The 51,237-nt window shown below is 72.4% G+C and carries 44 protein-coding genes and 3 tRNA genes; 27 read left to right on the top strand and 20 right to left on the bottom strand.

Going from position 1 to position 51,237, the window contains the following annotated elements:
• Nucleotides 1-168: 168 nt before the first annotated feature.
• Both ACFQSB_RS37700 and ACFQSB_RS37695 read right to left on the bottom strand, forming a co-directional pair.
• Nucleotides 169-1,941, bottom strand: coding sequence for a bifunctional metallophosphatase/5'-nucleotidase (locus ACFQSB_RS37700; RefSeq protein ID WP_380831944.1), 1,773 nt, complete (start codon nucleotides 1,939-1,941; stop codon nucleotides 169-171).
• Nucleotides 1,942-2,063: 122 nt separating this feature from the next.
• Complete coding sequence (locus tag ACFQSB_RS37695) at nucleotides 2,064-3,830, bottom strand: discoidin domain-containing protein (RefSeq protein ID WP_380831942.1); 1,767 nt, start codon at nucleotides 3,828-3,830, stop codon at nucleotides 2,064-2,066.
• 364 nt (nucleotides 3,831-4,194) lie between these two features.
• Between ACFQSB_RS37695 and ACFQSB_RS37690 the strand changes: the two genes are divergently transcribed.
• The 11 genes from ACFQSB_RS37690 (at nucleotide 4,195) to ACFQSB_RS37640 (ending at nucleotide 14,798) form a co-directional block, all read left to right on the top strand.
• A complete protein-coding gene (locus tag ACFQSB_RS37690) occupies nucleotides 4,195-5,505 on the top strand; it encodes an ABC transporter substrate-binding protein (RefSeq protein ID WP_380831940.1) in 1,311 nt (436 codons plus the stop codon).
• A gap of 166 nt (nucleotides 5,506-5,671) precedes the next feature.
• Entirely contained in the window at nucleotides 5,672-6,646 is a 975-nt protein-coding gene (locus tag ACFQSB_RS37685; RefSeq protein ID WP_380831938.1) for a carbohydrate ABC transporter permease, read from the top strand.
• On the top strand, nucleotides 6,646-7,473 hold the full coding sequence (locus tag ACFQSB_RS37680; protein ID WP_380831936.1) for a carbohydrate ABC transporter permease: 828 nt from the start codon (nucleotides 6,646-6,648) through the stop codon (nucleotides 7,471-7,473). Before ACFQSB_RS37685 ends, ACFQSB_RS37680 begins: the two co-directional genes overlap by 1 nt.
• A gap of 2 nt (nucleotides 7,474-7,475) precedes the next feature.
• Complete coding sequence (locus ACFQSB_RS37675) at nucleotides 7,476-8,912, top strand: GH1 family beta-glucosidase (protein WP_380831934.1); 1,437 nt, start codon at nucleotides 7,476-7,478, stop codon at nucleotides 8,910-8,912.
• The gene (locus ACFQSB_RS37670) at nucleotides 8,909-9,898 is read left to right on the top strand and encodes a LacI family DNA-binding transcriptional regulator (protein WP_380831932.1); all 990 of its coding nucleotides are present in this window, start codon (nucleotides 8,909-8,911) and stop codon (nucleotides 9,896-9,898) included. Before ACFQSB_RS37675 ends, ACFQSB_RS37670 begins: the two co-directional genes overlap by 4 nt.
• 25 nt (nucleotides 9,899-9,923) lie before the next feature.
• The gene (locus ACFQSB_RS37665; RefSeq protein ID WP_354848852.1) at nucleotides 9,924-10,919 is read left to right on the top strand and encodes a LacI family DNA-binding transcriptional regulator; all 996 of its coding nucleotides are present in this window, start codon (nucleotides 9,924-9,926) and stop codon (nucleotides 10,917-10,919) included.
• A gap of 188 nt (nucleotides 10,920-11,107) precedes the next feature.
• A complete protein-coding gene (locus tag ACFQSB_RS37660) occupies nucleotides 11,108-11,851 on the top strand; it encodes an SRPBCC family protein (protein ID WP_380831930.1) in 744 nt (247 codons plus the stop codon).
• A 385-nt stretch (nucleotides 11,852-12,236) separates the two neighbouring features.
• Nucleotides 12,237-12,521 (top strand): hypothetical protein, encoded by a 285-nt coding sequence (locus ACFQSB_RS37655; protein WP_354921415.1) that lies wholly within the window; start codon nucleotides 12,237-12,239, stop codon nucleotides 12,519-12,521.
• Between the two features lie 114 nt (nucleotides 12,522-12,635).
• Entirely contained in the window at nucleotides 12,636-12,989 is a 354-nt protein-coding gene (locus tag ACFQSB_RS37650; protein ID WP_380831947.1) for a YciI family protein, read from the top strand.
• A 155-nt stretch (nucleotides 12,990-13,144) separates the two neighbouring features.
• On the top strand, nucleotides 13,145-13,651 hold the full coding sequence (locus ACFQSB_RS37645) for an SRPBCC family protein (protein ID WP_354848846.1): 507 nt from the start codon (nucleotides 13,145-13,147) through the stop codon (nucleotides 13,649-13,651).
• Nucleotides 13,652-13,748: 97 nt separating this feature from the next.
• Nucleotides 13,749-14,798 carry a neutral zinc metallopeptidase gene (locus ACFQSB_RS37640; RefSeq protein WP_380831928.1) on the top strand — a complete coding sequence of 350 codons (1,050 nt, stop codon included), beginning with the start codon at nucleotides 13,749-13,751 and terminating at the stop codon, nucleotides 14,796-14,798.
• 114 nt (nucleotides 14,799-14,912) lie between these two features.
• On the opposite strand, the gene ACFQSB_RS37635 is transcribed toward ACFQSB_RS37640, so the two are convergent.
• The 7 genes from ACFQSB_RS37635 to ACFQSB_RS37605 form a co-directional block, all read right to left on the bottom strand.
• A complete protein-coding gene (locus ACFQSB_RS37635; protein WP_380831926.1) occupies nucleotides 14,913-16,565 on the bottom strand; it encodes a bis-aminopropyl spermidine synthase family protein in 1,653 nt (550 codons plus the stop codon).
• A gap of 253 nt (nucleotides 16,566-16,818) precedes the next feature.
• Nucleotides 16,819-18,663 carry a S9 family peptidase gene (locus ACFQSB_RS37630; protein WP_380831924.1) on the bottom strand — a complete coding sequence of 615 codons (1,845 nt, stop codon included), beginning with the start codon at nucleotides 18,661-18,663 and terminating at the stop codon, nucleotides 16,819-16,821.
• A 67-nt stretch (nucleotides 18,664-18,730) separates the two neighbouring features.
• Nucleotides 18,731-20,203, bottom strand: coding sequence for an NAD(P)/FAD-dependent oxidoreductase (locus tag ACFQSB_RS37625; protein ID WP_380831923.1), 1,473 nt, complete (start codon nucleotides 20,201-20,203; stop codon nucleotides 18,731-18,733).
• A 217-nt stretch (nucleotides 20,204-20,420) separates the two neighbouring features.
• The gene (locus ACFQSB_RS37620) at nucleotides 20,421-20,699 is read right to left on the bottom strand and encodes a PqqD family protein (protein WP_354848832.1); all 279 of its coding nucleotides are present in this window, start codon (nucleotides 20,697-20,699) and stop codon (nucleotides 20,421-20,423) included.
• Nucleotides 20,700-20,711: 12 nt separating this feature from the next.
• A complete protein-coding gene (stsB, locus tag ACFQSB_RS37615; RefSeq protein ID WP_354921035.1) occupies nucleotides 20,712-22,172 on the bottom strand; it encodes a StsB family radical SAM/SPASM domain sactipeptide maturase in 1,461 nt (486 codons plus the stop codon).
• A gap of 109 nt (nucleotides 22,173-22,281) precedes the next feature.
• Complete coding sequence (locus ACFQSB_RS37610) at nucleotides 22,282-22,551, bottom strand: StsA-related sactipeptide RiPP (protein ID WP_380831922.1); 270 nt, start codon at nucleotides 22,549-22,551, stop codon at nucleotides 22,282-22,284.
• A gap of 146 nt (nucleotides 22,552-22,697) precedes the next feature.
• Nucleotides 22,698-22,949 carry a LuxR C-terminal-related transcriptional regulator gene (locus tag ACFQSB_RS37605; RefSeq protein WP_380831920.1) on the bottom strand — a complete coding sequence of 84 codons (252 nt, stop codon included), beginning with the start codon at nucleotides 22,947-22,949 and terminating at the stop codon, nucleotides 22,698-22,700.
• Nucleotides 22,950-23,299: 350 nt separating this feature from the next.
• Between ACFQSB_RS37605 and ACFQSB_RS37600 the strand changes: the two genes are divergently transcribed.
• From ACFQSB_RS37600 to ACFQSB_RS37575, 6 genes are all read left to right on the top strand, one after another.
• The gene (locus tag ACFQSB_RS37600) at nucleotides 23,300-23,572 is read left to right on the top strand and encodes a StsA-related sactipeptide RiPP (RefSeq protein WP_354848821.1); all 273 of its coding nucleotides are present in this window, start codon (nucleotides 23,300-23,302) and stop codon (nucleotides 23,570-23,572) included.
• A 210-nt stretch (nucleotides 23,573-23,782) separates the two neighbouring features.
• On the top strand, nucleotides 23,783-24,730 hold the full coding sequence (locus tag ACFQSB_RS37595) for an ABC transporter ATP-binding protein (protein WP_354921029.1): 948 nt from the start codon (nucleotides 23,783-23,785) through the stop codon (nucleotides 24,728-24,730).
• A 1-nt stretch (nucleotide 24,731) separates the two neighbouring features.
• Nucleotides 24,732-25,544 (top strand): ABC transporter permease, encoded by an 813-nt coding sequence (locus ACFQSB_RS37590; protein ID WP_354848815.1) that lies wholly within the window; start codon nucleotides 24,732-24,734, stop codon nucleotides 25,542-25,544.
• A 71-nt stretch (nucleotides 25,545-25,615) separates the two neighbouring features.
• Nucleotides 25,616-26,797: a YcaO-like family protein gene (locus tag ACFQSB_RS37585; RefSeq protein WP_380831917.1), complete on the top strand. Its 1,182-nt coding sequence runs from the start codon at nucleotides 25,616-25,618 to the stop codon at nucleotides 26,795-26,797.
• The gene (locus tag ACFQSB_RS37580) at nucleotides 26,797-28,179 is read left to right on the top strand and encodes a TfuA-like protein (protein ID WP_380831916.1); all 1,383 of its coding nucleotides are present in this window, start codon (nucleotides 26,797-26,799) and stop codon (nucleotides 28,177-28,179) included. Before ACFQSB_RS37585 ends, ACFQSB_RS37580 begins: the two co-directional genes overlap by 1 nt.
• Before the next feature lie 126 nt (nucleotides 28,180-28,305).
• Entirely contained in the window at nucleotides 28,306-29,613 is a 1,308-nt protein-coding gene (locus ACFQSB_RS37575) for a cytochrome P450 family protein (RefSeq protein WP_380831914.1), read from the top strand.
• Nucleotides 29,614-29,768: 155 nt separating this feature from the next.
• On the opposite strand, the gene ACFQSB_RS37570 is transcribed toward ACFQSB_RS37575, so the two are convergent.
• The 4 genes from ACFQSB_RS37570 to ACFQSB_RS37555 all read right to left on the bottom strand — a co-directional run bounded on the left by ACFQSB_RS37570 (nucleotide 29,769) and on the right by ACFQSB_RS37555 (nucleotide 30,765).
• Nucleotides 29,769-29,843: transfer RNA gene (locus ACFQSB_RS37570), tRNA-Val, on the bottom strand.
• A gap of 22 nt (nucleotides 29,844-29,865) precedes the next feature.
• Nucleotides 29,866-29,936: transfer RNA gene (locus ACFQSB_RS37565), tRNA-Cys, on the bottom strand.
• 30 nt (nucleotides 29,937-29,966) lie between these two features.
• Nucleotides 29,967-30,039: transfer RNA gene (locus ACFQSB_RS37560), tRNA-Gly, on the bottom strand.
• Nucleotides 30,040-30,108: 69 nt separating this feature from the next.
• Nucleotides 30,109-30,765 (bottom strand): ACT domain-containing protein, encoded by a 657-nt coding sequence (locus tag ACFQSB_RS37555; protein ID WP_354847559.1) that lies wholly within the window; start codon nucleotides 30,763-30,765, stop codon nucleotides 30,109-30,111.
• Nucleotides 30,766-30,892: 127 nt separating this feature from the next.
• Between ACFQSB_RS37555 and dusB the strand changes: the two genes are divergently transcribed.
• Entirely contained in the window at nucleotides 30,893-32,005 is a 1,113-nt protein-coding gene (gene dusB, locus ACFQSB_RS37550; protein WP_380831912.1) for a tRNA dihydrouridine synthase DusB, read from the top strand.
• A 105-nt stretch (nucleotides 32,006-32,110) separates the two neighbouring features.
• Here dusB and ACFQSB_RS37545 read toward each other — a convergent pair whose 3' ends face one another.
• The gene (locus ACFQSB_RS37545; protein WP_380831946.1) at nucleotides 32,111-34,603 is read right to left on the bottom strand and encodes a DEAD/DEAH box helicase; all 2,493 of its coding nucleotides are present in this window, start codon (nucleotides 34,601-34,603) and stop codon (nucleotides 32,111-32,113) included.
• A gap of 295 nt (nucleotides 34,604-34,898) precedes the next feature.
• On the opposite strand from ACFQSB_RS37545, the gene ACFQSB_RS37540 reads away from it, so the two are divergent.
• Entirely contained in the window at nucleotides 34,899-35,687 is a 789-nt protein-coding gene (locus tag ACFQSB_RS37540) for a hypothetical protein (RefSeq protein ID WP_380831910.1), read from the top strand.
• Nucleotides 35,688-35,961: 274 nt separating this feature from the next.
• Complete coding sequence (locus ACFQSB_RS37535; RefSeq protein ID WP_380831909.1) at nucleotides 35,962-36,903, top strand: HD domain-containing protein; 942 nt, start codon at nucleotides 35,962-35,964, stop codon at nucleotides 36,901-36,903.
• Between the two features lie 227 nt (nucleotides 36,904-37,130).
• Here ACFQSB_RS37535 and ACFQSB_RS37530 read toward each other — a convergent pair whose 3' ends face one another.
• Together ACFQSB_RS37530 and ACFQSB_RS37525 are read right to left on the bottom strand one after the other, a co-directional pair.
• Nucleotides 37,131-37,400: a DUF4031 domain-containing protein gene (locus ACFQSB_RS37530; RefSeq protein ID WP_380831907.1), complete on the bottom strand. Its 270-nt coding sequence runs from the start codon at nucleotides 37,398-37,400 to the stop codon at nucleotides 37,131-37,133.
• Nucleotides 37,397-37,912 carry a MarR family winged helix-turn-helix transcriptional regulator gene (locus ACFQSB_RS37525; protein WP_380831905.1) on the bottom strand — a complete coding sequence of 172 codons (516 nt, stop codon included), beginning with the start codon at nucleotides 37,910-37,912 and terminating at the stop codon, nucleotides 37,397-37,399. Before ACFQSB_RS37525 ends, ACFQSB_RS37530 begins: the two co-directional genes overlap by 4 nt.
• A gap of 60 nt (nucleotides 37,913-37,972) precedes the next feature.
• On the opposite strand from ACFQSB_RS37525, the gene ACFQSB_RS37520 reads away from it, so the two are divergent.
• The gene (locus ACFQSB_RS37520) at nucleotides 37,973-38,368 is read left to right on the top strand and encodes a VOC family protein (RefSeq protein WP_380831903.1); all 396 of its coding nucleotides are present in this window, start codon (nucleotides 37,973-37,975) and stop codon (nucleotides 38,366-38,368) included.
• A gap of 93 nt (nucleotides 38,369-38,461) precedes the next feature.
• On the opposite strand, the gene ACFQSB_RS37515 is transcribed toward ACFQSB_RS37520, so the two are convergent.
• Together ACFQSB_RS37515 and ACFQSB_RS37510 are read right to left on the bottom strand one after the other, a co-directional pair.
• Nucleotides 38,462-39,223 carry a rhomboid family intramembrane serine protease gene (locus tag ACFQSB_RS37515; RefSeq protein ID WP_380831901.1) on the bottom strand — a complete coding sequence of 254 codons (762 nt, stop codon included), beginning with the start codon at nucleotides 39,221-39,223 and terminating at the stop codon, nucleotides 38,462-38,464.
• Nucleotides 39,224-39,529: 306 nt separating this feature from the next.
• The gene (locus ACFQSB_RS37510) at nucleotides 39,530-39,940 is read right to left on the bottom strand and encodes a nitroreductase family deazaflavin-dependent oxidoreductase (protein ID WP_380831899.1); all 411 of its coding nucleotides are present in this window, start codon (nucleotides 39,938-39,940) and stop codon (nucleotides 39,530-39,532) included.
• Between the two features lie 163 nt (nucleotides 39,941-40,103).
• On the opposite strand from ACFQSB_RS37510, the gene ACFQSB_RS37505 reads away from it, so the two are divergent.
• The 5 genes from ACFQSB_RS37505 (at nucleotide 40,104) to ACFQSB_RS37485 (ending at nucleotide 46,020) form a co-directional block, all read left to right on the top strand.
• Nucleotides 40,104-41,651, top strand: coding sequence for an SDR family oxidoreductase (locus ACFQSB_RS37505; protein ID WP_380831897.1), 1,548 nt, complete (start codon nucleotides 40,104-40,106; stop codon nucleotides 41,649-41,651).
• Nucleotides 41,652-41,733: 82 nt separating this feature from the next.
• Nucleotides 41,734-43,122 (top strand): GH12 family glycosyl hydrolase domain-containing protein, encoded by a 1,389-nt coding sequence (locus ACFQSB_RS37500; protein WP_380831896.1) that lies wholly within the window; start codon nucleotides 41,734-41,736, stop codon nucleotides 43,120-43,122.
• A 459-nt stretch (nucleotides 43,123-43,581) separates the two neighbouring features.
• Nucleotides 43,582-44,643: a hypothetical protein gene (locus ACFQSB_RS37495; RefSeq protein ID WP_380831894.1), complete on the top strand. Its 1,062-nt coding sequence runs from the start codon at nucleotides 43,582-43,584 to the stop codon at nucleotides 44,641-44,643.
• Between the two features lie 280 nt (nucleotides 44,644-44,923).
• The gene (locus tag ACFQSB_RS37490) at nucleotides 44,924-45,634 is read left to right on the top strand and encodes a hypothetical protein (RefSeq protein ID WP_380831892.1); all 711 of its coding nucleotides are present in this window, start codon (nucleotides 44,924-44,926) and stop codon (nucleotides 45,632-45,634) included.
• Nucleotides 45,635-45,852: 218 nt separating this feature from the next.
• Entirely contained in the window at nucleotides 45,853-46,020 is a 168-nt protein-coding gene (locus tag ACFQSB_RS37485) for a hypothetical protein (protein WP_354847591.1), read from the top strand.
• Nucleotides 46,021-46,340: 320 nt separating this feature from the next.
• Here ACFQSB_RS37485 and ACFQSB_RS37480 read toward each other — a convergent pair whose 3' ends face one another.
• Nucleotides 46,341-47,246: a MurR/RpiR family transcriptional regulator gene (locus tag ACFQSB_RS37480; protein WP_354923800.1), complete on the bottom strand. Its 906-nt coding sequence runs from the start codon at nucleotides 47,244-47,246 to the stop codon at nucleotides 46,341-46,343.
• 138 nt (nucleotides 47,247-47,384) lie between these two features.
• Nucleotides 47,385-48,887 carry a glycoside hydrolase family 3 protein gene (locus tag ACFQSB_RS37475; protein ID WP_380831891.1) on the bottom strand — a complete coding sequence of 501 codons (1,503 nt, stop codon included), beginning with the start codon at nucleotides 48,885-48,887 and terminating at the stop codon, nucleotides 47,385-47,387.
• A 318-nt stretch (nucleotides 48,888-49,205) separates the two neighbouring features.
• Here ACFQSB_RS37475 and ACFQSB_RS37470 point away from each other — a divergent pair, with 318 nt between their 5' ends.
• Nucleotides 49,206-50,939 carry a glycoside hydrolase family 10 protein gene (locus tag ACFQSB_RS37470; RefSeq protein ID WP_380831889.1) on the top strand — a complete coding sequence of 578 codons (1,734 nt, stop codon included), beginning with the start codon at nucleotides 49,206-49,208 and terminating at the stop codon, nucleotides 50,937-50,939.
• Nucleotides 50,940-51,237: the final 298 nt, after the last annotated feature.

Genomic DNA, 51,237 nt, shown 5'->3' with positions numbered 1-51,237 from the left:
GCTCATCCGCCGCGGAGTCCACAAGAGCGTCCAGTCCCTGGAAAAGGACATCCGCGCCTGGATCGCCCACTGGAACCAGAACCCCAAACCCTTCGTATGGACCAAGACCGCCGAGGAGATCCTCGAACCACTCGCTAAATATTTGGGACGAATTTCAGGCGCGGGACACTAGAAGACCGGGACGCCCGCGCGGGTGAGTTTCCAGTTGGGGGTGGCGAAGGTGGCGGGGTCGATGGTGCCGGAGGCGGTGGCGTATTCGATCAGGGCCTGGCGGATCTCCACCTGGGCGTTGTAGACGACCGGGGCCGTCGCGACGTGCGGGAAGCCGCCGCCGCCCGACTGCCGGTAGTTGTTGACGGCGACCACGAACTGCTGGTCCGCGGTCACCGGGGTGCCCTGGTAGGACAGGCCGACGATGCGCTGCCCGACCGGCTGGGAGATGTCGATGTCGTAGGTGACGCCCGAGAGCTGGTCGTAGTTGTAGTCCGGAGTGCCGCCCGCGTTGGTCAGCGTGGCCACGTCGACCGGCGCGCCGGGGGCCACCTGGGCGAAGTACTTGGCGGAGTACTCCAGGTAGTCCTTGATCTGGGCGCCGGTGAGCTTCACCCCGAACAGCGTGTTGTCGTAGACGTACAGGCCGGCCATGTCGCGCACGCTCACCGGGCCGGCCGGGAAGACGGCGGTGCGGCTGAACGGCGCGGCGATCGACAGCACCGGCAGCGAGGCGTCCGGCGTCCCGGCGATGGCCTTGCTCACCAGGTCGGTCTGCACCTTCTGGATGTAGTCCAGGATCGGGGTGTCCTTGTACGGCGACTCGGCCGCCGACAGTTGCTCCTTGGACTGGGCGATCACCTGGTTGACGTAGCCGACCGTCTTGTCGTGCTGGTCCTTCATCAGGGCGACGATCTTCGGGTCCTCGGCCACGGTGTTGGTGTTGACCGTGGTGGAGGACTTGCCGGCGACGGTCCAGCGGCCCTTCTGCTTGGCCAGGGTGAAGTCGACGACCGACAGGCGCTGGCCCCACTTGCCCGGCTCGGTCAGCAGCACCTGTTGCCCGGTCACCGCGTTGGTGACGAACCTCTGCGGGACGTCGTTGTGGGCGTGGCCGAACAGGACGGCGTCGATGCCGGGCACCTGCTCGGCGACCATGGCCGCGGCGTTCTCGACCGGCAGGTCGGTGCCGTAGGAGGACAGGCCGTTGTCGCCGGCGTGCGCGGTGACCATGACGACGTCGGCGCCGAGGCCGCGGATCACCGGCACCCATTTCTTGGCGGTGGCGACCAGGTCCAGGAACTTCAGCTTGCCCTCGACGTTGGCCTTGTCCCAGATGGCGATGCCCGGGTTGGTGAGGCCGAGCACGCCGACCTTGATCGGCTTGTCGCCCTTGACCTTCATCGTCTTGATGACGAACGGCCGGTACGCCGGCAGGCCCGTCTTGGCCGAGACGGCGTTGGCGCCGAGCACGGGCGCCCTCATCTGCTTGACCCAGGTGGCCAGCAGGGGGAGCCCGTAGTTGAACTCGTGGTTGCCGAGCGTCACGGCGTCGTACCCGATGGCGTTCATGGCCTTGGCCATCGGATGGGTCCGGCCGGTCTCGGTGATCGGCTCGACCTTGGCGTAGTAGTAGTCGAGCGGAGTGCCCTGGATGGTGTCGCCGGAGTCGAACAGCAGCGTGTGGCCGGCGCCGCGGTCGGCGCGGATCTGACCGACCAGGGTGGAGACCTTGGCCAGCCCGACGTCGTTGTGCGCGCTGTCGTCGTACTCGGCGTTCTTGTAGTAGTCCCAGTTAAGGGCGTTGCCGTGGATGTCGGAGGTGGCCATCACGGTGACCTTCACCGTGTGGCCGCCGGAGGCTGAGGCGGGCGCGGGGGAGGCGAGCAGGCCGGCGGCCACCGCCGCGGTGGCGGCGGCGGCCAGGACCCGGCCGATTCTGGAACTCATGGCCGGGAGGGTAGCGATGAGATGTCGCTCGATGGTCACAGGACGCCATTGAGGACATATCGCGGTGATGACCTCCCCTCCGGACAGGAGGGCCGCCGGAGGGGAGGGGCCGCGTCACCCGGTCACTGGTACACGCGGACGTAGTCCACGAGCATCCGCTTGGGGAACCCGGTGGTGGCGTCCGGCGGACCGGGCCAGTCGCCGCCCACGGCGAGGTTGAGGATGATGTAGAAGGGGTGGTCGTAGACCCACGGCCCGCGGGTCGCCTCGACCGTCGCCTTGTCGGCGGTGAAGACCGTCCGGCCGTCGAGGGTGAACACGATGCCCTTGCTGTCCCAGTTGGCGGCCCATATGTGGAAGTCGTCGGAGAAGTCAGCCCCGCCGGTCAGGGTGTACGGCGAGCCGTAGCCACCGCCGCCGTTGTAGGCGGGAGCGTGCAGCGTCGAGTAGGCGGTCTTGGTGTCCTTGCCGAGGACCTCCATGATGTCGACCTCACCGTTGTACGGCCAGGGGCGGCCGGTGAGGAAGTCGGCGCCCATCATCCAGAACGCCGGCCACAGGCCGTTGCCCTTCGGCACCTTGATCCGGGCCTCGACGCGGCCGTAGGTGAAGGTGAATCTGCCGCCGGTGTTCATCCGGTGCGAGGTGTACTGGCAGGTGCCGCCCGGGCAGGACGATCCCGCGGTGACCTCCTTGCGGGCCTCCATCACGAGGCTGCCCGCGCCGTCCATGGAGGCGTTGTTGTTGTTGGTGTAGTACTCCAGCTCGTTGTTCGGGCCGGTGCCGGTGTCGGTGGTCCACTTGGCGGGGTCGGGCCTGCTGCCGGCCGCGCCGTTGAACTCGTCGCTCCACACCAGCTGCGGAGGGTTGCGCGGGTCGGACGGCAGCGGCGGCGGGGTGATCGGCGCGCCGCCGGTGCCCCAGACCTGGAACTCCCACAGCGAGTAGCCGTAGGCCGTGGCGCGCTGCGTGCCGTACATGCGCACGTAGCGGCCGGTGCCGTTCACCGTCAGGGTCTGCTTGAAGCCGGTGCCGGTGGTCGTCGTGTAGATCGGGGTCCAGGTGACCGCGTCGGGCGAGGTCTGGATCTGGAACGCCTTCGCGTAGGCCGGGTCCCACTGCAGGATCACCTTGTGGATCTGCGCGGTCGCGCCGAGGTCCACGTAGATCCAGCCGGGGTCGACCCATCCGGTGGTGGAGCTGGTCGCCCACCGCGTCGCCGGGTCGCGGTCGAACGCCCTGGAGGCGACGCAGCCGCCGCAGTTGACGTCGTCCTGGGTGGTGGAGGCCACGCCCGGCCTGCCGTACGACAGCAGCCTGTCGCCCCCGGGGTCGCTCGGCGTCGGTGTCGGTGTCGGCGTGGGGGTGGTGGTCCCCGAGCCGGTCTGGACGGCCAGCTCCCACAGCGAGTAGCCGTACTGCGTGGCGCGCTGCGTGCCGTACACCCGCAGGTAGCGCCCGGTGCCGGTCACCGCGAGGTTCTGCGTGCCACCGGCGCCGGTGGTCGTGGTGTAGATCGGGGTCCAGGCGGCGGCGTCGGAGGAGGTCTGGATCTGGAACGCCCGGCCGTAGGCGGCCTCCCAGGCGAGGGTGACGCCGCAGATCTCCTTGGCCGAGCCGAGGTCGACCTGGATCCACTGCGGGTCGCTGAACGCGCTGGACCAGCGGGTGCCGGGGTCGCCGTCGACCGCGGAGGCGGCGGGGAAGGCGATGTTCTCGGCGGACGACGCGGTGACCGGCCGCCCTCGGGCGGCGTTGTCGGTGCCGCACGCGGCGAGCGGGGCGGCGGCCGCGGCCGGGACCAGGGTGAGACAGGAGGTGATCACGGCGGCCACGGTGGCGAACAGCAGGCCCGAGCGACAACGGCTCGGGCCGCGGGGCAATCTCACGGCGTCTCCTCGGGATGGCGTGGGGGGTTCGGGGAGCGCTCCCTGGAAGCCGAGACTGCGCTTCGTGTGAAGAGCTGTCAAGTGGCCCGTTAACACGAAGGAAACCTGCCGATCACCCGCGAAACGCCCGGAGAATCGCGCTGAGAGCGCTCTCAGTCATCGGGCGGTGTCAATATGACACCGGCTCCTACCTGCGAATACTCGCGTTGATCTTAGAGAGCGCTTTCTTGTGTCGTCGTCGCTCCACTTGTGCACATCACGGCGATCGTTACCGGTGAACCCGTTGACACGGACGTGGGGGCGGCGTGACGCTTCTCGGGGAGCGCTCCCTCCAAGATCCACAATTCGCCCCCCAGGAGGGTCTATGGGCAAGTTCCGCCCCGGGATGGTCACCCCTCTGCTCGCCGCGGTGCTGGCCGTCAGTGTCACCGCCTGCGGCGGCGGCGGAGGTGACGGCGCGGGCGCCGGCGCCTCCTCCGGTGCCGCCCAGCCGGCCGAGAAGATCAAGCTGACCGTCGCGCTGTTCAGCGACTTCCACTTCGCGCCGCTGTACGAGGAGTTCAAGAAGACGCACCCGAACGTCGAGATCATCGAACGCCGCTCCCAGTTCAACGACCACCACAAGAACCTCACCACGCAGGTCGCCACCGGCTCGGGAGCCGCCGACGTCGAGGCCGTCGAGGCCGGCTACATCGCCACCTTCACCCCGCTCGCCGACAGGTTCTACGACCTCAACGAGTACGGCCTGGGCAAGCGCCAGTCCGACTACCTGGACTGGAAGTGGAAGCAGGGGCTGTCCGCCGACGGCGGCAAGCTGCTCGGCCTCGGCACCGACGTCGGCGGCCTGGCCATGTGCTACCGCACCGACCTGTTCAAGAAGGCCGGCCTGCCCACCGACCGCGACGAGGTCTCCAAGCTCTGGCCCACCTGGGAGGCCTACATGGAGGCGGGCAAGAAGTTCGTCGCCGCCAAGGTCTCCGGCGCCAAGTGGTTCGACGGTCCCGGCGAGAACTTCCGCGCCATGGTCGACCAGGCGCCCGTCGGCTTCTACGACGAGCAGAACAACCTGATCGCCGCCACCAACCCCGACGTCAAGAAGGCGTTCGACCTGAACGCCCAGATGATCCAGGCCGACGAGTCGGCCAAGCTCGCCGCCTTCAGCCCTCCGTGGAACACCGGCCTGACCAAGGGCTCGTTCGCCACCATCATCTGCCCGTCCTGGAAGACCGGCAGCATCAAGGACGCCGCGCCCACCACGGCCGGCAAATGGGACGTCGCCGCGGTGCCCGGCGGTGGCGGCGGCAACCAGGGCGGCACCCACCTCATGGCCCCCAAGCAGGGCAAGCACCCCAAGGAGGCCGCCGAGCTGATCGACCTGCTCACCAGCAAGGACGCCCAGCTCAAGCTGTTCACCGACGCGGGCGCGCTGCCCTCGATCCCCGCGCTCTACGACGACCCGACGATCACCGGGTTCAAGAACGACTTCTTCAACGACGCCCCCACCGGCAAGATCTTCACCGACGCGGCCAAGGCGCTCAGGCCCCAGCACGTCGGCCCCAAGGCCAGTGACGTCCTGACCGCCTTCGGCAACGCCCTCCAGCGCATCGAACAGGGCAAGCAGTCGCCGCAGGACGCGTGGGCGCAGGCCGTCAAGGACCTCGACCGGATCAAGTAACCCGCGACGCGTGGCCGGCCCGGCACCAGCGGGCCGGCCGCCGATCCGCGAGGTCCCCTGGTAGTCGTGCCCGCCCCGGCGGCGCCGCCGGCCGTCCACCCCGGCCGGGCGCCCCCGGCGGCGCGGCCCGGCCGCCGGACCCGATGGCCTGCCGAAAGGAGCTGCCATGGCCACCCGTGCCCCCGACAACCTGGCGGCGACACCGCCCCCCGCGCCCGTGCGGTCCCGTCCGCGCGCCCACCGGCGCCACCTCGCCCACCGGCTGGACGTCAAGGCGTCCCCCTACGCCTACGTCGCCCCGTTCTTCCTGCTGTTCTGCGCCTTCGGGCTGTTCCCGCTGGCCTACACCGCCTGGGTGAGCCTGCACGAGTGGACGCTGCTGTCCGACGTCCACGAGTTCATCGGCCTGGACAACTTCACCACTCTCCTCGGCGACGACTACTTCTGGAACGCCACCTTCAACACGCTGTCCATCGGCGTGATCTCCACGGTCCCGCAGCTCCTGCTGGCCATCTGGCTGGCCCACCTGCTCAACCGGCCGCTGCGCTCCCAGACGCTGTTCCGCGTCACGCTGCTGCTGCCCAACGTCACCAGCGTCGTCGCCGTCGTCGTCATCTTCAGCCAGCTCTTCGGCCGCGACTACGGGCTGATCAACTGGGTGCTGTCGTGGGTCGGCGCCGGCGCCATCGACTGGAACGCCGGGACCGCCACCTCCCACATCGCCATCTCCGTCATGATCATGTGGCGGTGGACCGGCTACAACGCGCTCCTGTTCCTGGCCGCGATGCAGGCCGTGCCGCGCGAGCTGTACGAGGCCGCCACCATCGACGGAGCCGGCGGCCTGACCCAGCTCCGCAAGATCACCGTGCCGATGATCCGGCCGACCATCGTCTTCGTGGTCATCACCTCCACGATCGGCGCCATGCAGGTCATCGCCGAGCCGCTGCTGTTCGGCGTCTACAGCCCCACGGGCGGCCCCGACCGGCAGTACCAGACGCTGTCGCTGTTCATCTACGAGAACTTCGTCAAGCTCGACTTCGGTTACGCCTCCGCCGTGTCCTGGATGATGTTCCTCTTCATCGTCGTCATCGCGGCCGTGAACTACCTGCTGACCCGCCGGACGAGGGGGAACCTGACGTGATGCCGCGCACGGCGGGCACCGCCCGCACCCTGATCTACCTCACGCTGATCGCGGTGGCCTTCTTCTCGGCGCTCCCGCTCTACTACAGCGTCGTGGTGGCCTCCCGCGACAACGCCGCGCTGGCCGACGTGCCCCCGCCGCTGCTGCCCGGCGGCAACCTGCTCGCCAACATCGGCCGCGTCTTCGACACCGTCCCGTTCGCCCTGGCGCTGCTCAACTCCGTGCTGGTCGCCGGCTCGATCGCGCTGTCGGTGATGTTCTTCTCCACCCTGGCGGGCTTCGCCTTCGCCAAGCTGCGCTTCCGCGGCAGCAAGATCCTGCTGCTGCTCACCGTGGCGACGATGATGGTGCCGACCCAGCTCGGCATCATCCCGCTGTACCTGCTGATGGTGAAGCTCGAGTGGACCGGCAGCATGTACGCGCTCATCGTCCCCGCGCTGACCAACGCCTTCGGCGTCTTCTTCATGACGCAGTACCTGTCGCGGGCCCTGCCGACCGAACTGCTGGAGGCGGGACGTGTGGACGGCTGCACCACCTGGGGCCTGTTCTGGCACGTGGTGCTCCCCGCCGCCCGGCCCGCGGCGGCCGTGCTGGGCATGCTCACGTTCATGTCGGCCTGGAACGACTACTTCTGGCCCCTCATTGTGCTCACCCCGGAGAACCCGACCGTGCAGGTCGCGCTCTCCACGCTGGCGGCGGGTTACATCAGCGACTACGCGCTCAGCCTGACCGGCACCGCGCTCGGCACCCTGCCGCTGGTCATCGTCTTCGCCCTGCTCGGCAAACAGATAATCGGCGGAATCATGCAAGGCGCCGTGAAAGGATGATCATGACCGTGACCAGTCGGGGGACCCTGGCTTCGCATTCGACGCAGGGGCGGGCGGTCTTCCCGGAAGGGTTCGTGTGGGGCGCCGCGACGGCGGCCTACCAGATCGAGGGGGCGGTCAGGGACGACGGCCGCGGGCCGTCGGTCTGGGACACCTTCTCCCGCACCCCGGGCAAGGTGGCCTCCGGGCACACCGGCGACGTGGCGTGCGACCACTACCACCGCTACGCCGAGGACGTCCGGCTGATGGCCGACCTGGGCCTCGGCGCCTACCGCTTCTCGGTGTCCTGGCCGCGGGTGCAGCCCGACGGCGCGGGGCCCGTCAACACGCGGGGGCTGGACTTCTACGACCGGCTGGTGGACGAGCTGGTCGCGGCCGGGATCACCCCGTACGTGACCCTGTACCACTGGGACCTTCCGCAGGCGCTGGAGGACCGCGGCGGCTGGACCTCGCGCGACACCGCCCACCGGCTGGCCGAGTACGCCGAGGTGGTGCACGCGCGCCTCGGCGACCGCGTGCGGCACTGGACGACGCTCAACGAGCCGTGGGTGCAGGCGTTCCTCGGCTACGGCAACGGCGTGCACGCGCCCGGGCGCACGGACGCGCGTTCGGCGCTGCTGGCCTCGCACCACTTCGTGCTCGCCCACGGGCTGGCCACGCAGGCGCTCCGCTCGGCGGGCGCGCGGGAGATCATGCTGGTCGTCAACTCCTCGCTGGTGGTGACGCCCGAGGGGATGCTCGACCCGGGCGCCCCGGTGTCGGAGGCCGACGCCGAGGCGGTCACCCGCGCGAACGCGATGCTGCACCGGCAGATCCTCGACCCGGTGCTGCTCGGAGAGTACCCGGCCGAGATGCTGGAGATCCTGGAGCGGCACGGGGGCACCGGCCACATCCACGACGGCGATCTCAAGGAGGCCCACCAGCCGACCGACGTCATCGGGGTCAACTACTACAACCCCTGTGTGGTGCGGTCCAAGCGAGGCGAGCCGGCCGACGCCGCCTGGCCCGGCAGCGAGGACATCGCCTTCCCCGGCGTGGAGGCGCCCAAGACGGCCATGGGATGGCCGATCGTCCCTGAGACCCTGTCGCGCCTGCTGCTCCAGCTCTCGCACGACTACCCCGGGACGGCGCTGATGGTGACCGAGAACGGGGCCGCCTTCGAGGACGTGGTGACCGCGGGCGCGTCCGGGGACCGGGTGCACGACGCCGAGCGCACCGCCTACATCGACGCGCACCTGCGCGCCGTGCACGCCGCCATCGAGGGGGGCGCGGACGTGCGCGGGTACCTGGTGTGGTCGCTGCTGGACAACTTCGAGTGGGCCGAGGGGTACGACCGCAGGTTCGGCATCGTGCACGTCGACTTCGCCACCCAGCGGCGGCTGGTCAAGGACAGCGGCATCTACTACCGCGAGGTCATCCGGGAGAACGGACCGGCATGAGACGACCCACCTTGGAGGCGGTGGCGGCACGGGCCGGGGTGTCGAAGTCGAGCGTGTCCCGGGTGGTCAACGGCGAGACCTCGGTCACGCCCGCGATCCGCGACCAGGTGCTGCGCGCCGTGCGCGAGCTCGGGTACGTGCCCAACGGCGCGGCCCGGAGCCTCGCGACCCAGAGCACCGACACGGTCGCGGTGATCGTGTCCGATCCGCCCCAAGGTGTGGTGTCCGACGACCCGATGTTCTCCACGGTGGTCCGCACCGTGAGCCGCGTCCTGGAGGACGCCGGCAAGCAGGTCACGCTGATGCTGGCGGGGTCGAAGGAGAGCCGGGCGCGGATCGAGCGGTTCATCGCGGCCGGGCACGCGGCGGGGCTGCTGCTGGTCCCGATGCACGGGCCCGACCCGCTGCCGGGGGCGCTGGCGCGCATGGGCGTGCCCATGGTCTCGTTCGGCAGGACCGCGCCGGGGGTCGCGTACGCGGACAACGACAACGTGGGCGGCGCCTCGCTCGCGGCCGGCCACCTGCTGTCGCGCGGGCGCCGCCGGGTCGCCACGATCACCGGCCCGCTGGACATGATCCCCTCCCAGGACCGGCTGGCCGGCTACCGGGAGACCCTGCGCGAGAGCGGGCGCCGGTCGAACGTCGCCATCGGGGACTTCACCCGCGTCTCCGGCGCGCAGGGGATGCGGCAGCTGCTGGAGGACGACCCGGCGCTGGACGCGGTGTTCGCGGCCAACGACCTGATGGCCATCGGCGCCCTGCACGCCCTGCGGGAGGCCGGGCGCAGAGTGCCCGACGACGTGGCGGTCGTGGGCTTCGACGACATCGAGGCCGCCATGTACACCGCGCCGCCGCTGACCACCGTGCGCAGCCCGATGGGCGACCAGGCGGCGGCCGCGGCGCGGCTGTTGCTCGGGCTGCTGGACGGAGAGCGCGGAAAGCCTGTCATCATGCAGAACGAGCTGGTGGTCAGGGAGTCGACGTAGACGAGCATCGTTGGAGGACACAGGTATGAGACGACCTACTCTCGAGGCCGTGGCGGCACGGGCGGGGGTCTCCCGCGCCACGGTCTCCCGGGTGGTCAACGGGGGGACGACCGTCACCGCCGAGCTCCGCGACGCGGTGATGCGCGCCGTAGAGGAGATGGGCTACGTCCCGAACCTCGCGGCGCGCAGTCTGGTCACCCAGCGGACCGATTCGATCGCGCTGGTGGTGTCCGAGCCGCCGACCAGGGTGTTCTCCGACGACCCGATGTTCTCCACGGTCATCCGCTCGGCGAGCGCCGAGCTGGAGGCCGCGGACAAGCAGGTGCTGCTGATGCTGGCGGGCACTCCGACGAGCCACGCCCGGGTGGAGCGCTATCTGACCGGCGGGCACGTGGACGGCGTCATGCTGATCTCCATGCACGGCGCCGACCCGCTGCCGGCGGCGATCACCCGCATGAGGGTCCCCGCGGTGTCCTACGGCCGGCCCGCCGTCAACGTCAACCTGCCCTACGTCGACGACGACAACGTGGGCGGCGCCGAGACGGCCGTGCGCCACCTGCTCGAACGCGGGCGGCGGCGCATCGCCACGATCGCGGGGCCGCCCGACATGATCGCCGGTCAGGACCGCCTGGCGGGCTACCGGTCGGTGCTGCACGGGTCCGACCGGCGCTCGATCGTGGCGATCGGCGACTTCACCCGCGAGTCGGGGGCGGTGGCCATGCGGCAACTGCTGGAGGATGACCCGGCGCTGGACGCGGTGTTCGTCGCCAACGACCTGATGGCCATCGGGGCGCTGCAGGCGCTGCGGCAGGCGGGCCGCCGGGTGCCGGACGACGTGGCGGTCGTCGGGTTCGACGACATCGAGGCCGCCCGCTACACCGAGCCGCCGCTGACGACGGTCCGTCAGCCCTTCCGCGAGCAGGCGGCGGCCATGGTGCGCCTGTTGCTGCGCCTGCTCGAAGGCGGTGAGGCCGACCCCGTGGTGCTGCCCACCGAGCTGGTGGTGCGCGAGTCCGCCTAGAAAGCCGCTGGTAGAGACCGGTTCGCCGTACGGGCGGGCCGGTCTTTCCGTATGTCCATCAGCCGACAACTATCGTAGTCTTGACAAAAAAAGTGTTCGGTGCGACCGTAGAGCCATGGCCGGAACGCGGCCCCCGACACCGGGGCGACGGGCACGGCGATAAGGCATCGAGGGTCAGGGGAGTCGTGATGACGCATCCGTTCGAAGTGCGCAAGAAGATCGAGCTGCGGGCGAGCGCCGAGCAGGTGTGGGAGGCGGTGGCCAGCGGGCCGGGGTTGAACTCCTGGTTCCTGGGCCGCAATGAGGTCGAGCCGTGGGTGGGCGGCAAGGCGGTGCAGTTCTTCGGTGACTTCCCGGTGGAGGCGACGGTGACGGCGTGGGAGCCGGGGCGCCGCTTCGCCTTCCGCGGCGCCGAGGGCGAGGACGGCACCTACATGGCCTTCGAGTTCCTCCTTGAAGGCGAAGGACAGGAGAGCACGGTGCTGCGGCTGGCGCAGACCGGTGTTCTGGGTGATGGATGGCAGGCGGAGGTGGAGGCGTTGGAGCGCGGCTGGGACATGTATCTGCACACGCTGGACCAGTATCTGACGCATTTTCCCGGTCAGTTCGCGCTGGTGGTGTTCGCGGCGCGGCCGGGTGGCGGCGGGGTGGAGCCGGTGTGGTCGGTGCTGGAGCGTGGTCTGGGATTGTCGGGGAAGGTCGTTCAGGGCGATCGGGTGCGGTTGACGCCGGAGGGCTTCGCGCCGATCGAGGGGGTGGCCGATTATGTGGCGCCGGACTTCCTGGGAGTGCGGACCGGTGATGGGTTGTACCGGTTCATCCGGGGCCAGCACGACACGGTCGTGGTGGGACATCACATCTTCGCCGACAAGGCCGACCCGAGGAAGGTCGAGCAGGCCTGGCAGGACTGGCTGGCCAAGCTCTTCGCCTGACCCGGCCGGCCGCGGCGGGGCCGCCCGGAACGGCGGCCGTACGCGCGGGGACGGCGGGCCGCGGCGCGGGGGCGGCGGGACGTGAGTGGGCGGTGCCCGCCGCGTCGCCGCCGTCCATCCGCCCGTACATCCGCCCGTCCGGCGGCGGGGCACGCGAGCCGGTTCGCCGGTCGCGGTGGTCGAATCCCCGATCATTTGCACGCGGACGAATTGCGCGTCCTTCGGAAATGGAAAAGGAAATGCAGACACCGTCATTCCCGGCGAAACGGACGATCTCGATCGTCGTGTCCGCCCTCTCGGGTAGCATCGGCGGTACCGGCGGCATAGGCCGCTGTATCACCGGAATCCCGGGCACCACCTGGGACTGAACGAGGGACGGGTGACGATGCTGGTCGAGCTGACGATGCACCGCGCCGCCACGTCGCAGCCTTCGGCCAATTCCCCCATAGACGGCATCCGGATATTGGCCCTGCTGCCCGACAAATGGCGTAAAGACCTCCGGCAGGCGAACGGCGAGATCGTCATTCGGGTCGACACCGCGGACGACACCACCAGCGACCAGATCCAGGCCACGGTGGCCCAGGTCCTGAGCGACCCGGCCATCAGCCACTGGGAGCTGCGCACCTGCAACCCCCTGGCGACCGGCCCCTCGGCCGACGATCCCACCTGACCCGGCGGCGCGAGAAGCGCTCCCGGATGTCGAGAACGCCGCGGCGGCTCCGACCCCCCGGTGTGAGGCGCCCATGGGAGGCGCCGGGCCGAGGAGAGCGCGCCCGTGAAGTACATGCTGATGATCTACATGAACCCCGTCACCTGGGACGCGCTGCCGGAGCGTGAGCGCCGGGAGATCTTCGCCGGTCACGAACGCTTCGTCGCGATGGTCACCGAGTCGGGGGAGATGATCCGCACCGAGGCGCTGGCCGACCCCTCCACCGGCGCCGCCGTCCGGGTCCGCCAGGGCGCCGTCCACGCGACCGACGGGCCCTACGCCGTGGCCGAGGAGCACCTCTGCGGCTACTACCTCGTCGAATGCCCTGACAGGGAGCGCGCGGTCGAGCTCGCCGCCCTCATCCCGGACGCCCGTTACACCGGCGTCGAGGTGCGCCCCATGATGGACGGCGCGGCCCCCGATCTCTGATCCCGCCCCGAGCGCGCGGGGTCACCCCACTTGTACCCCTATGCACCGGCCGCACCGCAACGTCCGGCCCCCTTGCGCACGATAGTTGTTCGAGGGAACCTCATCGCGAGGTGGGCACCGGACCGATGGCCAGGACGGGTATGCGGAGGTCGGCAATGGAGGACTACGGCGTCACGGGCGCGCGGGTGGACCTGGAGGTCACCGTGGACGCCTCACCGGAGCATCTGTGGGACAGGATCACGGCGGTCCCGCGCATCGGGGACTTCAGTCCCGAGTGCGAGCACGGGGCCTGGGTGGACCCCGCGGACGCCGAGGTGCGCGAGGGCACCCGGTTCCAGGGCACCAACCGCCGCGAGGACCGCGTCTGGACGGTGACCTGCGTGGTGACCGAGGTGGAGGAGAACCACACGTTCGGGTGGCTCGTGCTCGACCCTGAGGGCGACCCCGAGCGTCCCTCGTCGCGCTGGCACTACGAGCTGGTGCCGGGCGACGAGCCCGGCCAGACGGTCGTGCGGCACAGCTTCGTCCACGGCCCCGGGTACAGCGGCCTGCGCGAGATGATCAAGAACAATCCCGGCATCGCCTCGCTGATCCTGGACGTGCGGCTCACCGAACTGCGCGAGCACATGATCGAGACCCTCGAGGCGATGGCCCGCGACTGAGCGAGCTCGTACGCTCGCCCCGGTGGACGGCGCTATCTCGTTATATCGGTAATGCTGACCGCCATTTCGTAATAAACGGCGCTTAAACTTCGCGATCATGCGCCGTCTCCTCCCGCTGCTGGTCGCGTGCGTCCTGCTGGCGGCCGACGCAGGGCAGGCGGTGCCGGCGTGCCCGCCCGTACCCGCTTCCGCCCGGCCGCCGGAGACCGTCCCCGCCGCCGCACCGATGCCCGCGCCCGCGCCTTCCCCCACCCCCGCTCCCGCGCCGGTGACGGGGACGGGGGCGGTGATCCTGGCCGGGCGGCCGGGGACGGAGTCCGGAACGGCGCCAGGGACGGAGGCCGGGACGGCGAGGGCGATCGCGGGGCCGGCCGCGGTGGTGACGGTGGCCGCCGCGCCCGCCCGGGTGCCTCTCGCGCGGGCCGAGAAGCGGGAGTCGGAGACGATCCTGCCCCCACGCGGCCGGATCGCCGCGGTGGGCAACCCGCTGTACGCCGTCGCCAAGGCGCGGGGCGGGTGCCGCGTCCCGGCGATCCGAGCGGGCCGGTGGCCGTCGGCCGAAAAGTACATGGAGGCGGTCGCCTCCTGCCTGGACCGGGTCTGGGCGCGGCAGTTCGCGCTGGCGAGGATCTACTACACGCTGCCCCCGCGCCGCTTCGTCCGGCACCGCGTCCGCGACCGCGACTGCGGGCTGATGCCCGCCAAGGGGGCCAAGGGCACCTACTGCGACCAGACCCGGACCTTCTACGTGATCGTCGAGCGGTACGACCTGCACCCGGCGGCCGCCGCGGACCTGGCCGAGGTGGTCGCCCACGAGTACGGCCACCACGTCCAGAACATGGCCTACATCTCCGACTACATGGGCGAGGCCTACGACGACGCCGGCTCGCTCGCCAAGCGGGACACGGTGAACAGGCGCCTTGAGCTGCAGGCCGAGTGCTTCGCGGGCGTCGGCATCGGGGCCCTGCGCCGGTCGATGCCCTCCTGGCCGCTGTTCCGCTCCATCTACCAGGGCACGATCTCCGACCGCGCGGTCCAGGACCACGGCGCCATGCCGACACAGCTGCGCTGGCTGCAAAAGGGCTACCGCTCCGCCCGCGCGGGCGCCTGCGACACCTGGTCACCGCCCAAGCGCGAGGTCACCTGACCGCCGCCGCGTCCACCCCATCGGCGCCCGGGCCGCGCGCACGGCCCGGGGCACGATCGGCCCGGCGCGTACGCGCCCCGGCGGGCACGAGGTGATCAGGCGGGCACGGGGGGATCAGACGGGGACGGGGGCGCCGAGTGAGGCGGCCACGGCCGGGCGCAGGTCGCGCAGGCGGTGGAGGGGCAGTTCGAGGGCGCTCACCTCGCCGGCCCACGGGGCGGCTTCGCCGATGACCGCTCTGGCCTGCCTCTTGGTCAGCTCGGGACGTGCGCGGATCAGCCCCTCGCGCCAGGTGTTGGCGAGCTTGCCGTGCGCGTTGTCCAGGATGGCGCGCAGCAGGCGTCCCGTCGCGTCCGCGGGCGGGTCCACCCGCACGGCGTCCAGGACGGCGCCGCCGGCGGTCAGCCGGTAGACCGGGGACAGCGGCTCCGCCAGCGCGTCGAGATCGCGCGGCGGCTCGGCCAGCCGGACCCGCACGTGGCCGGCGCGGGTGGCCAGCAGGAGGCGGGGGAGCGCGGCCTCCAGGCCGGCCGGCACGAAGACGGCGGCGCGGTCGTGAGCGGCGGCGTACGGCTTGGCCAGCCAGGTGGCCAGGCGGGCACGCGGCGTGCCGGGGAGCACGTCCTTCGGCCAGTCACCGACGAGCACACCCGGCTCGAAGCCGGGACCGGGATCGGCCGCTCCGGCGGCGGCCGGGCGGGACTCGACCGACTGGGGGCCCTGGGTGTAGATGCCGGTGCCGTAGCGGTCGACCCGGGCGGCGACGGCGGGCCGGGTCTTGGTGGTGGGGCGCAGGATGTACAGGTCGGCGGCCGAGCCGATGGCCTCCGCGCCGAAGTAGCGGTTGAAGTCGGGGTAGACGGCCTCGTAGCAGAGGTTCAGCTCGTGCAGGGAGTTCTGCACCTTCAGCGCCAGCATCGGGGTGCGCTCGCTCGCGCCGTAGGCGAGCAGCACGCGCCCCTCCTCCGGTTCGCGCAGCCCTTCGACCGCCCGGGCGACGAACAGCCCGACGCCCTCGGGAGTGTAGGGCGGGTCGGTGAGCGCGAGGTCGGCCTGGCCGCGGGCCGCCGGGGGCAGGCCGAGCCGCAGATCGGCCCAGAGGGTGCGGACGGTGAAGCCCAGGGCCTGCGCCTGCTCGTCGATGTAGGCCAGGATGCGCTCGTCGACGTCGGCGACCGTGACCTCCGTGCCGGGATGGATCATCTTGACCGCCAGCGAGGTCAGGTCGTGGTCGCCCACGCACAGCAGCCGCGCCCCCGGCAGCCAGAACCTCGCCCCGAGCAGCAGCGCCCTGCGCACGACCGTCTCCGGCGTCGCGGCCACGTGGTCCAGCACGTGCCGCCCCCGGGGAGCCGCCGCGACCAGCTTCTCCAGCCGCTCGACCACCTGCCCGTACCCGGGAAGCAGATGTCCCACCGGATCGGCCGGCCCGAGGCCCGCCGGTGAGGACCCGGCGCCGGGGTGGGGCACCACGGGCGTGGCCGCGGTGGGGCGAGGCACGACGGGCGTGGCCGCGGCGGGGTCGTCGTCGAGCAGGGCGCGCAGATCGCGGATCTGCCCGGGGGCCAGGCGGAACCGCTCGCCGGACCGTTCGGGCGACGCCACCCGCAGCAGCGCCTCGACGCCGCGCCGGGAGGTGGCGGTGGCCCGGACCAGGTCGGCGAGCGTCCACCACCCGCCCTCGCACAGCAGCGCCAGCGCCCTGCGATGGCGCCTGGCGTCCACCCCCGCGCCGGCGAGCAGCCCGGCCACGCCTTCTCGCTCCACGCCAGGACTCTACCGGCCTCCCGCCCGCCTCCGGGCATCGTGGACGAGCACTGTGGACCGGCACCGTGGACCGGCACCGTGGACCGGGGCCGCACGCCTGCGGGCCCACGCCGGCCGCCGGACGCCCTCCGGATCGGCCGCCCTCCGGATCGGCGGTCCGGGCGCCCGGAAGGAGAAGATGCGGTAGATCGGCCTGCCGGCTCGGCGTCCCGGTGGTCGGCCGGTCGTGGGTGTGTGGGCCCCGTGGGTCCGCCTATGCCAGATGGCGGGCCAGGAAGCGCTCCACGGCGGCGTAGTAGGTCTCGCGGTTCTCCGGCCTGCCCAGTCCGTGGCCCTCGCCCTGGAACAGCAGGTACTCGTGCGGCACGCCGTTGGCCCGCAGCGCGGCGACGATCTGCTCGGCCTCCTCGCGCGGCACGCGCACGTCGTTGGCCCCCTGCGCCACCAGTACGGGGATGGCGATGTCGCCCGCCCGCGACAGGGGGGAACGCTCCCAGAGCATCTCGCGCTCGGTCGCGGGATCGCCCACGTTGGCGTGCATGAAGGACATGAGCGGCCGCATGTAGGCGGCCCCTCCTGCCAGCAGGGTCAGCAGGTTCGACGGGCCGCACAGGTCGACCGCGCAGGCGAACGCCTCGGGGGTGAACGCGGCCCCGGCCAGCGCGGCGTACCCTCCGTAGGAGCAGCCCATGATCGCGATCCGGGAGGCGTCGATGGAGCCGCCGGCGGCCAGATGGCCGACCGCGTCGAGCAGGTCGGTGTGCATCGCCCCGCCCCACTGCTTGGCGCCCAGGTTCAGGAAGTCCTTACCGTACCCGGACGAGCCGCGGAAGTTCACCTGGACGCAGGCGTAGCCCCGGTCGGCCAGCCACTGCGCCTCCTCGTCGAACCCCCACGAGTTGCGCGCCCACGGCCCGCCGTGCACGTTCACCACGGCGGGCAGCCCCTGCCGCGCGGCGCCGGCCGGCCAGGTCACGTAGCCGTGAACCTCGACCCCGTCGCGTGCGGCGAACACGAACGGCTCCATGGCGGACAGCCGGTGGCGCGCCAGGCCCGGCTGGTGGTCGGACAGGAAGCGCAGGCGGCCGTCGGCCCGGTCGAACAGGTAGAACCCGACCGGCCGGTCGGCGGACACCACGGTGACCGTCCAGCGCCGGTCGGCGCGGTCGGAGCGGTCGACGGAGATCTCGCCGTCGACGCCGAGCAGCGCGAGCTCGCCGCGGATCCGGTCGATCGCCTTGGCGTAGTCCTCGTCGAGGAACACCCGTTCCTCGCGGTCCTTGCCCAGCACCACCGCCTGCGGCACGCGCGTCGCCGGGTCCATCTCGACCCGCCTGACGTCGTACACCGGATCGCCGGCGAGTACGGTTCGCCGCCCGGTCGCGGCGTCCACCGCGAACAGGCGTGAGGCGTTGGCCCCGACCGACGACAGCAGGTAGAAGGTCCGCCCGTCGCGGGAGTACCCGGCGATGTGGGTGCCCATGGCGTCCTCGCGCGGCACGTCGAGCCAGGGCGCCGCCTCGCCCCCGCCGGGACCGGCCAGGTGGATGGTGGAGCTTCCGTCGGGGTTCATCGCGGTGCCGCCGCGGATCCGCAGGCCGGTGTCGATCTCCCAGGTCAGGTAGCCCGGGTTCGTCGCGATCTTGGTGAGCCCGCCGGTGGCCAGGTCCAGCCGATAGACGTCGTGCAGGTCGCGCCGATCCTTGTTCAGCCCGACCAGCATCGTGCCCGGGTGCCACCGGTTGTGCGCCAGGACGCGGGCCTGGACGCCGTCGAACGGCGTGACGCAACGCTCCTCGCCGGTGCCGAGGTCGACCAGGTACAGCCGCCAGCTCTCGTCGCCGTCCTGGTCGCGTAGGTAGAACAGGGTGCGGTCGTCGTGGCAGAAGCCGCAGGCCCGGATGCCCCGCCCCCGGTCGCGGGTCACGGGCTTCGCCTGGTCCGGGGCGTCCGCCGGGCCGACCCACACGTTCATCACGCCTTCGTCGGGCGCGAGATGGCGCAGGAGGGTCCCGTCGGGGGAGATCACGGGCGCCACGTACACCGGATTGCCGAACAGCAGGTCACGGGGGATGCCCGCGGCGGTCTCGGGGCTCATGTGGTCCTCTCCCATCACACGGTTCACAGGTTCACACGGTTCGCACCGTTTGTTCACACGGCACGGTTCACACGATGCTCACGTGGTCGCCGGCCGACGGCACGTCCTGGCCGCGGCCGGAGGCCGGCGGGCGCCCAGGCCGTGCGGGCGCGGCTCCGGACCGCCGCAATCCGGCCAGCCCGGGGTACTGCGCGATCGCCTGCTCGGCGGTGAGCGGGGTCTGCGGCCTGCCCATCGCCGGGCGGGACGGCGGAGAGGGGTCCGCGTCCGCCTCGATCAGGGTGTGGGCGCGGAAGAACGCGGCGGCGAGCTCGGGGCTGTCCAGCGCCGCCCGCGCCATGAGGGCGCCGACCTGGCGCTCGAACGCCGTCGCTTCTCGGCCGGGGCCGGTGTGCCGGGCGTCCTGTCCGGCCGCCATCCGCCATGACCGGTCCGCCTCCGCCGCCACGGCGGCCTGTGCCTCCCGGCAGACCGACGGCCCGATTCCGCGCCGGGCCAGCTCCGCGTCCAGCCGGAGGGCGCTGAGCGCGGCGACCGACATCCCGTGCGAGTGGATCGGGTTGACCGCGGTGACCGCGTCGCCGATCGCGAGGAAGCCGTCGGGCAGGGCCGCGCGCTCGTAGAACCGCCGCCGGTTGGCCGTGTCGCGGTAGGGCCGGACGGGGCCGGCGGGCTCGGCCACCGCCATGAGTTCGGCCACGATCGGGCTGCGCAGCGAGCGCGCGAAATCGGCGAACTCCCGCTCGCCGGTCGGCGGCTCGCCGCCCCGGGTGCCGGTCAGGGTCACGATCCACCGGCCGCCCTCGATGGGGTAGAGCGTCGCCCCCTGGTCCGGCCGTCCCGGGGTCGGGCGGGGGTGCAGGACGATCGCCGGCATCGCGGCGGTGCGGGCGGCGGGGTCGGCGGGAGCGGCGGGGTCGGCCGGGGCGTGGTAGAGCCGCGTCGAGTAGGCCAGGCCCGAGGCCACCGTCTCCTCCTCGACCGGCGGCGCGCCGAGCTCGGCCAGCCACCGCGGGGCGCTGGACCTGCGCCCGGTCGCGTCGACCACCAGGTCCGCCCTGATCGTCTCGGCCGCGGCGCCCTCGCGCCGGACGCGCACCCCGGTGACCCGGGTGGCGTCGCCGGTCAGCCCGAGCGCCTGCGTGCCCGCAAGGACGCGGATGGCGCCTCCGGCCAGCGCCCGCCGCCGCACCACGTGGTCCAGCAGCGCCCGGCTGCACGAGATGAGGTAGGACTCGGTGTGGTGGCGCCGGTACCACCCCTCGGCGGTGAGGATCAGCGCCTCGCCGGGCAGGCTCCGGCGGTGCGCGCCCCGGGCGTACAGCTCCTCCAGCGTCCCGGGGAGCAGCGCCCGCAATGCCCGCGCGCCGCCGGTGACCAGCACGTGGGTGTGGTGGGCCTGCGGCAGTCCGCGCCGGGGGCCGGGGCCGCTGGGGTAGTGGTCGCTCTCGACCAGGATGACCTCGCCGGCGTGCCGGGCGAGCACGGCGGCGGTCAGCACTCCCGCGAAGCCCCCGCCGAGGACCACCGCGGTGGTCATGGAACGGGAGTCGGCGCGGCGGACCGGACGTGATCCCCGACGTGATCCCCGACGTGGTCCGCGACAGGGTCCATGACGTGGTCCGCGACAGGGTCCTCGGCGTAGTCCGCGACGTGGTCCGCGACAGGGACCGCGACGTGGTCCCCGACGGGGGAGCGGACGGGGGACCGGGCGGCGATCCAGGCCGGGGTGCCGCGCGCCGCCGCGGCCGGGCGGCTCACGACAGGCGCTCTTCGATCAGGCCGTTCTCGATCATGGAGCCGATGAACTCGTGCACGTCCACCAGGATGCGCCTCAGCATCCCGGTGTTGCCGCCGGCGAACTCGCCCGACAGCTTGGAGACCACCGGCTCGCGCTCGCCGTCGCTCGCGACGAGCATCCAGATGCGGGAGCCCGTCTCGTTCAGGGTACGGAAGTCCCCGGTCTCGGTGTGGTACAGCGAGACGCCGTCCGCGGTCTCCTGCCACACCACCGCTTCACTGATCTGGAGTGTCACACTCCACCTCCTCTACACCGGTGTGATGGAAAGCAGCTCGCCCACCTTGACGGCCCCGGGCGAGACGGGCACGTAGCCCTTCCAGTCGTCGAAGACCGGGTGGACGTCGTCGCCGGCGACCAGGCGTGGCGTGGTCATCTCCAGGTCGTTCGCGGCCAGTTCGGCGCGGCCGACCCCGGCCTCCTGCCAGAGCTGGGTGACCACGCCGTGCCGCAGGATCCGGCACAGGTGGCGGCTGTTGCGCCGCAGGTCGCCCGACTCCGACATGTGGGCGGCGCGGCAGCCTCCGCCGCAGGAGGCCTTGATGTAGCACTTCGCGCAGTCGGAGTGGTAGTCGCCGCCGAACACCGTGCTCCTGCGCATCCCCCCGAGGACGGGACTGGCGAAGATCTCCGAGAGCGGCCGCTGCCGGACGTTTCCGGCGAACTCCGCACGCCCGGTGATGAGCTTGCACGGGTAGACGTCGCCGAGGGAGTTGATGTAGATCTCGTTGCCGCCCATGCCGCAGTTGCCCTTGACCGAGCACGGGGTCACGATGCGCGGCCCGTCCGGCTTGAGCTTGCCGGCGACCGGCGAGGTCCAGGCGATCTGCTGGATCCTCAGGTGGTCCTCCCAGCCGAAGTCGTAGTCGTCGCCGGTCCCGCGGCCGAGTTTGTTGTGGTACATCAGCCGGATGCTGTGCACCTCCAGGCCGTCCATGAACGTCGCGAACTGCTCCAGCTCCTCGACGTTGTCGGAGGTGACGATGTGGTTGATCCTCGGCACCACGCCGGCGTCGTTGAGCAGCCGCAGGGCGCGGTGGGTCCGGTCGAAGGAGCCGGCGCCCCGGGTGCGGTCGTGGGACTCGGCGGTGCCGCCGTCGACGCTCACCGTGACGGCGTCGAAGAGCTCGGCGAACCGCCGCGCCAGGGCGGGCGTCCTGATCATCGTGGCGTTGCTGATGATGTTGCACTTCAGGCCGAGCGACTTGGCGTGCTCCACGATTTGGAACAGGTCCTTGCGGAGCATCGGCTCGCCGCCGGTGAAGATCAGCACCTCGGCCCCGAAGTCGGCGATCTGGGAGACCAGGTCGAGGGACTCGGCGGTGTCGAGCTCGCCCGGCAGGCACTTCTCGGAGGAGGCGTAGCAGTAGGGGCACCGCAGGTTGCACCCGTCGGTGATGGCGTAGTAGGCCGTGCGGAGCGGCGCCTCCCTGATCCTGATCTCCGGGCGGTTGCCGTTGTAGTACACGACCCAGTTCAAGATGAGCTTGGCGAGGGTCCGCTCGGTCTCGGCGGAGTCCTCCAGCGGCGCCGGCTCCCCGTCCGCCCCGGGACGCGCCAGGGCCCGCAGGACGGCGAACTCGCGGGCGGAAAGGACGCACCGGCCGCCCGCCTGCGGGTTGACGACCAGGTGGTCCGCGCCGTTCACGAAGTAGGTGAGGTCGTGCGGCACGTCGAACAACGCGCGGTTTCCCGCCAGCTTCCCGGGCATCCGGGCTCCCTTCACGTCCGCGACCGCGGGTGCGGCCCCGATCCTTCCTCCGGCGCGGTGCGGCCACCGGAGGCGGGACCGCCGGAGCCGCACCGCCGAGTCGTCCGGGCTAGTTCTGTCCCGATCCCGACCAGAGCCCGCAGGCGCAGAGCATCGCGGCCTCGAAGCCGTGCTGCGACGCCTCCGGCCTGGCCCACTCCCCGCCTTCCAAGGAGTGGGCCAGGACCTCGGGCAGGATCGCGGGAATCCGGTTCTTGAGCGAGATCAGCAGCTCGGTCTCCTCCTGGCTCAAGGAGGCGAAGGCCCCCTGGAGGTCCTCGGGCACCGGGCCGCCCAGGATTCCGGCCTCGCGCAGCGCTTCCCTCGGGTCGAAGGCCATGCCTCCACCTCTCTATTGGGAGGAAATTGGGTGTGGCTCGAGTATGTCCGCGAATGAGACGGGCGATACAACCCCACGATCGTGGGCATATCGCTGCGGCTCGCGGGCGCGCTTATAAAAGGCCGGACGGCGCGGTGTATTCACGTTCACGAGCCCCCGGAAATCGTTTCCAGACGGCCGGTCTCGACGGCGCGCGGCGGCCAGATCCCGACCCGCAGAAGCTCGTGAACATAGGAATACGCCACGAGCTGGCTTCGGTTGCTGCAGGCGAACCGGTCGAGCAGCTTGCTGATCCGCTCGGCCACGGTGTACCTGCTCAGGCGCATCTCGCGCGCGATTCTCGTCGTCGTGTACCCACTGGCCAGCAGGACGACCAGCAATCTGTCGCGATCGTCCATCAGGCCATCGGAAACATGTTTCATAAGAAGTCCCGGATCGAATCGCCTTGACCGCGAGGCGCCCTGCTGGGGCCTCTGGCCTTGACGCTAGAAGGGCACGGTTAATCATCGGTATGGCGTAACCATGCGGCCGGTTGATTCCCCAGGTCCGGGGCCGCGCCGGGCGCCGTCCGACCGGCCCGCGGAGAGCGTCCCGGGCCGCTTCTATGGAGAGGTGGCGCGGAACCGTTTCCCTTTTCCCTTACCGTCGAACGGGGAATACGCCCACGTTCGTGGGGTTGTGCCGGCCGCGGGGCGCGAGGCCATACTTCACCTGCAGTCCAATTCGCACCCGATGGAAAGGGGGAGGCATGGCCTTCGACCCGCAGCGAAGTCTGCGAGAAGCCGGAATCCTGGGCGATTCACCGGCGCCGGGACTTGAGGCGGCATTAGCCACCTTGACCGAAGAAGAAGCCAATCTGCTCATTTCACTCAAGAACCGGGTTCCCGGGCTCGTGCCCGAGGTGCTGGCCCACTCCCTGGACGGCGGATGGAACAGGCCGGAGGCGGCGCAGCACGGCTTCGAGGCCGCGATGCTGTGCGCCTGCGGGCTCTGGTCCGGATCGGGTAACGCCGAGAACTAGCCGGCGGATGCGGCCCCACGCCCCGATCCGGCGGCCCGGCCGCCGGATCGGGGCCGGGGCCGCGCCCGTGGCGGCGCCTTCGGCGGCGCCCATGGCCGAGCCCATGGCCGGGCCCATATCGGAGGCCGCCAAGGGACCGACGCCCGGCTGCCGGGCGATGAACGCGTCTGCCGCGCCGGAACGGCCGCGGCGAAGGGCGGAGTGATGGCTATGGCTGTGTCGAGCGACGTGGTGACGGCCGAGAACCTGACCAAGCGCTATCCACGGCGCGACAGGCCGGCCGTGGACGGCGTCTCCTTCGAGATCGCCCGGGGCGAGACCATCGGGCTGCTGGGCCCCAACGGCGCCGGGAAGACGACCCTGATCAAGATGATCTGCGGGGTCACCACCCCCACCTCCGGCCGGCTCCGGGTGTTCGACGCCGACCCGGCACGGCAACCGGTCGCCGCCAAGACCAACATCGGGGCGATGCACCAGTCCGGCCCGTTCGACATGATGCTCCCCGCGATCGACAACCTGCGGATCGCGGCGCGGTTCCGCGGCCTGAGCTGGCGCGAGGTCCGGCCGTGGACGATGGAGGTGGCCGAGTTCCTCGGGCTGAAGGACGTCCTGTCCCAGCTGTGCTTCCAGCTGTCGGGCGGCCAGCGGCAGCGGCTGCAGCTCGTCCGGGCGCTGATCACCATCCCCCGGCTGCTGATCCTCGACGAGCCCTCCGCCGGGCTCGACGTCGCCGGACGCCACCAGGTCGAGCGGTTCGTGACCTGGCTGCGCGAGGAGCACGGGGCGACCGTGCTGTGGACCAGCCATCACATCGACGAGCTGGAGCGCAACAGCCAGCGCGTCATGGTCGTCGACCACGGGCGCGTGCTGCGCTTCGCCAAGCCGCGCGAGCTCGTCGAGGAGTTCGGCAGCACCCACATGCTGGTGACCGTCGAGGACCCCGAGGCCGGCCGGGCCGTCGCCGCCTGGGCGGAGGCGGCCGGGTTCGCGGCCACGGCCGAGGACGCGGCGGTGCGCGTCCACGGCGCCCGCGTACAGGACGTGCTTCCGGCGCTGTCGCGGCACTGCCAGGACGCCGGCGTCGCCATCTCGGGCGTCTCCACCGCCATGGACTCGCTGGAGAAGGTCTTCCTGCGGATGACCGAGAACGAGGGGTGACATGAGCGCCGAGCTGACCTTCCACAATGTCCCCCCGGCCCCGACCGCCAAGGCGGCCGACCTGTTCGCGGTGCTCTACCGCGAGTACGCGCTGCTGGCCCGCAACCGGGTGAACCTGGTCCTCAGCCTGTCACCGATGCTGGTGTACCTGCTGCTGGTCAACACCTCGCTGAGCAACCTCGTCGGGGTCATCGACTACAAGGGCGTCCCCCTGCGGTTCGCGATCTTCCTGCTCCCCATGGTGCTGGCGATGTCGGTCGTCAGCGCCGCGGGCACCTCGGGCATGGCGCTGTTCCAGGAGGAGCTGAGCGGGGTCGCGACGCAGCTGTGGTCCTACCCGATGCGCCGCTCGCGGTTCCTGCTCGGCAAGCTGCTCGCCGGGGTGTCGCTGGTGCTGGGGCAGAGCCTGGTCGCCCTGGGCGTCGCCGTGCTCATTTTCGACTTCCCCTTCCGCGCCGAGGGCTGGGCCGGCCTGCTGGCCGCCCTCACGCTGGCCTCCATCGCGATCAACGGGCTGTACCTGGCGGCGGCGATCACGATCAGGGACTTCCAGACCTTCATGGTGGGCACGAACGTGTCGCTCCTCGTGCTGGTCTTCAGCGCGCCCTCCCTCTACACCGTCGACAGCATGCCGACCGTGCTGCAGTGGGTGTCGGTGGTCAACCCGCTGACGTACGCGATCAACGGGATGCGCGACGCGGCGGTGTTCGGCTTCGCCGCCGCGTGGCAGAACCTGCTCGTGCTGGCCGTCATCGCCGCCGTGAGCTACGCCGTCGCCGGGCGCGCCCTGCTCGCCCGGGCGGGCAACATCTGACCGGGCGAGCCCGCGGCGGACCTGCCGTCGCCGCGGGCTTGCGGGCCGCCACCGTGGACAGGGGCAACAGCATGCGGACCGGCACAGCCTCCCTCTCGTGGATCTTCTCGCAGTCCGACCGGGCCAAGGTCAGGCTGCCGGGCACCGACAGGGCACACGACCCCGCGGCCACCATGGCGATGGCCGCCCGCGCGGCGCGCCAGGTAGGCGTCACCAGGGTCGCCGACATCACCCGTCTCGACACCATCGGCATCCCGACCTTCCAGGCCGTCCGCCCGGCCGCCGCGACGCTCGCGGTGTCCCAGGGCAAGGGCATCACCCCCGAGCTGGCCCGCCTGTCGGCGATCATGGAGTCGGTCGAGCTCTGGCACGCCGAGCGGCCCCTCGCGCCGGCCGTGACGGCGGCCCCCCGCGACGTCGGCGAACGGCTGGGCTACGACGTCCGCGACCTGCCGCGCTGCGAGCCGAGCGTCCTGCACGACGGCCTGCCGGTCGACTGGGTGACCGCCCGATCCCTGGTCGACGGCTCGGAGACGCTCGTCCCCCTGGCCACGGTGGCGCTCTCGCTCGAGCGCAGGACGGGATGGAACCCGCCGGCGTTCTTCGCCTCCTCCAACGGGCTGGCCAGCGGGAACACCCTCGTCGAGGCCATCTTGCACGCGCTGTACGAAGTGGTCGAGAGGGACGCCATGACCGCGGCGCTCACCGGCGGCGGCGACATGGGCGTCCGCGCCGACCCGCGGTCGCTCGGCTCGCCCGTGGTCGACGGGCTGTGCTCGATGATCGAGCGGGCCGGGGTCCGCCTGGAGGTGAGGTCGGTTCCCTCGCCCACCGGCCTTCCGTGCTTCCTCGCCCGGATCACCTGCGAGGACTACCCTCCGGCGTTCACCGGGTTCGGCTGCCACCTCAGCTCCGAGATCGCGCTCACCCGCGCGGTGACCGAGGCGGCGCAGACCAGGCTGGGGTACGTCTCGGGCGCGCGGGACGACCTGGACGCCGGCTTCAACGACTCCCCCGGCCCGAAGCCCGCCGCGCGGCCCGCCGCGGACCCCTCCACGGGCCCCGCCGCCGAGGCCATTCCGGCGCTCACGGCGCACGGAAGCCTCGTCGACGACCTGGAGGACGTGGTCAAGCGCGCCGCGATCGCCTTCTCCCACGCGCCCCTGGTGGTCGACCTGACCCACGAGGACATCGGGGTCCCGGTGGTCAAAGTGGTGGCGCCGGGAAGCCGCGTCCGACCGGAGGTGATGTAGTGAGCGCCAAGGTGGTCGTCTACGCCGGACCGACGATCTCTCCCGACGAGATCCGCGACGTCGTCCCCGGAGCGCGGGTGCGCCCCCCGGTGGCCCGGGGAGACCTGCTCGCCGAGGACTGGGCCCGCGGCGACACCGCCGTCATCATCGACGGCTACTACCGCGAGCGGCTGTCGGTGGGGCACAAGGAGATCCTCTGGCTGCTCGGCGAGGGCGTCGAGGTCATCGGCGCGGCCAGCATGGGCGCGCTGCGGGCGGCGGAACTCGGCCCGTACGGCATGCGCGGCGTCGGGACGGTCCACCGGATGTACGCCACCGGCGAGGTCGACGGCGACGACGAGGTCGCGGTGCTGCACGGTCCCGCGTCCCTGGGGTACCCGGCCGGCACGGTCGCGATGGTCAACATCCGCTACGGCTGCCGCGAAGGGGCCAGGACGGACCTGGTCCCGGCGGCGATCGGCGAGCGGATCGTACGGGCGGCCAAGGAGCGGCCCTTCGCGCACCGGACCTGGCGGGAGATGGGGGAGGCGCTCGGCCCGGACGCCGGCGACGCCCTGGCCGCGCTCGAGCGCATGATCGGCTCGGGGGAGTGGGACCTCAAACGCCGCGACGCCCTGTCCGCGCTAAGAGCCGCCGGCGCGCCTGAGGCCGCCCGGCCGGAGCCTGAGGCGCCTGGTGCCGCCGGCGACCGCCGTCCCGAGCCGGCCGTGCCCGGATCGCCCGGAGCACGGGTAGCGGAGGCCGTCCTGACCGGGATCACCCACAACGAGGTGCTGCGACGGCGCTCCCAGCGGGAGTACGCGCCGGGCCGCTGGATGTCCGACCTCGACCTGCTGACCGCCGGTCGGCTGTTCGACCCCGGCTACCCCGCGCTGCACGAGGAGGTCCTGTCCGGGCTGCTGCGCGACTTCGCCGACGAGAGCGGAGCCGCCCTCGAGGCGTACACGCGCGCCCGGCTCGGCGTCGCCGAAGGGGAGGACCTGCCGCCGAGCCTGGCCGCATGGCTCACCGACGCCGAGCCGGCCGCCCTCCCCGTCGCCGAGCTGCTGCGGCTGGTCATGGTGCGCGTGTGGCCGGTCTGGCAGTCGGCCGACTGGCGGCCCGCCGTCCTGTCGCACGTCCGGGACACCGGCCGCCTGCGGGAGTGGGCCGACACCGTGGCCCGCGCCGACGAGGCCACCGAGCGGTCCCGCGGCCGGCTGGTGGTGCCGCCGCCGGAGATCTCCGGCAGGATCTTCCTGCGCCACTGGCGGCGGGACGGATCATCGGCGCAGGTCGAGCTGGCCAGGCGGGGCTACAACAGCGCCGAGGAGCTCGGTCGGGCCACCCGGAGGTTCTTCGCGCTGGACGTCCAGAGCGGGCGACGTGCCACCGGCGCCTGACGGCGGCGCACCCCGGCCACCACGCCTCCCGGCCGGCGGCCCAGGGGAGCCACGTCCCCGGGAGCCACGTCCCCGGGAGTCGCGTTCGGCGGCCGGCGGCCCGCCGGGGCGGGTGAGGAGGCGGCGATGACCGCGACGACGCAGGAGCAGGCGTTCGACCCGGCCGCCCCGCGGCACGTCCCCGACCCGCACGCGCTGTTCCACCGCATGCGGGAACAGGCCCCGTTCCACCGCCAGGTGGGCCCGTCGAGCGGCCGCGTCTTCTGGTACCTGACCCGGTACGCGGACGTGCAGCGCGCGCTGCACGACCCCGGCGTCGGGCGCCAGCTCGACCGGCTCCCCGCCGAGCTCGCCGGGCTGCACCGCCGGTGGGACAACGACGCCCTGGCCATGGTTCGGCGCAACGTCTTCAACCTGGATCCGCCCGACCACACCCGGCTGCGCCGGCTGATGGCGCCGGGCTTCGGCGCCCGCCCCGTGGCCGCGCTCGTCCGGACCGTGCACCGGGTGGTCGGCGAGCTGGTGGACGCCATGGCCGGGATGGACGCCAAGGGCGCCACCGCCACGGGTGCCATGAACGCCATGGACGCCATGAACGCCACGAACGGCATGGGCGCCTCGGCCGCCGCAGGGGGCGAGGTCGACGTCGTCAGGGCGCTGGCGCTGCCGCTGCCGATCCTGGTCGTCGCCGACCTGCTGGGCTTCCCCGCGGAGGACCGGGCCCTGTTCCGCCGCTGGAGCGACGAGATGCTGGCCGGCCGGGACGGTGCCGAGACGCGCCGTTCAGGGATGAAGTTCGTCGCCCACATCACCGAGCGGATCCGCGAGCGGCGCTCCCGCGAGGGGGACGACCTGCTGTCGCACCTCCTGCGCGCGGAGGACGGCGGCCAGATCACCCGCCTGGAGCTGATCTCCAGCGTGTTCCAGCTGCTGTTCGCCGGGGACGAGACGACGGTCAACCTGATCGGCATCGGAGTGCTGGAACTGCTGCGCCACCCAGAGCAGCTCGCCCTGCTCCGCGCGCGGCCGGAGCTGATCGACTCCGCCGTCGAGGAGGTGCTGAGGTACAACGGCCCGGTCGGGCACTCCCGGCCGCTGTACGCGATGACCGACGTGGACTTCGGCGGGACGGTGATCGCGCGCGGGGACATCATCGTGCCGGTGCTGCTGGCCGCCAACCGCGACCCGGCGGTGTTCCCGCGTCCGGACGTCTTCGCCATCGACCGCAGCCCGAACCGGCACCTGGGCTTCGGCCACGGGATCCACTTCTGCCTCGGCGCCGCGCTGGCCCGGGTGCAGGCCCGCGCCGCCATCGGCACGCTGGTGCGGCGCTTCCCCCGCATGGCCCTGGCCGTCGACCCCGGCGAGCTGGAGTGGACGCGGGAGCTGTTCCTGCGCGGCGTGCGCCGCCTCCCGCTGCGCCTGCACGGCTGAGCCGGCCGAGGCGCCCGGCCCGGCGGCAACGCGCGAGCCGGCCCGGTACTGCGTGAGACGGCCGGTGCCGCGTGAGACGGCCAGTGGGCGGGGAAGCGCGACCGGTGGCCGGGGAAACGAAAGATCCCCAGGCCGTCGGCCTGGGGATCATCGTGTGGTGGGCGATACTGGGATTGAACCAGTGGCCTCTACCGTGTCAAGGTAGCGCTCTCCCACTGAGCTAATCGCCCTCGTGCGTCGATCGTCGCGCGGAGGTGGAGACGGGATTTGAACCCGTGTACGCGGCTTTGCAGGCCGCTGCCTCGCCTCTCGGCCACTCCACCGGGCAAGGCCTCTGCGCGGAGACCTCTCCGAGCGGACGACGGGATTCGAACCCGCGACCCTCACCTTGGCAAGGTGATGCTCTACCAGCTGAGCCACGTCCGCGTGCCGCCGCCGCGAGATCGCCTCCCGCGGTGACGAGAAGGAACTCTAGCGGGTTTTCCGCGTCTGTGCCTAACCGGCGGCCGAACCGCGGAAGGTGCGCGCCACGCTGCGCTCGACGGCCGGCAGGGTCAGGAAGATCTCCAGGATGCGGGTGAGCCGGTGCACCTCGATGCGATGGAACGGCGGCCCGTCCGCTCTGGCCAGCAGGAACGTCATGGCGAGCGGCGGCAGCGGCGCCGCGATGATGTGCAGCCCGGAGGGCAGCGTGTGCGCCTCGGGGCGCGGTGGCGTGATCGAGGGGAAGGGCACGTCCTCGGGGGCCCGCCAGCTCGCGTGGACCAGCGTGCGAGGCACCTTCTCGGTGCCCGCGGCGGCCCAGTCGGCGCTGAACAGCACGGGCATGGAGTCGATCATCGTGGCCAGGGCGCGGTCGCCCGCCGTGGTGATGTACTTGAGGATCTCCAGCTCGGGATAGGTGCCCGGCGCCTCGCGCGTGGTCCACACCCCTTCGACCGTGACGTCGGCCATACCCTCCAGACACTGGACCAGCGCCTCGCGCGGCGCCGAGTCGGGCCAGTACACCGTGAGGTCGTCCACCGCCCGGCCCTCGCCTCGTTCGAGCACCAGCAGCTGCGTGATGTCGGCGCCCGCGACCCCGAGGACGCGCGTGACCTGGCCGAGGGACCCCGGGCGGTCGGGCAGCGAGATACGCAGTCTCAGGAGCATCCAGCGCCTCCGATGTCACGTGGGGCGGAACCCCCTCCCAATCTAGCCGTCCCCGATCCTCGGGGTCCAAACGGCCCGGCCGGGCCGCCCGCGCCGCCCCGCCGGAAGGTGCGGTAGAAATGGGCAGGTGAAGATAGGTGCGTTCGAGGTCTGGCCTCCCGTGGTCCTCGCCCCGATGGCGGGCGTCACCAACGCGCCGTTCCGCACGCTCTGCCGCGAGCAGGGCGGCGGCCTGTACGTCTCCGAGATGATCACCACGCGGGCGCTGGTCGAGCGCAACGCCAAGACCCTGGCGATGATCCGTTTCGAGCCGGGTGAGCGGCCGAGGAGCGTCCAGCTGTACGGCGTCGACCCCACGGTCGTGGGCCGGGCGGTGGCGATGGTGGCGGAGGAGGGCCTGGCCGACCACGTCGACCTCAACTTCGGCTGCCCGGTGCCCAAGGTCACCAGGCGCGGCGGCGGCTCGGCGCTGCCCTACAAGCGCGACCTGCTGCGGCGCATCCTGCGCGCGGCGGTGGCCGCCTCCGGCACGCTCCCGGTCACGATCAAGATGCGCAAGGGCATCGACGACGACCACCTGACCTACCTCGACGCCGGCCGCATCGCCGCCGAGGAGGGGGTGAGCGCCGTCGCCCTGCACGCCCGCACCGCGGTGCAGCACTACGGCGGCACCGCCGACTGGGACGCCATCGCCCGGCTGAAGGACGCCGTCCCGCAGATCCCGGTGCTCGGCAACGGCGACATCTGGAGCGCCGACGACGCCGTGCGCATGATGCGGCGCACCGGCTGCGACGGGGTGGTGGTGGGCCGGGGCTGCCTGGGCCGCCCGTGGCTGTTCCGCGACCTGGACGACGCCTTCCACGGCCGGTCCGAACGCGCACGGCCGACGCTGGGGGAGGTCGCGGCGACCATGCGACGCCACGCCGAGCTGCTGGTCGAGTGCTTCGGCAGCGAGACCCACGGCGTGCTGGACTTCCGCAAGCACGTCGGCTGGTACCTCAAGGGCTTCACCGTCGGCGCCGACGCGCGCCGCGCCCTGGCCACCGCCCCCTCGCTCGACGTGCTGCGCGAGCACCTGGCGACGTTGCCCGCCGACCAGCCGTGGCCCGGCGAGGCGGCCGACGGCCCGCGCGGCAAGTCCACCCCCCGCGACCGCGTCCACCTGCCCGACGGCTGGCTCGACGACCCCTGCGACGGCACGGTCTCACCAGAAGCCGAACTGGAGACCTCAGGCGGCTGACGCGGTGACCGCAGACGTTCACCGGGCGCAGCTCTTCACTCGGCCATGTGCCGGAGTTGATCGGCGCCGGTTACGGCGCCCGAGCCGGTGTCGGGGCGCCGGCCGTCAGAGGCGGTCGACGGTGGTGACGTGGACGACGGCGCGGCCCTCCTCGTCGGAGGCGGCCAGGTCCACCTGCGCGCTGATGCCCCAGTCGTGGTCGCCCGCCGGGTCGTGGAACACCTGGCGCACCCGCCACAGCTCCTTCTCCTCCTCGATGAGCAGCAGCGCCGGCCCGCGGGCGTCCGGCCCGGTGCCGATCTCGTCGTGCTCCTCGAAGTAGTCGTCGAGCGCGGACTCCCAGTCGACGTCGGCCAGCTCGTGCAGCTCCTCGTACCGTTCGAGCGCCGCGAGCTCCACCATGCGGAACATCGCGTTGCGCACCAGCACGCGGAACGCGCGCCGGTTGGAGGTGACCGGCCGGGTGTTCTCCTCCAGCCCCGGCCGCTCGACCTCCTCCGACGGGTTCTGCAGCTGCTCCCACTCGTCCAGCAGGCTGGAGTCGACCTGGCGGACCAGCTCGCCCAGCCACTCGATGAGATCCTGGAGGTCCTCGGTCTTCATGTGGTCGGGGACGGTGCGGCTGAGCGTGCGGTAGGCGTCGGCCAGGTAGCGCAGCACCGTCCCCTCGGAGCGGGCCAGCTCGTAGAACTGGACGTACTCGGTGAAGGTCATCGCCCGCTCGTACATGTCGCGCACGACCGACTTGGGGCTGACCGCGTAGTCGCCCACCCACGGGTGCCCGCGCCGGTAGGTCTCGTACGCGCCGAGCAGCAGATCTTGCAGGGGCATCGGGTAGGTGACCTCGGCGAGCAGCTCCATGCGCTCCTCGTACTCGACGCCGTCGGCCTTCATCTGCCCCACGGCCTCGCCCCGGGCCTTGTTCAGCTGGGCGTGCAGGATCTGCCGCGGGTCGTCCAGCGTGGACTCCACGATGGAGACGATGTCCAGCGGATAGACCGGCGACTCGGCGTCCAGCAGCTCGAAGGCGGCCAGCGCGAAGGTCGCCAGGGCCTGGTTGAGCGCGAAGTCCTCCTGGAGGTCCACGGTGAGGCGGGCCATGCGGCCCTGCTCGTCCGGTTCGCGCAGCTTCTCGACCACCCCGCCGGCCAGCAGGGACCGGTAGATCGCGATGGCGTGGCTGATGTGCCGGCGCTGCGCCTTGCGGTCCTCGTGGTTGTCGGTCAGCAGGTGCTTCATCGCCGCGAAGCAGTCGCCGGGACGGTTGATCACGGCGAGCAGCATGGCGTTGCTGACCTTGAACCGTGAGTTCAGCGGCTCGGGCTCGGCCTTCTGCAGGCGCTCGAAGGTCTCCTCGCTCCAGCTGACGAACCCCTCGGGGGCCTTCTTGCGGACGACCCGGCGCCGCTTCTTGGGGTCGTCCCCGGCCTTGGCCAGAGCCTTCTCGTTCTCCACGACGTGGTCGGGCGCCTGGCAGACGACGTAGCCGAGGGTGTCGAAGCCCGCGCGGCCTGCCCGGCCGGCGATCTGGTGGAACTCGCGAGCGCGCAGCAGCCGCACGCGGTTGCCGTCGTACTTGCTGAGCGCCGTGAACAGGACCGTGCGGATCGGGACGTTCACCCCGACGCCCAGCGTGTCGGTGCCACAGATGACCTTGAGCAGGCCGGCCTGCGCCAGGCGCTCGACCAGACGGCGGTACTTGGGCAGCATGCCGGCGTGGTGGACGCCGATGCCGTGGCGCACCAGCCGCGACAGCGCCCGGCCGAACTTGGTCGTGAACCGGAAGCGGCCGATGAGCGTGGCGATGGCGTCCTTCTCGGCCTTGGTCGACATGTTGACGCTCATCAGCGCCTGCGCCCGCTCCATCGCCGCCGCCTGCGTGAAGTGCACGACGTAGACCGGGGCCGACTGCGTGGACAGCAGCTCCTCCAGCGTCTCGTGCAGCGGCGTGGTGCGGTAGCTGTAGTACAGCGGCACCGGGCGGGTCGCCGAGCGCACCACCGACGTCTCGCGGCCCGTGCGCCGGGTCAGGTCGGTCTCGAACCGGGTGACGTCCCCCAGCGTCGCCGACATCAGGACGAACTGCACCTGCGGCAGCTCAAGCAGCGGCACCTGCCACGCCCAGCCCCGGTCGGGCTCGGCGTAGAAGTGGAACTCGTCCATCACGACCTGGCCGATGTCGGCCCGCGCGCCGTCGCGCAGCGCGATGTTGGCCAGGATCTCGGCGGTGCAGCAGATGATCGGCGCCGACGCGTTCACGGCGGCGTCGCCGGTCATCATGCCGACGTTCTCGGTGCCGAACACGGCGCACAGGTCGAAGAACTTCTCCGACACCAGGGCCTTGATCGGCGCGGTGTAGAAGGTGCGCTCGCCCGCGGCCAGGGCGGCGAAGTGCGCCCCCGCCGCCACCAGGCTCTTGCCTGAGCCGGTCGGCGTGGCCAGGATCACGTTGTTGCCGTAGAGGATCTCGATCAGCGCCTCCTCCTGCGCCGGATACAGCGTCAGCCCGCGCTGGGTGTTCCACTCGACGAACGCTTCGAAGAGGGCGTCCGGGCCGGTGTCCTGGGGAAGGTGCTCGAGGAGGCTCACACCGTCAATACTGCCGAAGCCCACGCCATGGTCGATCCACCACAAGGTGAGAACTCCACCCCGCCCGACGTCCACACCCTTCCATGCCCGCCCCGGCGCCCGCCCCCGCCCGGCTTGACCCGGCGTCCACACCGCCCCGCTCCGGTCCGGTTCGGCGTCCGTACCCGCCGCGGCCCGGTTCTGCCTCCGGGGCCGCGCCCGCCCGGCCGATGGTCACCGGTTCGGTGAGGCTCCGGTGAACCCGTGCGGCCGGTGCCGCGTCTTCTGCGGGGGGCCGGCAGGCCCCGGGGGAGAGGGAGTGGCGATGCGTGGATCCACGACGGCCGTGATCATGGCGGCGATGACGGCGGCGGCGTTGGCGTTCGGCGCCGGCACGGCGGAGGCGGGAACGGCCCGCGCGAGCGCCCAGGCGTACGCGGGCACCGTGGTGCCGGCCGGGGTGACGGCGGCCACGGCGAGTGGGGCGCCGGCGGCGGCCGGGGTGGCCGCAGTGTCGGCGGCAACCGGGGTGGCCGCGGCCCCGGCGGGTGCGGTCGGCGCGGTGGGCGCGGTGGGCGCGGCTCCGGCGCCGGGGAAGGTCGCGAACAGGCTGTTCCGCGCGTGGCTGCGCGGCGACAGGAAGGCGGCCGCCGCCGTGGCGACCCCGGCGGCGGTCAAGACGCTGTTCGCCTACGTCTACCGCGCGCCGGACGAGTTCGCCGGCTGCGTGGGCGGAGCGTGCAGGTTCGTCCACACCAGCGTCCGCGTGCCCGGCGCCCTCAACGGCATTCTGATGATCGTCTCAGGCGGCACCGTCACGAAGGTGTACGAGTCACGCCATCTCACCACGGCGGGCAAGGCCGCCAAGCACCTGTTCGGCGCCTGGAAGGCGGGCGATCGGAACCGGGGCCTGGAGGTCGCCTCGGCCGGCGCGGTGAAGAAGCTGTTCCGCGCCCGGTTCGGCGGCGTGGGCTACATCTACCAAGGGTGCAGCCGGGAGACCGGCGGCACGAGTTGCGCCTACTCGTACGAGGGCGGCGCCATGCTGATGCACGCCCGCGGCAGCGCGACCAGGGGCTACGAGATCCGCTCGATCACCTACATCGCCGACTGAACCCCGGCGTACCGCACGGCCCGCCCACCGGCGGGCCAAGCCGACCAAGGCCATGCCGTCCCATCCGTCCCACCAAGCCGACCCGTGCCGTGCCGTGCCGTCAGGCTGAGCCCTGCCCTGCTGCCCATGCCGGACGACTGGGTCGAGCCCCGCTGTGGGGGCCCGCTGTGGGGGACCGCCGGACGGCCGGGTCGAGCCTGCCGTGGGGGACCGCCGGACGACTGGGTCGAGCCCTGCCGTGGCGGACCGCCGGACGGCCCGGCACGATAGGGGCATGACCGATCGCGCGACGGCCGGGACGGCCGGCCGGGGTGGGGAGCCGGACGAGCCCCGAGGCGCCGGCGATCTCGCGGCGGCTCGCGCGCCGGCCGGGGTGGACGGCCGGGATGGGGAGCCGGCCGGGGGGCTCGGAGGAGCCGGCGATCTCGTGGTGGCGTGGGCGGCCGTCGCCGGAGACTCGGCGGCGGCTCGCGCCGTCGTGGCGGAGCTGATCGCGCGCTGGTCGGAGCCGCACCGGCGCTACCACACGCCCGCCCACCTGCGTGCCGTGCTCGCCGCGATCGAGCCCCTCGCCGGGTTCGCCGCCGACACGGTGGCGGTCCGGCTGGCCGCCTGGTTCCACGACGCGGTGTACGACGGGCGGCCGGGGTGGGACGAGGAGCGCAGTGCTCAGCTCGCCACGGCGCGGCTCACCAGGCTCGCCCCTCCGCCCGTCCCGTCACCTTCCCCGGCCGGACGCCCCGGCGCGGCCGGAGGCTTCGACGGCCCGCTCGACGGCGGTTTCGACGATGGGCCGGACGGTGGACTCAACGGTCGGCCGCACGGTGGTCTCGACGGTGGGCCGGATGGTGGTCTCGGCGGCGGGCTGAACGGTGGTTTCGGCGGCGGGCTCGACGCCCGGCGGATCGCCGAGGTGGCGCGGCTGGTCCGGGTGACCGCCGGGCACGACCCCGCGCCGGGCGACCGCGACGGCGAGGTCCTGTGCGACGCGGACCTCGCCGTGCTCGCCGCACCAGGGTACGGGGCGTACGCCCGCGCGGTACGGGAGGAGTACCGCCATGTGCCGGACGAGGCGTTCAGGGCGGGCCGGGCGCGCGTGCTCCGAGACCTGCTCGCCGCGCCCACGCTGTACCGGACCCCGCTAGCCCGCGAGCTGTGGGAGGCCGGGGCGCGGAGCAACATGCGAGCCGAACTCGCCCGGCTGCTCGGCCCCTGAGATTCCGCCGCCGCCCGCCGCCCGCCGTGCGCTCAGAAGGCCGGGACATGTGGGGTGGGGGCGTGCCGGTCAGAGGCCGCCCTACACGTGCCGGTCAGGAGGCCGGCACGTGGGGGCGGCGGGAGTGCCGGTCGTGAGGCCGGGACGTGCGGAGTGGCGGGCGTGCTGGTCGTAGGCCGGTACCTGTGGGGTGGGGGGCGTGCTGGTCGTGAGGCCGGGCGTGGCGGTCAGGAGACCAGGCGGCGGCGTCGGCGGAGTCCGGCGGCGATGAGGCGTTTCACCAGCGTCTGGGAGGAGACCGGCTCGGCGCCGAGGGCGACGGCGCGGTCGTACACCGTCTCCGGCACGTCGTAGTGGTCGCGGTCGAACGCCCTGGGCGGGACGCCCAGCTCGGCGGCGAAGGCGTGCAGCTCGTCCAGCGAGATGTCGCTGACCAGGTGGGACCACAGCAGGTCGTGCGGCCCCGGCCAGTTCGGCGGATCGATGAGCACGGTCACGAAGGCGACGATATCGGCGTTTCCCGCTCCATTGGCACGTCGGTCTCGCCGGGGAGGAGGACGGCGCGCGGGTCCAAGCTCGCGTAGGCCTTGCGCAGCAGGCGGTGCAGCATCTCCCGCTCCTGCGCGTCGAGGGCGCGCAGGATGTCGTCGTGCACCTCCGCCGCGCGCCGCAGCGCCTCGTCCAGAGCCGCGCGTCCTTCGGCGGTTATCGACACCGAGTAGCGGCGGCGGTCGGCGGGGTCTCGCCCGCGGTCGACCAGGCGCGGGGGGAGCAGGGCGTCCATCACGGCGACCAGGTCGCTGGCGTCGATGCCGAGCCGCCTGCCGAGATCGCGCTGGGAGGCGGGGCCGAAGTCGGCGAGCGCGGCGAGCACCGCCATGTGCCACAGCCCGAGCCCCATCGACTCCAGTCGCTCGCCCATGCCGCGCCTGCCCGCGAGGCCGGTCTTGGACAGGACGAAGGCGGTCACGCCGAGCAGGGAGGGCGGCAGTTGCGGAACGTCGGTCACCTCGGCAGGATAGGGCACCACCAATCATTGGTGCACACCAACGATTAACGGAAGGCAATGATGGACGCCCTGTACCCGCGCCTGCTCGTGTCGCGTTTTCCCGAGTGCTTCCGCTTCTACGACGGCGTGCTGACCGAGGCGCTCGGCGGCACGCGCGCCAAGGGGGAGCCGTCCGGACCGTACGCCAACTGGGGTCTGGGCGATCAGTCCGTGCTCTCCCTGCTGGACCGCGCCATGATGGCCGGCGTCGTGGGCGATCTGCGACCCCCGGCGCCGTCGGACGCCGCGATGCTGGTGCTCACCGTCGGCGACGTCGACGCCGCGGCGGCCTGCGGGGAGCGGCACGGGGGCCGGGTCGTCGCCGCGCCGGCCGCCCGGCCCGAGTGGGGGCCCACCGTGCGCACCGCCCACCTGCGCGACCCCGACGGCAACCTGCTGGAGTTCCAGTCCTACTGAAGCCCCCCGCGGCTCGCGGACGCGGTCACCTGCGAGAAGGCCGTCGGGGGGACGGCGAACGCGCGTGGTCGCGACCCTCGGGGAACCCGGCGGTCACAGTCCCAGGTCGTCGAGTTCCTTCATCAGGGCGGCGCGGGAGGGGTCGGTGCTCGTGGGGGCCGGCCTGCTCGTCCCCGGCATGCCGGGAACGGGCCGTCCCAGGCCGGGCGCGGTGGCGCCCCCCAGCGGCCGTGCGGCGCCGGCGCCGGCGCCGGGAAGCGCGGAAGCGGCGCGCGGGCGGCGGTCGCGGAACAGCCAGCCGCCGAGGATGCCGCCGGCGAAGCCGAACAGGTGGCCCTGCCAGCTGAACTCGTCGGTCGGCAGCAGGCCGGTGAACTGGTAGGCGAAGCAGAGGCCCATGACCAGGCCGACGACGATGTCGATGCGGTGCCGGTCGAACAGGCCCCGGACCAGGATGTAGCCGAAGTACCCGAACACGACGCCGCTCGCGCCCGCCGTGACGCTGTTCGGCCCGGCGACGAACCAGACGCCGAGCCCGCTGGCGACCGCGATCAGCGCGGTCACCCCGAGGAACTTCACCACTCCCCGGTAGGCGGCCAGGAAGCCGAAGACGAACAGCGGGCCGGAGTTGCCCTCGATGTGGGCCCAGCTCCAGTGCAGGAACGGAGCGGTGACGATGTCGGGCAGCCGGGCGGGGTCGCGGGCGACGATGCCGAACGACTGGCTCAGGGAGTAGGCGGTGATCGCGTTCAGGATCTGCAGGACCCAGATCAGCGCCAGGAACCCGACCATGACCCAGAACGCCTTCCGCGCCTCGGCGATCATGATTTCGGCCGTCTGATTCTCGCTGCCCACCGCGTGCCTCCCTGGTCCTGCGTCCGCGCGGGACCCTCACGACCGGCAGGCCGCCATGGCCGGACCTCGTCCGGGCCTCCCCCTGTGGTTCCGCCCCGACATCTTCGCAAATCCCGTGCCGTCAGGGCCACCGGTCACCGGGGAGCGGCCGACGTCCTCCAAGAAGGACACCGGCCGCCGCCGTCCTCGGCCGCAGGCCACCGCCCGCGGGCCATCACGCCATCACGCCGCCCGTGCCCGTCGCCCGTGACCCGTCGCCTGCCGCCCGCGGGCCGCGGACGGCGGTGGGAAGGGGGTCGGGCGAGATCACAGGTCGCCGGTGCGCTCCAGGACCACGACGGGGATCTCGCGGTTGGTCTTGGTCTGGTACTCGTCGTACTGCGGCCAGGTCGCCGTCATCAGCCGCCACAGCTCCGGCTTCTCCTGCGGCGTCGCCGTGCGGGCCCTCGCCCGGAAACGGTCGCCCATGACCTGCACCTCCACCTCGGGGTGGGCCTGCAGGTTCAGGTACCAGTCCGGCGACTTGGGGTCGCCGCCCTTGGAGGCGACGATGACGTAGTCGTCGCCGTGCCGCTGGTAGATCAGCGGGTTGACGCGATCCTCGCCGCTCGTGCGGCCCTTGGTGGTGAGGAGCAGCGTGGTCGTGCCGTTCCAGTCGTGGCCTTCCTTGCCGTCTGTGGCGCGATACCGCTCAACGTGCTCTTTGCCGTAAAGCATGTCGATTGCCCTCTTTCATAGGTGGATGTCCCGGGGTCTACCCGGTATCCCGGAGATGATCCGCCTCCACGACGAGACCGTCATCTCGGGTCCGCCGGGCGCGTGGCGCAACCGGCCCGGGCCGGGGGCACGAATCAGCTAGGGGAGTCGAGGGGGTGGCGAGATGGCGCGATGCCTGGTGACGGGCGCGACCGGCTACATCGGCGGCCGGCTGGTGCCCGAGTTGCTGGAGGCCGGTCACGCCGTGCGCTGCATGGCCCGCTCGTCGGCGCGCCTGCGCGGCCAGGTGTGGCGCGACCGGGTGGAGGTCGCCGAGGCGGACGCCACCGACCTGGCGGCGACCAGAGCGGCCCTGGAAGGGGTGGACGTCGCCTTCTACCTGATCCACACCATGGCCGCCGGCCGCGACTTCGCCGAGCGCGACCGCGCCGCGGCGCGGACCTTCGCGCTGGCGGCCAGGGAGGCGGGGGTGCGCCGCATCGTGTACCTCGGCGGCCTCACCCCCGCCGAGCGGCCCTCCCCGCACATGCGCTCGCGCGCCGAGGTGGAGGCCATCCTGCGCTGCTCGGGAGTGCCCACGGTCGCGTACCGGGCGTCGGTGATCATCGGCTCGGGGTCGGTGTCCTTCGAGATGCTGCGGTATCTGACCGAGCGGCTGCCGGTCATGACCACGCCCCGCTGGGTGCGCACCCGGACGCAGCCCATCGCGATCAGGGACGTGCTGCGCTACCTGGTCCGCGCGCTGGACATCCCGCCGGGCGCCGAGCGGGCCTACGACATCGGCGGCCCCGACGTGCTGACCTACGCGCAGATGATGCGGGGCTACGCCGAGGCCGCCGGGCTCCCGCCACGGCTGATCATCCCGGTGCCGCTGCTCACGCCCAGCCTTTCCAGTCACTGGGTCGGGCTGGTCACCCCCGTCCCGGCGGGCGTGGCGCGGCCGCTGGTCGAGTCGCTGCGCAACGAGGCGGTCTGCCGTGAGCACGACATCGCCCGGTACATCCCCGACCCGCCGGAGGGCCTGACCTCCTTCGGGCAGGCGGTGCGGCTCGCCCTGCTGCGCATCAAGGAGGCCGACGTGGCGACGCGCTGGTCCTCGGCCTCGACGCCCGGCGCGCCCAGCGACCCGCTGCCGACCGACCCCGACTGGGCCGGCGGCAGCCTGTACATCGACGAGCGGTCCAGGGCGGTGCGGGCCTCCCCGGAGGCGCTGTGGCGGGTCATCGAGGGCATCGGGGGCGGCAACGGCTGGTACTCCCTGCCGGTCGCCTGGTGGGTGCGCGGCCTCGCCGACCGGGCCGTCGGCGGGGTGGGGCTGCGCCGGGGCCGGCGCGACCCGGCCCGGCTGCGCGTCGGCGACGCCCTGGACTTCTGGCGGGTGGAGGAGATCGAGCCGGGCCGCCTGCTGCGGCTGCGCGCGGAGATGCGCCTGCCAGGGCTCGCCTGGCTGGAGCTGTGCTGCCGCCGTGCGGACGGCGCGACCGTCTACGGCCAGCGGGCGATCTTCCACCCGCGCGGGCTGCTGGGCCACCTGTACTGGTGGGCGGCCTACCCCTTCCACGGGCTGATCTTCGGGCGGATGCCCGGCAACGTGGCGCGCGCGGCCGAGGCCGGCGATGGCGGCGGGGGCGGCGGGGGCGGCACTGAAACTTTCAGCGCACAATCGGGTGTCGTGCCTGCTCAAACGGGCGAACGCGGCCGCCCGCGCTAACGGGTCCTGTTCGGTGGCGGTGAGCCAACCTAGGGTCGCGACAGATTGGGAGCGCTCCCACATCCCACCCCCCGGAGGCAAGATGAAACGCCGAGCACTGAGAGCCCTGACGGCCGTCCTCGCCGCCGTGGGCTCGATCCTCATGATGTCGGTGGTCGCCGGTCCCGCCCGCGCGGACGTCCAGATCTGCGAGAAGTACGGCGCCACCACCATCGCCGGCGGCAAGTACGTCGTGATCAACAACAACTGGGGCGACGACACCCAGCAGTGCATCAACGTCACCTCGAGCGGGTTCGCCATCACCCAGGGCAACCACAACAAGCCGCAGAACGGCGCGCCGGGCTCCTACCCCGCCGTCTACGCCGGCTGCCACTACGCCAACTGCAGCACGGGCAGCAGCCTGCCGATGCGCGTCACCGACAGCCGGTTCGCCGGCATCCAGACCAGCGTCAGCATGACCTATCCCGGAAGCGCCGGCGTGTACGACGCCTCCTACGACATCTGGTTCGACCCGACGTCCCGCACCGACGGCCAGAACACCGGGGCCGAGCTGATGGTCTGGCTCAACCACACCGGGTCGGTGCAGCCGGTGGGCTCCCGGGTGGCCACCGTCAACCTGGCCGGCGGCACCTGGGACGTCTGGTACGGCAACAGCGGCTGGAACGTCATCTCCTACGTGCGCACCTCGCCGACCAGCTCGATCAGCTTCAACGTCAGCACGTTCTACAACGACATGCTCAGCCGCGGCTACGTGCAGAACTCCTGGTACATGACCAGCGTGCAGGCCGGCTTCGAGCCCTGGGTCGGCGGCACCGGCCTGGCCGTCAACAACTTCTCTTACACCGTCGGCGGCGGCAACAACGGCGGCGACACACAGGCGCCCTCCGCGCCGTCCAACCTGCGGGCCTCGAACGTCACCTCCAGCGGCGTGAGCCTGGCCTGGAACGGCTCCAGCGACAACGTCGGCGTGACCGGGTACGACGTCTACCGCGGCTCCACCCTCGTCGGCACCACGAGCGGCACCTCCTACAACGTCAGCGGGCTGTCCGCCTCGACGGCGTACTCCTTCTCGGTGCGGGCGCGTGACGCCGCGGGCAACACCTCCCAGGCCTCCAACACCGTCTCGGTGACCACCACCTCCGGCGGCGGCAACCCCGGCGGCTCCTGCCGGGTCACCTACACCAAGAGCGAGTGGGCCGGCGGATTCACCGCCAACATCACCGTCGGCAGCGCGAGCGCCGTCAACGGCTGGACGCTCGCCTTCACCTTCCCGGGCGACCAGAGGGTCACCAACGCCTGGAACGCCACCGTCTCGCAGAGCGGCTCGTCGGTGACCGCCAGGAACGTGGACCACAACGGGTCGATCCCGGCGAACGGCACCGCGTCCTTCGGGTTCCAGGGCACCTGGTCCTCCAGCGACGCCTCGCCGACCTCCTTCACCCTGAACGGCACCGCCTGCACGACCGGCTGATCTGCGGTCCGCGGCGGGGTGACCCCACCTCCCCGCGGTGGTGATCCCGCATCCCGCGGTGGCGATCCGCCCGCCCGCGGTGGCGGAAGAAGGGCCGGGTACGCGCGCCCGTACCCGGCCCTTTCCATGCCCGCGCCCGAGCCGGTCCCGGCGGCCGGCGCTGAACGGCGTTCCGCCTTAGGCGGGCCATCTGACCCGGGCCGGTGCGGAGGTCGTGTCACACCTCACCCGCCATCCCAAGGACGCGCCTTCTGCGGAGGAGGTCGGCAAGGCCGCCGCCACGCCAGGTCGTGCGAGCGGATGCGTCATCACGTAGACGGAAATCGAGGCGATGCGTCATTACGTAGACGGATATATCGCTCCTGCGGGAGACTGTCGTGATTGATCATTGGCCGAGCGGGAGCGGCCGGCGTGGCCGCGACGGTCCGCTCCTGACGTGTTCAGCCGGGGGGGCATCCCATGAGCCCGAGCCTCATGACCGGGACGGACCCGGGGCCGTTCAGACTGCGGCGCGACACCCGCGAGCTGCCGCAGGCGGTCGCGGCGCTGGCCGGGGCGCTGCCGGTACGGAGCCTCGCGGCCGTGCTCGCCGCCGCCAACCGCACCGCCGTCCGCAAGGGGGCCACGACGGCGTTCGGGTCGATGTCGCCCAAGCCCGCCGACTGGTACTGCTTCGAGCAGGGCGACAACGACACCCTCGACTGGTACCCGCAGGGCATCACCGGCAGTTCGGAGGCGGGCCGCAAGGACGCCCAGGTGTTCGCGGTGAGCTGGTACTGGAAGCCCGACGGCAAGGCGGCCGAGCGCGGGGTGCGCGTCTCCTTCCTCAGCACCGCCACCCGCAAGTACCGGCACGTCCTGCTCGTGGAGCCCGTCAAGGGGGCCGACTACAAGGCGATCAACATCCACGCGGGCGGCCTGGCCTGGTACGGCGACCTGCTCTACGTCGCCGACACCGGCCGCGGGATCCGGGTCTTCGACACCCGGCACATCTACGAGGTGCAGGGCGACGACGACAAGATCGGCAAGCGTGGCGGCGCGTACCACGCCTTCGGCTACCGGTACGTGATGCCGCAGGTGGACGCCTGGAGCGGCACCGGCTCCGCCCGGTTCTCCTTCGCCGCCGTCGACCGGAGCGCGAGCCCGCACCTGCTCGTCTCCGGCGAGTACGTGGACCCCGCGCAGGAGCCCGGCACGACCGGACGGGTGGCGCGCTGGGAGCTGGGCGCCGGCGCCGGTCTGGAGGCCGGGCCGGACGGGCTCGTGCCCGCCGCGCACGCCTTCACCCTCCCGGCGGCCAAGATCCAGGGCGCGCTGTCCCGCCAGGGACGCTGGTACCTCAGCCAGGCGGCCTCTTCGGTCAAGAACGGCTCGCTCCTGGTGATCGCGGACGGACAACCGGCCCAGGTCCGCAAGTTCCCGATCGGCCCGGAGGACCTCACCTGCTGGAACGAGAAGGACCAGCTCTGGAGCCTCACCGAGTTCCGCGGCCGCCGCGTGCTGTTCGGCGTCCCCTTCTGACGGTGCCGGTGGAGGACGGCGCCTCCCGGCGGGCTCTGGGTCCGACGTCCGGCTGACCTGGAGTCCTCGGCCGGATCCGCCGGCTGCGGCCGCGATGCGCTCGTCCGCACCCAGCGGACCTGGCCTCGCCGGCGCTTGCGACGCTTTCAACCCGCTTGCCGGGCCGGCGTCAAGCGGTGGTCAATGGGACTGCAGGTGACCGGCCGTATCTCTTGAGTGCGAAAGACGCCCCGGGCGAGCCGGCCGGGGCGGCGGGACCCTCACACTCAAGGAGACAACGATGAAGCGCACCCTCCTCGGACTCGCCGTCGCCGCCGTCGCGGGCCTGTCGGTCACCGTCCCCGCGACCTCGGCCTCCGCCGCCACCGGCGACTTCGGCCCCGACACCTGCCGCGAGGGCTTCGTCTGGCGCGAGGCCCGCCCCGCGGACCACGTCTGCGTCACCGGAGGCATCCGCACCCAGACCCGCTCGGACAACGCCGCCGCCGGGCGCTGGACCTCCGGCGCCTTCGGTGCGCACACCTGCGTCGACGGATACGTCTGGCGGGAGGCGTTCAGCGGCGACGACGTGTGCGTCACCCCGGCGGTGCGCCGTCAGGCCGCCCTGGACAACGGGCAGGCCGCCGACCGCAAGGTCTCGGCCCGCCTGTGGATCAACCGGTACACCGTGCCGCCGCGCGACAACGGCGACGGCACCTCGACCTCCACCTCGGTCGACGACATCCCGCGCATCAAGATCAGCGGCGACCACTACAACTTCGGCCAGGTGCGTCTCTACCTGCGCTACAACACGGGACGCACCTTCTGGAGCGGCACCGTGACCGCGAGCTCCCACGGCGGCTTCGCGGGCGGCAGCTTCGGCAAGAAGACCGGCGCCTTCGACTGCTCGCGCGCCGGCAAGGCCGCCAACGGCTACGCCCAGGCCTACGACGTCCTGTCCGGCCGCTGGTCCTCCCGCGTCCCCGTCACGATCGGCTGCGCCGTCCTGTGACCCCCGCCCGCGATGCGCAGCCTGATCGTGCGAGCCCCGAAGCGAAGCGCGAACCCGGGCCGCATCCTGGGGCCGGGGCGAAGCGCGAACCCCGGCCCCATTCAGGGGTACGGGGCGAAGCGCGAACCCCGGCCGCACCCTGAGGGGCGACCCTGACTCGTCCCTGAACCACCCGCCGCGGGGTCCCGCGGCGGTGCGCGGAGATCTAGCCTGGGGTCATGGCTCGAATCCTTCTCCTCATCGCCGCCGTCATCATCGGCTTCATGCTGCTCGGCACCGTGATCAGCCTGGTCGCGGGCATCCTCAAGTGGGCGCTCATCATCGGCGTGGTCGTCCTCGCCTACATGGCCGTCTCCCGCCTCCTCCACTCCCGCCACTCGGCCTGACCCCGCACGGACGTCCCGGCCTCACGCACCCGGCCCGCGCGCGGACGCACGGCGCGGGCGGTGCGTCGTCCGCAGGGCAGGCCAGAGACGAGGGCGCCCGGCCGGTGCTCACCGCTCCGCGGGCGGCCGCAGGTCGGCGTACCTCGTGATCTGGACGGCCGGCACGATGACGGCCGCCATCTCGAGTAACGAGAAACCACGAGCGTGGCGGACGTCGCTCCCATGAACCAGGGCCCGCGTCGCCGATCGCCCGGTGGTCATACCTGCCTGGCGGCCTCTCGGGCATCACCGCCGCCGCGGACACGTGCGCCAGTGAGCGGTCAGGACGGGCGGCGGGGGCGGGAGCGGGAATCGGTGAGGAAGGTGTCCACGGCGTCGCGGGTGGTGCGGAGGGCCTCGTTGGAGACCTCGGAGGTGCGCTGGGCGACGCCGACGAACACGTAGTCGACGACCAGGAGCTGACTGATCCTGCTGGCCAGCGCGCCGGGGCGGAAGGCCGTCTCGCGGCCGGCCGAGATCAGCACGTGGTCGCACCCCTCGGCCAGCGACGAGCGCGGGTTGTTGGTGATGGCCACCGTGGTCGCCCCCGCCTTGCGCGCCAGGCGCATCGGCTCCAGGACGTCGGGGGTCTCGCCGGTGCAGCTCACCCCGACCGCGACGTCGCCGGCCCTGAGCAGGACCGCGCTGGTCAGCGCCAGGTGGGCGTCGGTGAAGGCGTGGGAGGACAGGCCGATGCGCAGCAGTTTCTGCGCCATGTCGGTCGCGACCAGCCCCGAGGCGGCCACCCCGTAGACGTCGACGCGGCGCGCGCCGATGATGGCGTCGACCACCTCGCCGAGCCGTTCGGGGGACAGCTGGGCCGCGGTGTCCTCGATGGCCTCGCGTTCTGCCCGGGCGACCTTGGCGATCACGTCGGAAAGCGGGTCGTCGGGGGCGAGGTCGCCGGGAACGAGCCGGTCGGGGCCGTGACGGGTGGCGGCGGCCGCGGCCAGCGCCAGCCTGAGCTGGGCGTACCCCGAGAAGCCCAGCACCCGGGCGGTGCGCACGATGGTCGCCTCGCTGGTCGAGGAGGCCGCGCTGAGCTCGGTGATCGTGCTGCGGGCGACCGTCGCCGGATCGTCCAGGATGAGCCGCGCGATGATCTGCGCGGAGGGGGTCAGCGAGGGGAGCACGGCCCGCACCCGGGCGACCAGGTTCTCCGGGGTCGAGCGCTGCGGGTCGATCATGCGGTTCCTTTTCTGTTACCGACACATTACTCAATCCTGGTCGTGGCGAACCCCCAAGTTGGCGCCGTTTTGTGTCGTTCCACTCGTCGCCGCCCGCGGCGAACCGTGCGACGGCGTGGTTCTGTGTCGTTCCGGGCTTCAGCGGCCGGTGAGCCATTCCGCGGCGGCCAGCGACGAGACGCGGGAGTTGCCGTTGGTGGCCAGGTAGACCGCTCCCGCCGGGTGGCCGGGCAGGCCCATCTCGACCACGACGGCGTCCGGGCGGCGCCGCAGGATCTCCGCCAGGCGGTCGCGCATCCACGCGTGCCGGTGGGCGTCGTGCGTGACGACCACCACGGGGGCCTGCTCGGGCTCGCGCAGCGGGGGAACCGCGTCCCGGCCGGGCGTCAGGACGGCGCGCTCGGTGCCGGGCAGCAGCGCGGCCAGCGCCTCGCCGGGCCCGTACGGCAGGGCGCCGCCGATCGCCTGGTGGGGGCGGGCGGTCATCTCGACCACCTGTGGCGGCCGGGTGAGGACGGGCCGGTCCGGCGAGGCGTCCCCGGCGGGGATCGTGACGCGCAGCGCCCGCCGGGCGGCGTCCAGGCCGAGCGTGGACACCCCGTAACGGGGGTCGCGCCCGATCGTCCCCGGCTGCGCCGGTGCGACGTGGGAGGCGTGCCAGGCGGCGAGGGCGCGCACGCGGCCGGCCGCCTCCGCCAGCCGTGACTCGGGCAGGGCGCCCTCGTGGACCGCGCGGACGATGCCCTCGCGCAGGGCGGTGACGTTCTCGCCGCCGGGGGTGGAGGCGCCCACGCAGATCGCGTCGGCGCCCGCGGCGAGCGCGCGCACGGCGATCTCCGGCGGGGGAAGGAGGGCGGCGACGGCCTTCATCTCGATCGCGTCGGTCACCGTCACCCCCGTGAACCCCAGTTCCAGGCGCAGCAGACCGGTCAGGACGCGGCGGCTCAGCGTGGCGGGCAGGGCGGGGTCCAGGGCGGGGACCATGAGATGGCCGCACATCACGGCGCGCACCCCGGCGGCGATGGCGGCGCGGAAGGGCGGCAGGTCGCGGCGCTCCAGCAGGTCGCGGGAGGCGTGCACGGTGGGCAGCGCGAGATGGGAGTCGGTCACGGTGTCGCCGTGCCCGGGGAAGTGCTTGGCGCAGGCCGCGACGCCCGTGCTCTGCAGCCCGGTGACCCAGGCGGCCGAGTGCCGGGCGACCAGGCCGGCGTCGGCGCCGAAGGAGCGGATGCCGATGACGGGGTTGGCGGGATCGGCGTTGACGTCCACGTCGGGGGCGTAGTCCAGGGTGATCCCGGCCTCGGCGAGCAGCAGGCCGATCTCCCGCCCGGTCGCCTCGGTGGTGGCGGGGTCGTCCAGGACGCCGAGGGCGGCGTTGCCGGGCCAGGAGCTGCCGGTGGCGGCCTCGAGGCGGGTCACCGTGCCGCCTTCCTCGTCCACGGCCACGATGACCTGCGGATTCTCCTCGCGCAGCCGCCGGACTAGCCTGGGGGTGTCCTCGGAGATGTTGCGGGCGAACAGCACCACGCCGCCGAGCCCGCCGGCGAGGTGGCCGAGCAGCCAGCCGGGCGGGGTCGTGCCGTCGAACCCGGGCTGGAGCACCGTGGCGGCGAGGCGGTCGAGATCGGGACTGTGCGGCATGCGGGCTTCCGGTGGTCGGGGACCTGCTCCGCCACGGTTGTGGCGATGGACGGCTTTGCGCGTATCTTCTAGGAAGATTTCCTTCATTGGCTCCCGGTTAGGTCACGGCCTGATGACAACTTTCTTCAGATCCATTGATCCTCGGGAAGTTATCTGTCATCTTCGCGCCCGAGGCCGCGGTGGGCGGGCATGTCATGGTCGTCCGCGCGGCCTCACCATCGGAGCACGCCAGAGAGCACCTCAGGGAGCACCTCAGGGAGCGAGGTCCGCCCCTCCGTCGTCCGGGAGGGCGGCGTCGCCACGCCGACAGGAGGCCGCATGAACAGCCGTCCGCTGACCCGCAGGGCCGTACTCGGCGGCCTCGCCGCGGCCGCGTTGAGCCCCGTCGCCCTCGGCCAGGCCCAGGCGCGGGCCGCCGGCGCCGTCCCGCTCACCGGACCGCGCGGCGCCGGCGCCGCGCACGCCTCGCCCGGCGGCGCGGTGGACGGCCCCTCCGCGCGCCAGATGCGCGGCATGTGGATCGCCTCGGTCGTCAACATCAACTGGCCCTCCCGCACCGGGCTGACCGTGGAGCAGCAGAAGAGCGAGTTCGTCTCCTGGCTGGACTTCGCGCGCTCGCGGCGGCTCAATGCGGTGTTCGTGCAGGTGCGGCCGACCGCCGACGCGTTCTGGCCCTCCCGGTACGAGCCGTGGTCGCAGTACCTCACCGGCGTCCAAGGTCAGGACCCGGGCTACGACCCGCTCCGCTTCATGGTCCAGGCCGCCCACGAGGGCGGGCTCGCCTTCCACGCGTGGTTCAACCCCTACCGCGTCTCGATGCAGGCCGACCTCGAACAGCTCGTCCCCGACCACCCGGCGCGGCAGAACCCCGCCTGGCCCGTCGCCTACGGCGGCAAGCTGTACTACAACCCCGGGCTGCCGGAGGTCCGCGCGTTCGTGCAGGACGCCATCATGGACGCGGTCGAGCGGTACGACATCGACGGGGTCCACTTCGACGACTACTTCTACCCCTACCCCGTCGCCGGCCAGGAGTTCGACGACGCCGAGGCCTACGCCGACCACGGGACGGGCTTCCCTGACAAGGCGGCCTGGCGGCGGCACAACGTCAACCTGCTGATCGAGGAGATGAGCGAGCGCGTCCGGGAGGCCAAGCCGGAGGTGCAGTGGGGGGTGAGCCCCTTCGGCATCTGGCGCAACGCCACGACCGACCCGCTCGGCTCGGCGACCTCCGGGTCCCAGTCCTACGACAGCCAGCACGCCGACACCCGCCTGTGGGTGAAGCGGGGCTGGCTGGACTACGTCGCCCCGCAGATCTACTGGAACATCGGCCTGCCGGTGGCCGACTACGCGGTGCTGGCCCCGTGGTGGGCGCAGGTCGTCGCCGGCACCGGCACTCAGCTGTGGGTCGGGCAGGCCGCCTACAAGGTGGGCGTCGCCGGGCAGCCCGCCGCCTGGCAGGACCCGGCGGAGCTGTCGCGCCACCTGACCCTGAACCTGGACCACCCCGAGATCGGCGGCGACATCTACTACAGCGCGGGCGACCTGCGCGCCGACCGGCTCGGGTCCACCACGCGGCTGGTGGCCGACCACTACGCGCGCCCGGCCCTGCTCCCGGTGCTCCCGCGGCTCGCCTCCGGCCCCCGGCCCAAGACGCCCGTCCTCACCCAGGCCCGCACCGCCGCCGGCGGCGGCGTCGCCCTTTCCTTCCAGGCCGCAGGCCGGCCCGAACCCTGGCTGTACGCGGTCTACCGCTTCGACGAGGAGGACCCGGCCCCGGCGCCCACGGCCACGGGCGGCCCGGAGCCCACCGCCGCCGGGAGCCCGCCCGCGCCCGCGACGCGCGGCGCCGCCCATGCCGGTGCCGGCGGTCATGGCGGCCGTGACGGCTGCGACCCGGAGGAACTGGCGGCGCATCTCGTCGCGGTGGTGCCCGGCGGGCGCCGCGCCCAGTACACCGATCCCGCCGGCGGGCGCGGGTCGCACTACCGCGTCACCGCTCTCGACCGCGCCAACCGCCAGAGCCCGCCCAGCCCCGCCCGCCGCGCCCTCTGACCGGCACCGCGACGCGCCAGGCCGCCAGGAGTCGGCGGCGTACGGCCTCGGCTCCGCGCGGTGGTGGTGGAGGCCACTGGGAGGCGGCGGTTGCTCGGCTCGGCGCTGCGCGATGGTGGTGCAGGCCGCGAGGAGGCGGCGGCGTACGGCCTCGGCCCTGCACGGTGGTGGTTCAGGCCGCCAGGAAGGGTCTCGCTCGGCCTCGGCGCTGCGCGATGGTGGTGCAGGCCGCGAGGAGGCGGCGGGTCGCGGCCTCCGCCGGCGCGGCGGCGCCGGCGGGCAGGGCCGCGCGCAGCGC

The organism is Sphaerisporangium rhizosphaerae, from assembly GCF_042665155.1.
In the GTDB taxonomy this organism is placed as follows: domain Bacteria; phylum Actinomycetota; class Actinomycetes; order Streptosporangiales; family Streptosporangiaceae; genus Sphaerisporangium; species Sphaerisporangium rhizosphaerae.
The sequence above is the reverse complement of the archived record's forward strand: the minus strand, read 5'-3'. Positions and strand labels throughout refer to the sequence as shown.

Excerpts from the sequence above, each read along its gene's own strand:
- ACFQSB_RS37660 (WP_380831930.1), top strand. The coding sequence starts at position 11,108 with ATGACGCATCCGTTCGAAGTGCGCAAGAAGATCGAGCTGCGGGCGAGC.
- ACFQSB_RS37625 (WP_380831923.1), bottom strand. The coding sequence starts at position 20,203 with ATGACCACCGCGGTGGTCCTCGGCGGGGGCTTCGCGGGAGTGCTGACC.
- ACFQSB_RS37690 (WP_380831940.1), top strand. The coding sequence starts at position 4,195 with ATGGGCAAGTTCCGCCCCGGGATGGTCACCCCTCTGCTCGCCGCGGTG.
- ACFQSB_RS37700 (WP_380831944.1), bottom strand. The coding sequence starts at position 1,941 with ATGAGTTCCAGAATCGGCCGGGTCCTGGCCGCCGCCGCCACCGCGGCG.
- ACFQSB_RS37495 (WP_380831894.1), top strand. The coding sequence starts at position 43,582 with ATGAGCCCGAGCCTCATGACCGGGACGGACCCGGGGCCGTTCAGACTG.
- ACFQSB_RS37520 (WP_380831903.1), top strand. The coding sequence starts at position 37,973 with ATGGACGCCCTGTACCCGCGCCTGCTCGTGTCGCGTTTTCCCGAGTGC.
- ACFQSB_RS37505 (WP_380831897.1), top strand. The coding sequence starts at position 40,104 with ATGGCGCGATGCCTGGTGACGGGCGCGACCGGCTACATCGGCGGCCGG.
- ACFQSB_RS37670 (WP_380831932.1), top strand. The coding sequence starts at position 8,909 with ATGAGACGACCCACCTTGGAGGCGGTGGCGGCACGGGCCGGGGTGTCG.
- ACFQSB_RS37590 (WP_354848815.1), top strand. The coding sequence starts at position 24,732 with ATGAGCGCCGAGCTGACCTTCCACAATGTCCCCCCGGCCCCGACCGCC.
- ACFQSB_RS37475 (WP_380831891.1), bottom strand. The coding sequence starts at position 48,887 with ATGCCGCACAGTCCCGATCTCGACCGCCTCGCCGCCACGGTGCTCCAG.
- ACFQSB_RS37665 (WP_354848852.1), top strand. The coding sequence starts at position 9,924 with ATGAGACGACCTACTCTCGAGGCCGTGGCGGCACGGGCGGGGGTCTCC.
- ACFQSB_RS37645 (WP_354848846.1), top strand. The coding sequence starts at position 13,145 with ATGGAGGACTACGGCGTCACGGGCGCGCGGGTGGACCTGGAGGTCACC.
- stsB (WP_354921035.1), bottom strand. The coding sequence starts at position 22,172 with ATGCCCGGGAAGCTGGCGGGAAACCGCGCGTTGTTCGACGTGCCGCAC.
- ACFQSB_RS37510 (WP_380831899.1), bottom strand. The coding sequence starts at position 39,940 with ATGCTTTACGGCAAAGAGCACGTTGAGCGGTATCGCGCCACAGACGGC.
- ACFQSB_RS37685 (WP_380831938.1), top strand. The coding sequence starts at position 5,672 with ATGGCCACCCGTGCCCCCGACAACCTGGCGGCGACACCGCCCCCCGCG.
- ACFQSB_RS37480 (WP_354923800.1), bottom strand. The coding sequence starts at position 47,246 with ATGATCGACCCGCAGCGCTCGACCCCGGAGAACCTGGTCGCCCGGGTG.
- ACFQSB_RS37630 (WP_380831924.1), bottom strand. The coding sequence starts at position 18,663 with ATGAGCCCCGAGACCGCCGCGGGCATCCCCCGTGACCTGCTGTTCGGC.
- ACFQSB_RS37535 (WP_380831909.1), top strand. The coding sequence starts at position 35,962 with ATGACCGATCGCGCGACGGCCGGGACGGCCGGCCGGGGTGGGGAGCCG.
- ACFQSB_RS37655 (WP_354921415.1), top strand. The coding sequence starts at position 12,237 with ATGCTGGTCGAGCTGACGATGCACCGCGCCGCCACGTCGCAGCCTTCG.
- ACFQSB_RS37605 (WP_380831920.1), bottom strand. The coding sequence starts at position 22,949 with ATGGACGATCGCGACAGATTGCTGGTCGTCCTGCTGGCCAGTGGGTAC.
- ACFQSB_RS37490 (WP_380831892.1), top strand. The coding sequence starts at position 44,924 with ATGAAGCGCACCCTCCTCGGACTCGCCGTCGCCGCCGTCGCGGGCCTG.
- ACFQSB_RS37540 (WP_380831910.1), top strand. The coding sequence starts at position 34,899 with ATGCGTGGATCCACGACGGCCGTGATCATGGCGGCGATGACGGCGGCG.
- ACFQSB_RS37470 (WP_380831889.1), top strand. The coding sequence starts at position 49,206 with ATGAACAGCCGTCCGCTGACCCGCAGGGCCGTACTCGGCGGCCTCGCC.
- ACFQSB_RS37595 (WP_354921029.1), top strand. The coding sequence starts at position 23,783 with ATGGCTGTGTCGAGCGACGTGGTGACGGCCGAGAACCTGACCAAGCGC.
- ACFQSB_RS37675 (WP_380831934.1), top strand. The coding sequence starts at position 7,476 with ATGACCGTGACCAGTCGGGGGACCCTGGCTTCGCATTCGACGCAGGGG.
- ACFQSB_RS37650 (WP_380831947.1), top strand. The coding sequence starts at position 12,636 with ATGCTGATGATCTACATGAACCCCGTCACCTGGGACGCGCTGCCGGAG.
- ACFQSB_RS37640 (WP_380831928.1), top strand. The coding sequence starts at position 13,749 with ATGCGCCGTCTCCTCCCGCTGCTGGTCGCGTGCGTCCTGCTGGCGGCC.
- ACFQSB_RS37600 (WP_354848821.1), top strand. The coding sequence starts at position 23,300 with ATGGCCTTCGACCCGCAGCGAAGTCTGCGAGAAGCCGGAATCCTGGGC.
- ACFQSB_RS37585 (WP_380831917.1), top strand. The coding sequence starts at position 25,616 with ATGCGGACCGGCACAGCCTCCCTCTCGTGGATCTTCTCGCAGTCCGAC.
- ACFQSB_RS37485 (WP_354847591.1), top strand. The coding sequence starts at position 45,853 with ATGGCTCGAATCCTTCTCCTCATCGCCGCCGTCATCATCGGCTTCATG.
- ACFQSB_RS37555 (WP_354847559.1), bottom strand. The coding sequence starts at position 30,765 with ATGCTCCTGAGACTGCGTATCTCGCTGCCCGACCGCCCGGGGTCCCTC.
- ACFQSB_RS37610 (WP_380831922.1), bottom strand. The coding sequence starts at position 22,551 with ATGGCCTTCGACCCGAGGGAAGCGCTGCGCGAGGCCGGAATCCTGGGC.
- ACFQSB_RS37500 (WP_380831896.1), top strand. The coding sequence starts at position 41,734 with ATGAAACGCCGAGCACTGAGAGCCCTGACGGCCGTCCTCGCCGCCGTG.
- ACFQSB_RS37575 (WP_380831914.1), top strand. The coding sequence starts at position 28,306 with ATGACCGCGACGACGCAGGAGCAGGCGTTCGACCCGGCCGCCCCGCGG.
- ACFQSB_RS37680 (WP_380831936.1), top strand. The coding sequence starts at position 6,646 with ATGCCGCGCACGGCGGGCACCGCCCGCACCCTGATCTACCTCACGCTG.